Origin of the sequence: Gloeocapsopsis crepidinum LEGE 06123 (genome assembly GCF_015207655.1) — a bacterium.
Classification (GTDB): Bacteria; Cyanobacteriota; Cyanobacteriia; order Cyanobacteriales; family Chroococcidiopsidaceae; genus Gloeocapsopsis; species Gloeocapsopsis crepidinum.
Map to the genome: position 1 here is coordinate 1 of NZ_JADEWN010000011.1, position 57,671 is coordinate 57,671.

Here is a 57,671-nt window from a genome sequence, read left to right on the forward strand (position 1 = left end):
GGGTAAGGGGTGAGGGGTGAGTTTAAGAGAGTTATGAGTTAAGAAAATTCTTTTAATAAATGCCTCCGGCACCTTTCTTCGCTTTCCAAAACTAGTCACTCACCCCTCGATCCTCACTCCTCATCCTAATTAATTGCTAAGCAGAGAGATCTGCAGCACTACTAATATTCTTTAAGATTAATTCAGAGTGGGTGCGTTTGATCAAACCAGTTAGCACATTACCAGGACCAATTTCCACAACTTGCTCAATACCCTCCTGACGGAAGCACTCAGAAGTTTCACGCCACCTAACAGCACCAGTCATCTGCCGACGCAAGCGTTCTTTGAGCACGTCGCCGTCAATAGATGGAGTTGGTTCAACGTTTGATAGTACAGGTACTTGAGCCGAATTAAAAACTACTGATTTTAGAACTTCCTCAAATTCAGCAGCAGCAGCAGCCATTAAAGGCGAGTGAAATGCTCCTGATACATTTAGGGGAACAGCACGCTTTGATTTTACCTGCGATAGTACTTTGTTTACGGCTTCAGGTGTTCCCGAAATCACTGCCTGGGCGGCGCTATTGTCATTTGCTAGGACAACATCGGGAGTTTGTTGAATTTGCTGTTCAAGTTGGTCGCGGTCAAAGCCAATCAAAGCTGCCATCATACCACCAGCAGCATTGTCCATCAATTCGGCTCGCCGCTTGATCAAGGTTAATCCTGCAGCCCAATCATAAACTCCCGCAGCATACAGGGCGATATATTCTCCTAAACTATGACCAGCAACAAGATCAGGATGTTGACCTTGTTGTTGCATTAAGTCAGCAAGAATACTTTCAATCACATAAAGACAAGGCTGAGTGTAAAGTGTACGGGAAACTTTATCGTCCTCACTTTGACAAATTTCAGTCACTGACCAGCCTAAGATTTCTTCAGCTTGGGCAAATTTCTGTTGAGCTGCGTCTAGTTCTAACAAATCGATTCCCATACCAATTTTTTGGGAACCTTGTCCTGGAAATACCCATGCAGTCTTAGTCATTTTTTTAGCAATTAGCTGTGAGTCATTAGTAATTAGGATCAGGTTTATCTGTGCCCCATTCAAAGATTGCAGCACCCCAAGTCAATCCAGCACCAAAGCCAGAGGTTGCAATAATGTCACCAGGTTTGATTTTACCTGCACGCACAGCTTCATCAAGTGCTAAAGGAATAGAAGCAGCTGAAGTATTGCCATGATAGGCAAGATTGCTGATGACTTTGTGGTTGGGAATATGCAGGCGTTCGGCTACAGCGTCGAGGATGCGTTGATTTGCTTGGTGTAGTAGTAGCCAATCAATTTGCTCAACTTTGAGATTAGCGCGAAACAGTGCCTTATCGATGACTTCTGGAACACGCTGTACTGCAAAGCGATAAACCTCTTTCCCATTCATTGTAATCGGTTGGTAATTTCCTTTAGCAACATCAATTTCATTAATGAGTGGTTGAGGCTGTGGGCTGTAGGCAAGATTAAGGCATTGATTTTGCGTGCCGTCACTTTTCAGTTCAAATCCTAGTAAGCGATCGCGCTTGGTAGCTTGCATTACTACGGCTCCTGCACCATCACCAAACAAAACACACGTCCGTCGATCTTCCCAATCTACCCAACGTGAGAGAATGTCTGCTCCAATTAAAAGAATATTTTGGTAAACACCGGTTCTGATGTACTGTGCAGCAGTCACCAATCCAAACACAAATCCTGAACAAGCTGCTGTCATGTCGAAGGCAACGGCTTGAGTTGCGCCTAAAGCTGCTTGAATCTGACACGCACTGCCAAATAAATCGTCAGGAGTTGAAGTTGCCAGAATAATTAAGTCAATGTCTGGTGGTGTAATTCCTGCCATGACGATCGCCTGCAAAGAGGCTTGAGTTGCGATCGCTTGCAAAGAGTCATTCGCTGCTGCTAACCGTCGCGAACGAATTCCTGTTCGTGTTGCAATCCATTCATCTGAAGTTTCCACGAGCTGACTGAGTACTTGGTTGCTTAGGGAATTAGTCGGTACTGCTGAACCACTCCCTGTAATTGCTACCCCAAAATTTTGCAACATTCTTCTCCATAGTTCAGATGTGGGTTGTGAAGATTTTAGAGAGCGAGTGAAAGAGGGGTGAGGAGTGAGGGGTGAGGAATTTTGAATTGAAGATTTTTCTTAACTCAACACTGATTACGAGTAACTCCTAGTCTCCCTCAGCTCTAAAAACCCTAACCCCTGATTCCCGATTCCTGATCTGTGACCTCTAAATTTACGCCTCTATTTTGTGATTGAATTCGCTCCAATACTTGATTATCAATTGCTTCTTTTGCCAAGCGAATGGCATTAAAAATTGACGGTGCTTGGGAACTGCCGTGACTGATGATACAAACTCCAGCTACACCAAGAAGCAATCCTCCACCGTGTTCTGCATGATCAATCCGCTGCTTGATCCGCTTTAGGTTTGATTTGAGTAGAGCTGTACCAATTTGTCCGTGCAAACCTTGAGGTAACTCTTCTCTAAGAATTTGAATTGCGACCTCTCCCACAGCTTCAGCAAACTTCAACAAGACATTACCAGCAAAGCCATCACAGACAATCACATCAAATTGACCGGAAAGGACATCTCGACCTTCCGCATTTCCGATAAACGAAATATTATTGTTGACTTTCAGTAATTGGTGAGTCTTCACTGCCAAGTCGTTGCCTTTAGATTCTTCCTCGCCGATGTTTAACAACCCTACCTTGGGCTGCACGATTCCTAATACGTATTGACTGTAAATCGTTCCCATCAGCGCAAACTGCTCTAAAAACTTAGGACGACAATCTACATTTGCTCCCACATCAAGAATGAGTACTGGCTTACTGGCAATCATTGTTGGCAAAACTGCACCAATAGCAGGACGATCAATCCCCCGCAGGCGTCCCAAGCGTAGCAAAGCAGCTGCCATTGCGGCTCCAGAATGACCAGCCGAAACCACCGCATCTGCTTGTTTTTGTTTTACTAAGTCCATCGCTACATTAATTGAAGCCTTTGGTTTGCGTTTGATAGCACTAAGCGGCTCCTCATGCATTTCTACCGTTCCTTCTGCTGGAACGATGGCGATTTGGTCTAAACGATTTTGGTGTAAAACAGATTTAATTTGCTGGGGATCTCCCACCAAGACAACTTCTACTCCTAATTCCTCCCGTGCCCGCAGTGCGCCAGCAACAATTTCGGTAGGAGCATAGTCCCCCCCCATAGCATCAATTGCGATCCGTGCGCGAGTCGCTCCCATTGCTCAAAGTTCTAGAAACCTACAAAATTCTATCAGATTAAGCGTTATCGGTTGGGAATTAAAAGTTTTGGAGAAGATGAATATCTCACTCAGATACTTCTACAGCAAGGGCTAGAGCATTTTAGTTCAAATTAGAGAAAATCAACAAAGTAAGGAAAAAGATGTTTCAGAGTTATTTTTCACTCTGCAGCTCTTAAGCTACTTGTTTCTTTTCAAGGTTGAAACTCTTGACCTTAGTTGATCGACACGTAATAGAGTTAAAATTATTTCCTGAATTGGAATTGACACTTCAGGTTTTGAATTGAGCACTGCTGAGGATCAAGAATGCTGCAGCTATTCGGGTCAGGACTGGTTTCACTGTGGTTGGAAATGGCAGGGTTGCAACCTAAGCCCGTAGACGCTTTGGATTTTTTTACTCTCAATAGTCGTCCTGGTTTAGTTCTGACACCTGATACTCATCCTTTTGCAGCCAACACCGTACAAGAGTATCTACGGCAATTGGAGACGACTGGACTGGTTAGTAATGCTCAAGGCATCTGGCTGCAGTCTGGACCGGTACTACTCGCGAACAATCAAGGAACTGAGCCTTTACCTGCCGCTTCGATTACCAAAGTGGCAACTTCACTTGCTGCTTTAAAAACTTGGGAACCTAATCACCAATTTGAAACTCTTGTTGGAGCAACTGGATCAATCAACAATGGTGTCTTACAGGGAGATTTAGTCATTCAAGGAGGGGGCGATCCTTTTTTTGTGTGGGAAGAAGCGATCGCACTCGGTAATAGTCTCAACCGCATGGGGATCAAGCAGATTACAGGAAACTTAGTCATTAGTGGCAATTTTGCCATGAACTATAAAACAAATTCTTTACAAGCTGGTCAATTGTTACAGCAAGCGCTCGATGTCACAACCTGGTCGCGAGAAGCAACTACACAATACTTAACGATGCCCCCAGGAACCCTACGCCCACAAGTCGTGATCGCGGGTACTGTTCAAGTCGCATCTTTACCAAATCCCAAACAAATCTTACTCATGCGTCACCGTTCGTTACCCTTGTCAGAAATTCTCAAGGAAATGAACATCTATAGCAACAACGAAATGTCGGAAATGCTAGCCCAAAATCTGGGAGGGGCACAGGTAGTGCAATCTATAGCAGCCACTGCTGCGGGAGTACCGCCACAAGAGATTCAATTAATTAATGGTTCAGGCTTAGGAGTCGAAAACCGCATTTCACCAAGAGCCGCTTGCGCAATGTTAATGGCAATTCAACGCGAGTTACTGCCTTCCCAACTGAGTGTCGCCGATTTATTTCCCGTCTCAGGACGCGATCGCCGCGGCACAATGGAAGCGCGACGCATTCCCCAAGCTGCTGTGATTAAAACAGGGACTCTTCGTGATGTCAGTGCTTTAGCCGGAGTTATGCCTACACGCGATCGCGGTCTGGTTTGGTTTGCCATCATCAATCGCGGCACTAATGTCGAAGGTTTACGTACCAGACAAGATCAACTCTTGCAACGCCTGTTAACGCAATGGCAAGCTGCCTCTACAACTCCTGCGGCAATTACTCCTAGATCCTTAAATAACACTCCTACCCCACTTGGTGCAGCAAGTCGTAATGAAATTTTATATGGGGGTTAACCAGCAGTAGATCAAAAGTTATCTTCTGTAGTCAATAATTTATCTGCTTAGGTGTGTAGAAATCCTTGTCTTCTAGCCTTCTGATACCACTTTTCTGCCTCTGCTTGAGACGCATCAATATCAGGAGCGCCCATCATAAATATACAACCTAAGTTATTTGCAGCTAAGCCATAACCTTGATTAGCTGATTTCTTGTACCACTTCACTGCTTCTGAGATATCGCAATCTAACCCAAGTCCTAAATGGTACATATTAGCAATTATGCATTGCGCTTCAGCGTTTCCTCGATCAGCAATGGGTTTCAACAACTCAAATGCCTTGGTATAGTCTTCAGATTTAAACGCGGTTATGCCTTTCTTTAAGCCAGGCATATTGGTTAGACTCCTTGAGAAGTTTTTGAGTGAGAGAGGTTTCAACCAAGGAAAAATTTTGTTATTGTGCGTGACACTTAACTTAGTTTAAGCCGACTTGTTTTTTTGGGTTACTTATCAGATTGCTGGTAACTAAGGAATGATCTCAGTTACGACTCTATTACCGCTACCACTCCTAACAACAAGACTTTCATCTTGAAGTTTGCCTACAGCTTTATCACCAGTAAAGCTTACTGGCGGTTGAGTTTGACGGTAAACAACATTACCTTGGGCTTCAACTAACTGAGTAGGAATTGTCCAAGTTAGCCTTTGAGAATTAATTGTCTGACCTTTCTGTCCAGATCCTGCAACATCACCATTAAGATAAGCAATCTGCTTTTGCAAATCCATTCGCCCTTGTTTTGCTGTCATCGTCATTTTTTCTTGATGATGTACAATTCGGACTGGCTGATCGGTGGTGACAATTTCTGTATTCAGATCCCAAACGGCGGAGTTGCTGGCAACTTGTACGGGTGGATTGACAAGTGCAAGTTGGGCATTTTGTTTTAAGGTAGCGACGTTGGTTTTTAAACTGAACTCGCCAGAATTAGCAGTTGATCTTGCTGTAATTTTTTTGTCTTGATAACGGTCAATTGCGATCGCGCGATCGGCAATGAATTTTTCCTCCTCAATCAACCACGTCAAATGTTCAGTCCGCAGTTGTGTGGCGGGGTTAGTTGTATTAGCAACGACTTTCCCTTGTAACTCAACGTGCTGTTTGCGGGTAAATACCCGTGCTTCTTGGGCTACGGCTTGCACCTGTTTATGACTACCAGTGATTTGATTGCGGACGATCAATAAATCTTTTTCGGGAAGCCATTCCAATTCATTCCCACGCAGTACTAAACCACTTTTAGGATCTGTCGCAACAATTTGCCCTTTGAGGAATAGCTGTTTCCCATCTTGATGAACTTCCCCTTCCTGGGCTTTGATTTGATATACAGGCTTACCATCTTGGAATAGCTCGCCTGTAGGATTTTTGACCTGTGCTACTTGTCGATCTTGACTGTATGACGCTTGCGCAGCATTAACTTTCCAGACAGTCTGCCCTTGTTCGTCTGCTTGTTCCAAATCAACGTTATTGAACGTTAATTCAGTGTCAATTTTTTGTACTGTCGTCGTGTCTTCAGATAGCTTGTTCGCAGTTTGATTTTGACTTTGACAACCCATAGCCGTTAGTAGCAGCACTACTAGAAGTTGTGCCGTGAAGCTACGGTGAATAGAGAATAAGAGATAGAAACGATTCATATCTCTATCTTCGCTCGTTATTCTTCACTCTTGTGAAGTTGGAATAATATTTGGGATTCCATCAGGCGCCAGTCCCTCTTGTGAGGGTTGCTCAATAATATTCATTGTGGGAATTGGACGATAGAGATAGTCTTGTCTTGGAGTTTTCTGAATATCGTCTTTGATCGACTCTAAATCAATGTAGCGATCTGAAACATTAATCAAGCTATCGCTTGTCATTGTCCGTAAACTGACAACTTCGACTCGCGCCCCACGATAGCTAACCGCATTTGCCGCATAAGCGAGATCGCCATCGCCACTAACCAATACTGCGGTGTCGTAGGAATCGACTAATGCCATCATGTCCACAGCAATTTCAACGTCTAGGTTTGCTTTCTTCGAGCCATCCGGTAGCTGGACTAAATCTTTAGCAATGACTCTGTACCCATTACGCCGCATCCACAATAAAAAACCTTGTTGCTTTTCGTTGGTACGGTCTACGCCTGTATAAAAAAACGAGCGCAACAGCCGAGAACCACCAGTCAGCCTGCATAAGAGTTTTGTGTAGTCAATTTCGATACCTAACTGCAGCGCAGCGTAAAACAAGTTAGATCCATCAATAAAAATGGACACCCTACCTCGATTCTCTAGCACCTGTTCGGGCGTGAAAATCGCATCCGATTCAAAATTTAACATGATTTATTATGCCTCGATGTTATTAAACCTTTTTATTTATAAAAAATGATTGTTTTAGATAAAGTATGTTACACCAAACTGTTATATTTTACTGACAATTTATATTAAGACTTGATTATGTTTTGCCATCATAAAGTTGTCAGCATTAATATATTCAGTAAGCTACTAAATTGTTTGTAGCAACTCAAGTCTTTGAAAAACAGGTTTTGGAGTACCTAATTTTTGCTCTACGCTTAATAGTCCCCACTGAGAGTGGGACTTAAATGGTGTTAAAGTAGCAATTTGTGTTTTTTCATTGAAATTTATTGCAAAACCAAGTTGTTGATAAATCTTGCTTGACACGTTTGGAATGATTGGTGATAGCAAATATGCTGCTAATCTAATAGATTCCAATACAGTGTATAGCACTTGCTCTACTTGTTGCTGATGTCCTTGTTTATAGAGTGTCCAAGGTGCTTGTTCGTCAATAAACTTATTACCAGCCCGTACTAAAGACAAGATAGCATCACAAGCTTGGTTAAAAGCTAACGCTTCATAATTCTGTTTGACTTTTTTTTCTAAAGCTGAGCCAATTGCCTTTAATGGATGGTCTGAGGATATATCATCACTAGAACAATCAGGAATATTGCCATTACAGTATTTCTTCACCATATTTAATGTACGGTTTAGTAAATTGCCTAAATCATTGGCTAGATCTGCATTTAGTACATTAATAAAGCGAGTTTCGTTAAAATCTCCGTCTTTTCCAAATTCGATTTCTTTAAAAAAGTAATATCGCACAGCATCCGCACCATAGCGTTCAACTAAAGCAATGGGATCAAGCGTGTTGCCCAAACTTTTGCCCATTTTTTGACCATCTTTAGTCAAAAATCCATGCACGAAGAGTTTGTGTGGAATGGATAGCCCCGCAGACATTAGCATCGCGGGCCAGTAAACCGCATGGAACCGCAAAATATCTTTGCCGATTAAATGTAAATTGATTGGCCACCATTGACTTAGGGCATTTTCTAAATTTGGCTCGTCTTCGGGATTGAGTAAAGCTGTAATGTATCCAATTAAAGCATCGACCCAAACGTAGATTGTTTGTTTGGGATCAATTGGTACTGGAAAGCCCCACTGTACGTTTACGCGTGAAATTGAAAAGTCTTGTAGTCCCTGACTAACAAAACTGAGGACTTCATTGCGGCGACTTTCAGGTTGAATAAAATCTGGATTTTGTTGGTATAGTTCTTCTAGCTGTAACTGATAGCGCGACAGGCGAAAAAAGTAATTTTCTTCATCGCGCCACTCAGCTGGCTTATTGGTGTGGATTGGACAGCGATGTCCATCTAGTAGTTCGCGTTCTTCTTTGAACTCTTCGCAGGCAACACAATACCAGCCTTGTTGTCTACTTTTGTAAATATCTCCTTGATCCCAAAGGCGTTGAACAAAACTTGTGACGATCGCTTCGTGTTTGACGCTTGTTGTACGAATGAAGCTATCGTACTGAATATCTAGTTTTTCCCATAAGGCAACAAATCCCGCCGCAATTTCATCGCAGTAAGCTTGTGGCGATCGCTCTTTACTTTCTGCCGTACGCTGAATCTTTTGTCCGTGTTCATCGGTTCCTGTCACTAACATGACAGACTTGCCTTGTAACCGCGCAAATCTTGCTAGGATATCGGCTGCGATTGTTGTGTAAGCACTACCGATGTGTGGTAGGTCATTCACATAATAAAGTGGTGTTGTCAGCGCGAATTTTGTTGTTTTACTCGCAGATATCATGCAAATTTTATAAATAAATTTGAAATTTTCTTTATCATACCTCAGAGTCTCTGAGTATGTATTTTTGTTACCAAATTCTATTAGTAATGGCGTCTCCTAGCGCTAGGATTAGGAGATAACAGAGTAATAATGAAGCAGTTATAAATAATAGCGAAATATCAAGATAAATGCTGTTAAAATTAGACGATTATCTCAATTTTAAGGAATTTATCCTTAAAAAGATACCAGAAAATGATGCCTCTTCCAAGACTCAAACTAAAGATAAACAAGTTTGTGACAGTTCTTACTTCTGGTACTCACTGCCAAAGATAAATAAATGTAACAATTTAGTTAAGTAAAGCTAATTAGCTTTACTTACGTCCTAGAAAGCACAATCGATATTGCAACGCATGAGTGCAAACAACGCCTTGCAGGTTTCTCAAGGGTTTCTCACTGCGGTGGGAACTCAAATGTTTCGTTATTACGAGGATCACATTCCTCGTGGTGGTCCTGTACTCGTGGTGAGCAATCATCGCAGTTTCATGGATGCGCCAATTCTTATGACAACTCTAGAACGACCAATTCGCTTTGCCTGCCATCACTATATGGCTCAAGTGCCAATTATGCGAGAAATTGTCACAGATTTGCTAGGATGCTTTCCGCTAGAGGCAAAAGGAAAAAGACAACAAGGCTTTTTTGAGCAAGCGTTAAGCTTGTTAGATACTTCCCAAGTCGTTGGCATCTTTCCTGAAGGGACAAAACCGATGGTAACGTTCACACAGCCCGATCATTTAGGCAAGTTTCATCGTGGTTTTGCGCATTTAGCTTTACGGGCTAATACATCTAGTGTCGTGTCATCAGGACAAAATTTGACGATTTTACCAATAGCGATCGCATCATTAGAAGAAGTGAACACTTCAGCAGTACCTCTAAAGTTACTCAGTTTATTTGATCCTTCTGAACCTTTATTTAACCAGTCTAGTTGGCATCCATTAGTCATTTATCGTCGTGTCGCAGTTTTAGTTGGTCGTCCGTATTGGGTTTCACAGCATCAGCAGATGGAATACCAAGGCAAGCAGGCAAAAGAAATAGTGGCTGAACTAACTCACTACTGTCAAGACGAGATAGCACAACTGTTACGTCAAGGATTTTATTAAGGATTAAAGATATTGCAATGGTTGCTTTATGGTAGAAATCTAGCACTCGGATTTTTTTGTGTATTCGATACGTCATAAATTTTTAACATTTAATGACTGAATAAAGATTAAAGTTCGATATCATTCCTGTCCCTTGACCTTTGACTTAATTTACAGCAGATTTTTAAGTTGATTCAAATTTAACAATGTCAGAAATTAATAGAAAACCTGTTTTTTTGACACCTAACAAAGTTCAGCCGCATTATCCTTTGTTTGTATTCTTACCTGGTATGGATGGAACTGGGAGATTGCTGCGATCGCAAACTGAAGGTTTAGAAGTTGGGTTTGATGTGCGTTGTTTATCAATTCCTCTGGATGATTTAACAAGCTGGGAAGATCTTACTCAACAAGTTGTTGATTTAATTGAGCTAGAAATTGCCAAAAATCCTCAACGACAAGTTTATCTGTGTGGGGAATCATTTGGTGGGTGCCTGGCAATCAAAGTTGCACTATACTCACCACAGCTTTTTGACAAGATTATTTTAGTCAATTCAGCATCTTCTTTTCATCGTCGTTCTTGGTATAGCTGGGTATCGCAGTTAATTAATGTCGTACCTCGTTGGTTGTTTCCCTTTGGCGCATTAGGACTGCTAGCAGTCCTCGCCTCCCTTGATAGAATTGCTCCAGCAGATCGCCAAGATATGCTTCATACAATGCGTTCTGTTCCACCAGAAACAGTTTTGTGGCGGATAACTTTGGTAAAAGAGTTTGATGTCAGTGATGTGCAGTTACGCCAGTTAACTCAACCTATTTTAGTTGTTGCTAGCAAGCGCGATCGCCTCTTGCCATCTGTTGCTGAAGCACACCACCTCTCTCAAGTTTTAGATAATGTCAAAACGGTATTCTTACCTTACAGTGGACACGCTTGCTTAGTAGAAGAAGACATTAACCTTTACGACATTATGCAGATAGAGGATTTTCTAGATCGTGCAAGTCAATCAGAATTACCCTATGTAGTTGATTATTAAAACGATAACGACGAGTGTTAATCGGGTTGCAAGTGAGAAAAGGAATTTCCACTAGAACTTGGAGTTCCACCTTCTGCTTTGACTTCAAACGTTGCGTTACAAGCTTGGGGTTGTTCTAACACTTGCAAGCAAAGTTCAGCAATTGAATCGCGGCTAACTTTACCCTTAATACTGTCGCCCTGATCGAAAGTTAATGATTGTACTCCAGTTTCCTCTGTTAAAGCACAAGGACGAATAATTGTGTAAGGAATACTACTGTGTCTTAGAGATTCTTCTCCGCGCCACTTCCAAGTTAAGATACCACCTAGCTGATCGTTTAATCTTACCGCTGGAGGTTCTTCCTCTAAGTTAATTCCTGGGCGTCCAGGACGAGTTACTCCCGCCGAGCTAATTAAGATAAACTGTGGTAACTTAGCACCACCATAAGCTTTAATTGATTCGATTTGTAATGCAAAGCCACCAGGCGTAAACCGTGGGTTGAGTTCGCCATCATACTCAAACTTACTTAACATTAATTGCAACGAAGCAATTCTACTTGCATCAATCTTAGGTGCATCTTTTAAGGTTTTGGCACGAAATACTGCAGTTAAATCAGCAAAGGGAATACAGATATCCATCCAAGTATTGCTAACTGTATCGAAGGAATAGGAATAAGCTGTACCATCCCACTTAGTATCTATACGAATGAAGCACTTATAGCGTTTGCCGTCACCTCTAACACGTAGTTTAATACCTTGATAGCCAGATAAATTTAATGCTGGCTCAAAGTTTTTAGTTCTGACAGAAGCAAAGCCACCTGAATTTGCAGTAGATACACAACCAGTAAACAATGCAGTATCTTCAACAAATCTAATTTCACTTTGACTTACACCGCCCATTACAACATCATCTACAGCACCCCAAATGCGTTTTAACTCCTCGGAGGGATGTACGAAATCAAAGATTAGCTTTTCATCAGCAGGAATCGTAGCAAAATGTTTTGCCGCTACTTCGACTAAGTTCTTGACACCTAAGTATTCTACAGCTTCTGGAGTATCGCCAACGATTTCAGGTTGGTAAAACTTGATGCCTTGATTGTATTTCGCACGATCTGGGGTGTCTCCTTCCACAGGTTGAACGCGCACTGCAGTACAACAAATAACTGCTGTGACATCTGCCATCATTTCTAAGGTGAGAGTTTCTGGTTTTGTGATGTCGCCAACATAGAGTTCAACACTATCGCCGAGTATTTCCTTTGCTTTTTCAGCGTTGCGGACAAGCGATCGCACTTTGTAACCACGCGCAGTTAGTCTTTGTACTACGCGCCGACCAACACCACCTGTCGCCCCAGCGACTAACACGACTCCCACTCTTTTCTCTCCTGTTGGTACTACCTGAGAATCTTGAGATCCTGACATAAACCGCTGTATCCAACCAACAAAAGGAATAACCTCAAAAAAGGTCAGGGTTTGTACAAACCTACCCAGATCCCATTGAGAACGATTTGTTTGAGTCATAAGTAACGTCCTCTCTGCTTTTCTTAGTGTAGCTGTTCGTGTAGGTAAGCAGAGGAGACAAAGGAGTTATGAGTTTTGAGTTTAAGAGAGTTGAGAAAATTCTAATATGCCTCTGGCACCTTTGTTCGCTTTCCAAAACTATTCACTAGCCACTCTTAGTTAGTACCTCACCAATTTGCTTGACACTTCAAATAAGTGCATATACACTTGAAATCATGCAAGACCAATCAATCAAAACCGTTGCTACTGACTGTACTTGCTTAAATCTGCGTAAAGCCTCCCGCGTTGTAACGCAATTGTTCGATCAAGTGTTGCAACCAAGTGGAGTTTTGGCAAATCAGTTCGCACTGCTAGCCGCCCTCAGCCTTGCAGAAAGTGTATCAATTACGCGCTTAGCACAAGAGTTAGTGATGGATCGAACAACACTAACACGCAATCTCAAACCGTTAGAACGTGATGGATTGATTTGCATTGAACCAGGTCAAGATCAGCGAGTGCGGGTTGTGAGTTTAACTGAAAAAGGTCAAGCAGCTTTAGTCAAAGCACTTCCATTATGGAAACAAGCACAAACTAAGGTTACTGAGGAATTGGGTCAAGACCGTTGGCAGGCATTATTATCCAATTTGTCTGACACAGTATCCTTACTCCGCGAAATTTAATTTTTTTGGGAATTTGAGTGTATATACACTTTAATAGCAAGGAGTTCAAATGAAAATGAGTAAACATTCAATTACTCAGCGTTGGTTCTTTCTAGTACTGTCACTTTGGGGAATTGCGGTTTTACTAGGAGGGTACTATGGTTTTTTCACCAAGATTGACTTAATTTGGATTGCGCTACTTGTCGTGACGGGAATGACAACCCCAGTAGCAGTGTACTACTTAAACGCAGATTTCCATGCTTACATTCAATCGCTCGACTTGAAGTATTTAACCGTTTTCCACTTGTGGCGGATTCCGGCTGGGCTGTGGTTTTTGTATTGTGGAAGTCAAAGTTTGCTCCCAGAAAGGTTTGTTGCAAATGCAGGTTATGGCGATTTAGCAGTAGGGTTATTAGTACCTGTGGTTCTCTTACTCAGATTTCGCGGTAGGTACACGACGTTTCACATTTTTAGTGTCTTAGACTTTGCGATCGCTGTAGGCACAGGGTTAACGTTTAATCTATTGCAAGTACCACTAATGGAGAATATTGCGACATTTCCAACAGTGATGATTCCGCTGTTTGGTGTTTGCGTGACAGGCGCACTCAGTATCATGACTTTAGATCGATTGATTGGGAAAAGGCGATCGCAATTAGCAATTAGCAATTAGCAACCTAATCATAATCCCATCGCCCTGTAACTTGCTAATCGTAAATAGGGCGTTTTTGCCTGTTAAGATGTAACTGATTCACATATTTATACAATCGTCAATCGTGACTGTTAAGCCAGATTGGTTGCGCGTCAAAGCGCCTCAGTGGGAGCGTGTTGGCAGCGTTAAAGAAATTTTACGAGATTTAGCACTCAATACGGTGTGTGAAGAAGCATCTTGCCCAAATATTGGCGAGTGTTTCAACGCGGGTACTGCAACATTTTTAATTATGGGACCAGCGTGTACTCGTGCGTGTCCGTATTGCGATATAGATTTTGAGAAAAAGCCTAAAGCCCTCGATCCTACTGAACCGGAACGACTTGCAGAAGCAGTACGCCGGATGCGACTGAATCATGTTGTGATTACCTCGGTGAATCGCGATGATTTACCTGATGGAGGGGCGTCGCAGTTTGTGCGGTGTATTACTGCAATTCGGGAAGTGTCACCACAGACAACAATTGAAGTACTGATTCCTGATTTGTGTGGCAACTGGGATGCGTTAGAGATAATTTTACAAGCGCAACCAGAGGTATTAAATCATAATACGGAAACGATACCTCGGTTGTATCGTCGGGTACGTCCGCAGGGAAATTACGATCGCACTTTAGAATTACTGCGTCGTTCTCGCGATCTTGCCCCTTGGGTTTATACTAAATCAGGATTAATGGTTGGGTTAGGAGAAACTGACGCGGAAATTCGCGCTGTAATGGCAGATCTCCGCGCTGTTGATTGCGATATTTTGACACTAGGACAATATCTACAACCAAGTCAGAAACACCTGAATGTTGCTCAGTTCGTTACGCCAGAACAGTTTGATGCTTGGAAACAGTTTGGTGAAGAGTTAGGTTTTCTTCAAGTTGTCTCTTCCCCCTTAACTCGCAGTTCTTATCATGCAGAACAAGTCAGAGAATTGATGCAACGCTATCCACGTAGCCGATTTTAGTTAGTGATTAAGAGTGAGTTTGATTTCTCCACAGACAATGGGAGAATTCCACCAAAATTAGTAACAGTTTTGGGTGCTGGTGCTTGGGGTTCGACTTTGGCAAACCTCGCATCTGCAACAGGGCATAATGTGCGTTTATGGTCGCGTCATCTTGACCGTAGTCTAGCAGAAACAGTTGAAGGCGCAGATATTGTTGTCTCTGCCATCTCAATGAAAGGGGTGCGATCAATTGTCGAACAAATTCAATCTTTCCCATTTGCACCAGAAACAATTTTTCTGACAGCGACTAAAGGTTTAGAACCAACGACGACTTTAACTCCAGCACAAATTTGGCAAGCTGCATTTCCCCACCATCCAATTGTCGTTCTTTGCGGTCCCAATTTATCAAAAGAAGTTCAGCAAGGTTTACCGGCTGCAACAGTTGTAGCAAGTACAAATATTACTGCAGCAGAAGTTGTGCAAACGGTGTTTTCTTCTAGTCGGTTTCGTGTTTATACCAATACCGATCCAATTGGAGTAGAACTTGGCGGGACAATCAAGAATGTAATTGCGATCGCCGCTGGTGTCTGTGACGGTTTACACTTGGGAACTAACGCTAAAGCTGCGCTTGTGACACGGGGACTTACTGAAATTATTCGGATTGGTGTTGCTTGGGGTGCAAAAATTGAGACTTTTTACGGTTTATCAGGATTAGGCGATCTACTTGCAACGTGTAACAGTCCCTTAAGTCGTAACTATCAAGTTGGTTATCAGCTAGCGCAAGGTAAAACTTTAGCAGAAATTCTCAAACATCTAGAGGGAACAGCTGAGGGTGTGAACACGACGCAAGTTTTAATCGAAAAAGCAAATCAGCAGCACATTTCTGTACCGATTACAACTCAAGTTTACAGATTATTACAAGCAGAAATTACACCACGACAAGCGTTAGAAGAATTGATGTTACGCGATATCAAACCAGAGTATAACTTTTAAGAATTAATAGAATGTACTTCATAGTAAATGCCTGATTTGATTATCGACAAGCGCCATGTGTGCTTTGGATTGTGGGCAGGAATAGTCAGATGATGTTCTCCCTTTTGTTGAGTAGTTAATCTAATATGGCTACCTGTTTGACGAGTAACAATATAACCAAGCTTTGCCAGTGCTTGTACTAGAGTGCTAGCTGACAAATCTCTTGGTAGATTTATGAAGCAATAACTTCATCTCGAACAATATGTAAGCAAATAACTTTAGGACGACTTTGTTCATCGGGAAAATGGCAATGAACTGCATCACGTACCATCTCCCGTAAGGTCTCCAAGTCCGAAGAAGTAAACTATCGACTCACCCAATGCTTTAGCCCTGTAGCCACCTTCAACCAAAAACACAATTTCACTCATTGCTGATTATTCCTATCATTATGTAGTGCAAAAAGTTTATTCGATTTAATTATCTGCGATCGCACTACTGATCTTCATTCGATAGAGGAGGTAACAAAGGTTCTAGCTGAGTCAGCAACTTCATAAGTTCTGAGGTGACGCTCTTCCAAATGATGTCTTGTTAAATCTCATCGTAACGATGAATAAGAATGTTTCGTAAGCCGACAATCCTGCGCCAGTCAATCCCTGAAGGTGTGCGTCGAAAAGCTTCAGATACTCTACCTGCTGCTTCGCCAAGAATTTCTAGTTGTCTCCTACTGCACTTTGAATTAATAAGCTTTCCTGATAGTTCTCAAAAGAGAGGTTAGCAGTAAATTCCTGGATGCGACGGACTGCCGATATCATACATATCCCAGAGTGCAGCAACATCACGGTTGCTTGCTTGCATAAATTACCTGGTGAGTTTTCAAGATCTCAGATCTGCGATAGGGATTTTTCAATCCGCGTTTATCTACGAGATCTACTTTTCGTTGAAACATAATTTCAAGTTCTTGCTGCATATCCAGCCAGTCAAACAAACTCCAACCGTGATTATGAGCAAGAGTGATTAAAATATCAACGTCGCTATCAAGTCGGAAGTCATCGCGTAAAACTGAGCCAAACAAAGCAAACTCAACAATTTTCCATCGCTGACAGTAATCGGCAATTTGTGATGGTGAAGCCTGAAAACGCTCGCTAATTATAGTTGGGATTGCTGTAGTCATTATCTTGCTGAGCGGATGGGATCTCAAGTTGAGCGATCGCGTGTCGCAGCAGTTCAGTTAACATTCAGAAGCAGCCAACAATTGTTCTTTGCCAGACTTAGAGAATGAGATTATGTTCCGCTTGATGCGTTGCTTGTCAAATTCTCCAAACCATTTCTGAGCATGGCTGGAAGAATTATCTTATGCACTGGTTTGATCGGAACGAAATAGGCTCGACCTAACCAGTTGTTGAATTTTACTACAGTTGAAATAATAACCCAGCATTTTCCCTCCTCACGTTCTAATTGGACTGAAACCCGATAATTTAGATGCTTATCATCCTCACCGAGCATAATCTCGTCTAGCCTACGGTTAAGTACCTCAAATACACCAACTGCTGTTCCTGGTTTCAGTTCGTCTTGCCCATAAGATGGCTCTATATCAATCGATATCTTCAAACCAAATGGACGAACTATTACATTGCGTAGCCCTAACAATGCTGTAATCCACTGCGGCATTCTTAAAAAGATTGCTCGTGTCACTGAATCTATATTCTGCGGTTGATTCTCTGGAAGCTGGCATTTAAACGCATCAGCAAAATCAATATGTGTTAACGAGCATCCTGCAAGGCTTGTATTCGGAATATCAATTTCTTGGACAACGATTTCTCTCATTTACTCGCCTCTTCAATCCTGAAGATTTCTCCAGCAATACTTCTCAGACTACCATTCCTCAATAAACTTAAAGTAACTTAACCCTGAGCAGTAACCAATAACTTTTCAATCACTAAGCTTACCGAGGACTTGAGGTATAGCTGATGATGCAATTCAACACAAGCGATCGCTTCCAAACACGTTCAACTTATGCATAGACGATAATCTATGCAAACTATTGACTCATAGTAATGATTAATCTTTAGTATAAGTAAAAATCAATGGTTACTATTGGTAAACTCTATGATAGGCATTACTAATAAACAAAAATTATTGAAACTATCGTATATTCCACTGAAGCAATAATTTATTTTTAACACTCAAAAAGTTAAAATTTTATTTAAATCAAATAACTAAATAACGAAAGCATGACTTAGTACTATTGCAGTTTCATAAGCCTCATGCTTTAGTGTGAAAATTTTTAGTCGTTTCGAGAATTAAAGGTAATTCCAATGGAATTTCTCATCCAGAGTGTCTGGGTTGTACCTTGCTATGCCTTAATTGGCGGTCTTTTGGCTGTACCTTGGTCGCCAGGAATACTACGGCGTACAGGACCAAGACCGGCAGGATATGTCAATTTCATAATGACATTTCTGGCATTTTTACATAGCTTACTTAGCTTGCCAGCAACTTGGCATCAACCACCCCAACAAATCTTCATTCCTTGGTTGAATACTGCGGGTTTAGATTTAACGATCGCAATAGAAGTCTCTTCAGTTAGCGTCGCAGCACTTGTTGTTATTACTGGTATCAATGTACTAGCACAAGTTTACGGCTTTGGCTACATGGAAATGGACTGGGGTTGGGCAAGGTTTTATTCCCTACTCGGTTTATTTGAAGCTGGATTATGTGCCTTAGTATTGTGCAACTCGTTGTTTTTCAGCTACGTACTCTTGGAAATCCTCACTTTGGGAACCTATCTATTAGTGGGTTTATGGTTTAGCCAACCGTTAGTAGTTACAGGTGCAAGAGATGCCTTCTTGACAAAGCGCGTCGGTGACTTATTTCTATTGATGGGAGTGTTGGCGCTGCTACCTCTAGCAGGAACTTGGAACTTTACCGAACTTGCAACTTGGGCGGCTACTGCCAACGTCGATCCGACAGTGATGACACTTATCGGTTTAGCATTAATTGCCGGTCCAATGGGTAAATGCGCGCAGTTTCCGTTGCATCTATGGTTAGATGAAGCAATGGAAGGACCTGTTCCTAGCACAATCTTACGGAATTCAGTCGTTGTCGCTAGTGGTGCTTGGGTATTAATTAAATTACAACCCGTATTAGCGTTATCCCCTGTTGTCATGTCTGCATTGGTAGGGATTGGTGCGGTGACTGCGGTTGGTGGTTCTTTAATTGCGATCGCCCAAATTGATATCAAGCGATGCTTATCATATTCGGTTAGTGCATATATGGGCTTGGTCTTTATTGCTGTTGGTACGCAACAGAGTGAAGCGGCGTTGTTATTGGTACTAACTCATGCTGTAGCCGCAGCACTTTTGGTGATGAGTACGGGTGCGATTGTTTGGAATAGTGTCACCCAAGATGTGACGCAACTCGGTGGCTTGTGGTCGCGTCGTCCTGTGTCTGGTATAGCCTTTATTGTCGGTACGTTAGGGTTAATTGGTTTTCCACCACTAGGTAGTTTTTGGGCATTACTCAAACTTGCATCCGCGCTATGGGAAACGCAACCTTGGCTAGTGGGAGTTATTATCGTCGTAAATGCTTTAACCGCATTTAGTTTAACTCGTGAGTTTGGTTTAGTGTTTGGTGGTAGACCTAAGCAAATGAGTGAGCGATCGCCAGAAATTCATTGGCCTATGGCACTACCTATGATTATCTTGCTCGCTTTCACGTTACATCTTCCGTTAGTATTACAAAGCTTATCCCTGTTACCTACTTGGGAACTACTCAATAAAGATGTGGCTTTACTATTAATTTGGTCGAGTATCTTTGGCTGCAGTATTGGTGGCGTTATTTACTTTGGTAATGCAATTGCTAAACCAGTACAACTTCCTTGGAAAGGATTGCAAGACCTGATTGCTTATGATTTTTACACGCCAAATCTGTATCGCCTGAGTATCGTTTTTAGTGTAGATATCATTTCCAAAGTTACCGATATTGTTGACCGTTTTGTTGTCGATGGCATTGTTAACTTAGTTGGGTTAATTTCAATCTTTGGTGGAGAAGGATTAAAGTATAGTACTTCTGGTCAAACACAATTTTATGCTTTTACTGTGTTACTGGGTGTAGGTTTATTTGGAGTTTTGATGAGTTGGCAATTTTGGGGAGATCAGTTTTTGAACTTGATGTATTCATATATTTCCTTAATTCTCAACTTCTGAGTTCTATTATGTAGCTGCAGACATCTTACCTGCGACAAAACTAGAAAAACACCATCAAAAATCTTAAGGTAAATATCTTATGCTCAGTGTTTTAATTTGGTTGCCTATTTTAGGTGCAGCACTTATAGCATTGCTTCCTAAAAATATTCCCACAGAACGCATTCGCCTTGCAGCACTTCTTGTCGCTGGTTTCACCTTGGCATGGAATATTTTTCTGCTACTCAAGTTTGATATTACGAGTTCAGGAATGCAGTTTTTAGAAAACATTCCTTGGAATGAAACATTAGGGTTAAGCTATCAACTTGGAACTGATGGCTTATCAATTCTGATGCTGGTACTTAATAGCTTACTAACCTGGATTGCAATATATAGCAGTGCCAAGCAAACTGAACGCCCGCGACTTTTCTACTCATTGATTTTGCTAGTTAGCGGTGGGGTAGCAGGTGCATTCGCTGCACAAAATCTCTTGCTGTTTTTCTTGTTCTACGAACTCGAACTAATTCCTTTCTACCTACTAATTTCAATTTGGGGTGGTGAAAAACGAGCCTACGCTGCCATCAAGTTTTTGATTTACACTGCTGTATCTGGTGCATTAATTTTAGCCACATTTCTAGGTATAGTATGGCTTACTGGTGCTTCCAGCTTTGCTTACGATACTCTGACAACACAGGGTTTATCTTCAACACTGCAGGTAATACTGCTAGCAGGCATCATTCTCGGTTTTGGTATCAAAATTCCCTTAGTTCCCTTTCACACCTGGCTACCTGATGCTTATGTTGAAGCTTCTGCACCGATCGCAATTCTTCTTGGTGGAGTCTTAGCTAAGTTGGGAACCTATGGAGTTTTACGCTTTGGTATGGGTTTGTTTCCTGAAGCCTGGACAATTATCGCACCAACTTTGGCAATTTGGGGTGCAGCGAGTGCTATTTATGGGGCATTAGCGGCGATCGCCCAAAAAGATATTAAACGTATGGTAGCCTTTAGTTCAATCGGTCATATGGGCTACGTATTATTAGCAGCGGCGGCTAGTACTCCCCTAGCGCTTGTTGGTGCGGTTTCGCAAATGGTTAGCCACGGTATCATTCTAGCGATCTTATTTCACTTAGTCGGAGTTGTCGAAACTAAAGTTGGTACTCGCGAGTTAGATAAGCTAAATGGATTAATGAGTCCAGTGCGCGGTTTACCAGTTATTAGTGCCCTCCTCGTTTTAAGTGGTATGGCTAGTGCGGGTATTCCTGGAATGACAGGATTTATTGCCGAATTTATTGTATTTCAGGGCAGTTTCTCTGTTTTTCCGATCCAAACGATTTTGTGCGTTGTTGCAACAGGTTTAACCGCAGTTTATTTTGTCATTTTGCTTAATCGTACCTGTTTTGGAAAACTTGACAACAATCTCGCTTACTATCCTAAAGTCTTTTGGTCTGAAAAAATCCCAGCTTTCATTTTGGCAGGCTTAATTATCTTTTTAGGAGTACAACCAACTTGGCTAGTGCGTTGGAGTGAACCCACAACAACTGCAATGGTGGCAACAATTCCTGTAATCGAGAATGTAGGGATTAGAAGTGAAGATCAAAAGGTGAGTGAGTGGCTAGTGGCTAGTGACTAGTTGTTAGTTGCACTTCGACTAACTCAAAAGAATTTACTCAATGCCATCCCAAGCACTATAAATTACAAATTACCTAGTTACCATGACCGCAACGATTCAACCTCCAACCACTAAACTACCACCATCGCAACACGAATTTGCTGAGGTTATTCACCGCTTAGAAGCTGGTGGGGCTATGTTACCTGATACGCCAGAAAACTTGATGCAAATTATCGGCATCTATAAAGCTTATGCTGTGCCAATGGATTTCTATTGGCGAGATTTACTCTATATTGCTGAACGTGTATTTCTAGATCCTTTTCCCTTTTTTAAATACTTCGTTCCCAAAGAGTATTTGGAACTACACAATCACTATGCAGGTGAAGACGCTGATTTAAGAATTTGGCAAAAAGGCGAAGCCACAGCGCATCCTGAACTACTTACGTTTATGGAGAAGGGTGAAACCTTCAAAATGCCCAAACTGTTGCATCATTGGTTTCACGATCGCATCAATATGGAATTTGCCGAAGAATGTATGCGATCAATGCTGTGGCATCGGGGAATGTATGCACCTTATAATAAGTTTGATTCGTACTTAGATAGCGAAGAGTACAAAGCGAACGCAGATAAAGCAATTAAAGCTTACTTTCAGGGTAATCCCTTGATGTTAGGGATGTACAAACTGTTTCCCGACATGTTTTTGGAACAGTGTCGCCAGATGTCGTATTACAGCAATCTTGGCTTATTCTGGGAAGTGATGGCACCAGTATTTTTTGAAATGAGCGATCGCTACGATGCTGGTGATTTTAAAACTGTACCCGATGCAATGAATTTCTTGGTAAATGGCATCTTTGCAGTAGCAGGGCGTCCGATTTATCATCATGTCTACGTTCGCGGTGAACGCTACGAGATTATTCCTAAATCAAAAGGCTTTACATGGCTATACGAAGCTGCATTACCGTATGTCGAAGCCGTTTTCTATCGCACTTCACCATTTAGAGGAACAAAGTCATACAATGCGCAAGCGCGACAAGTTCCCGACGATCAAAAAGATTTTCATTATGGTATCCTCTATGCTGATGTCTTCCCCGTTGGCACTGCGGGTATTCCTCCCACATTGTTAATGCAAGATATGTTGCATTTTCTACCACAATATTTGGTTGATTACTATCATCAACACTGTCGCGGTGAAGAAGATATGCTGATTCAATTAGGCATCACTTTTCAACGTTCCATGTATTGCGTAACATCTGCTGTTATTCAAGCATTGCGGACTGCCTTGTTGTATCCTTTAGACGACCCAAATCCAAAGCATTTACAAGCCAATCGCGACTTTTTTGAAGCACAATTAAATCGCTTTACGCGCCCAGAATACGGTATTCGTGATGCTGCACGTTTACGAGATATTCAACAGCAAGATTATCGATAGTTTATTAGGGAAAAGAAGCGATCACATCTACAGGGTAGGTAGCAATGCTTACCCTATTGTTGTATCAACTAAAATATAGCCATTACCCACAATGGAGGGCTTGTATGAAGCCTACAACCGAACGACTACGCTGGACAACAGCTGACTTAGAGTTGTTGCCCGATAACGGCAATCGCTATGAGATTATTGATGGAGAGTTATTTGTAACAAGAGCGCCGCACTGGAATCATCAACGAGTTTGTGGCAATATCTACCAAGAACTTAATGTTTGGTCATAAGAGACAGATTAATGTGATTCCTGATGTTGTTTGGGCAAGTAATGAGAGATTAGCCCTATGATTAGACGATGCAGGACATTTGACTGCTGCACCAGAATTAGTTGTGGAAGTTTTGTCGTTTGGTGGTGAAAACGAACGCCGTGACAAAGAAGTCAAATTAAAACTTTATTCCTCTAGGGACGTACAAGAATATTGGATCGTTGATTGGCAAAAACAACAAATTGAGGTTTGTCGTCGCGAAAAAGCTGCTTCAACCTTGAATGCAACACTGTTTGCAAACATTGTATATCCCTTCGGTGGCTTCGATCGAGGCTTGATCGATAGCACTATCTACTAAACCCGCAATCACTTCATATAACTCTTCATTGCTAACGTAAGTTCCTTTACTGGATGGACGAGTATTGAGATCTTTAATTTCTCTTACACTGTTGCGAATCGATACATCCCAAGATTTGGCAGTACGCTGCTCGACTTATTGTTTGATAAGGTGAAGAAGTAAAACTTTGGCGTAAGAGCGAATATTTCGAGCAAAGCCTCTTTTTCCCATTTCTTCTAAGTCTTCAACGTCTTCAACCAAAGCATAAGCATCTTCAAAATCTTTATGAATAAGAAGTTCCTTGAGTTCTAGTAATTCTTCCATATTGCCTTGCTTGGATTGGTGCTTTTGTTGACGTAAAAATTCTGCTAAAAGGGTGAGTACTACCCACCCGCATCACCTATCCCATAAGAATAACGGTATCAATGACGTGAATAACGCCATTATCGGCTTCGATATCGGGTGCGATTACCGTAGCATTTTTCACTTCAAACCCGTCAGAACAATCAATTCTAATGGGTGAACCTTCAACCGAAGTCACCAAATCAACTTTTGCTAAGTCAGCCTTCATCAGCTTACCTGGAACTACGTGAAACGTCAGAATCCGCGTGAGTTGCGGAATATTCTGCACCAACGTTTGCACTGTACCAGGTGGAAGTTTTGCAAAAGCGTCATCATTCGGTGCAAAAACTGTAAAAGGACCAGGACTTTTCAGCGTTTCTACCAAACCAGCCGCTTGTACGGCTGCTACTAGGGTATTAAACGAACCTGCACTCACCGCAATATCAACAATGTCCGCCATGAATTCGCCTCACTCAGAACTGTTTTAGCAACTGTGTTAGTAATTAATTTAGCTTACTTGTTATGACAGTATTCGTAATGTATTAACTTTGCATAAGGAATTAATTTATATTTCTCATTAGGAAAATAAAAAACTTTTGTAGCAAGAAGTTGCAGCTTATTATCAGTCCAAAACTCAAGTATTTATTATACTTATTACCTGCACAGCACATTTAGCGATCGCCAGCTAATTCCGCAATGAAAATACATCATCACATTGCTTAGCTAGTAATTGATAAATAAAACTTAAGGATGTTATTTGCTAATAATAGACAGTAAAAATTACCTCTAAACATCCCTATAGATAGCATTTAATTTTTCATTAATAATTTGCGGTTTTAGGTGAACCAATTATTAATTAAAGATGATAAAGTTACATTTAACGCACAGCTAATTGTGAGAAAGAACAGCTAGCGAATGTTTTTACACTAACTGAGGTAATGGCTGCAAGTTCTATTAAGGGTTGCAGCATTATTTTAGTGCTCGCATCTCATAACTCAGCTAAAAGTAATGAATGTTTTAGGATTTCCTACTAAATAGGATTTTCAATAAATAACTTATTGAGGTCATATAGTTTTCTTGGAGAAAGTATGAGCGAATTTACAAATCAATCTCGTCGAAAGTTTCTTTTAACAGCTGGAGCATCTGCAATAGGGTCAATATTTCTTAAAGGATGCTTAGGAAATCCGCCAGGGACAACAGGTAGTATCACTCAAGTTCAGCAAGTAGCGGCTACTAATATTAATCCTGAACAAGCTCCAGAAACTCCTAGAATTAAGTTAGGCTATGTCCCCATTGTTGAATCTGCTCCATTAATTATTGCCCTAGAAAAAGGCTTTTTTGCAAAGCATGGCATGACAGAAGTAGAGCTTTCCAAACAAGCGTCTTGGGGTTCAGCAAGGGACAACGTAGAAATTGGTTCAGCAGGTGGTGGTATTGATGGCGGTCAATGGCAAATGCCAATGCCACATCTAATCACGGAAGGCATCATCACCAAGGGAAACGTCAAAATTCCCATGTATTTGTTAATGCAATTAAATACTCATGGGAATGGCATTGCGGTTGCATCTAAATGGGAAGGTCAAGGTATCAATTTGAAACTGGCACAGGGACAAGCAATCATTAGTCAGTTGAAATCGTCAAATAACATCTTTAAAGCAGCACATACATTTCCTCAAGTTAACCAAGATTTTTGGATTCGTTATTGGTTAGCTGCTGGTGGTATAAATCCTGATACCGATATCAACTTGATGCCAGTACCATCGGCTCAGACGGTTGCCAATATGAAAACAGGAACAATGGACGCCTTTAGTACTGGCGACCCGTGGCCTTACCGAATCGTGAAAGACAAAATTGGCTACATGGCAGCTTTAACGGCAGAAATTTGGAAGAATCATCCTGAAGAATACTTAGCAATTCAAGCCGACTGGGTTGATAAAAATCCCAAAGCGACAAAAGCTTTACTAAAAGGGATAATGGAAGCTCAGCAATGGCTAGATAATTTTGATAATCGTGCAGAAGCTGCCAATATTTTAGCTGGACGAAACTATTTCAATTTACCAGTAGAAATTCTTACTGAACCATTCCAAGGAAAATACAACATGGGTGATGGACGCACCATTGACGATCGCTCGATGGCAGCATTGTACTGGAAAGACGAAAAAGGTAGCGTTTCCTACCCCTACAAGAGCCACGACCTTTGGTTCCTTACCGAAAGCGTCCGCTGGGGCTTTTTACCTCCAGACACGCTCACAAACGCCACAACCATCATTGATAAAGTCAACCGTGAAGATTTGTGGAAAGAAGCCGCCAGAGAATTAGGTGTTCCTGCTGCTGATATTCCCACCAATACATCGCGTGGTGTCGAACAATTTTTCGATGGTATTCAGTTTGACCCAGCAAATCCTACTGCTTATCTCCAGAGTTTGAAAGTCAAGCGAGTCAATGTTTAAGAGAAAAGTTTTAGCACTTGGCAACTAGCATTTAGCTACACAAACGCTAACGGCTAATTGCTACCAATTACCAACTAATAATTTAGGAAAACCGAGTTAATGACAACATTACGCACACGTCCCGCTAGAAGTTTACAAAACCCGTGGCTCTCGCGGATTAATAAACAATTTCCTGATATTGTACCGCCAATCATTGCGACCGCAATCTTCCTAGTCATCTGGCAACTATTTTCTTTAACACCTGGTGCAACCTTACCAGGACCAGTCCAAGTTGTGCGCGACACCTGGATACTGATTTTCTGGCCTTTTTTTGACCTAGGTGGAACTAATAAAGGTTTGTTTTGGCAAATCCTTGCAAGTTTACAACGAGTAGCAATTAGTTATGTCCTAGCTGCAATTTTCGGCATTGGATTAGGCATTTTGATCGGTACAAGTAAAGTCATGTCCAAAGCCTTAGATCCGCTCTTTCAACTACTACGAACTGTACCACCTCTGGCTTGGGTTCCTATTTCACTAGCTGCATTACGCCAAAATGAACCCGCAGCATTATTTGTTATTTTTATCACAGCAATATGGCCCATATTAATTAACACTGCGGTAGGCGTTAAACAGATTCCCCAAGACTACAACAACGTTGCAAAAGTGTTGCAACTAACCCGCAAAGAGTATTTCTTCAACATTCTCATCCCAGCTGCATTACCCTACATTTTCACTGGATTAAGAATAGCGATCGGCTTAGCGTGGCTAGCAATCATCGCTGCTGAAATCGTCATGTCTGGTATTGTCGGCATTGGCTTCTTCATCTGGGAAGCATACCAAAACAATAACGTTAGTGAAGTGATTTTAGCCCTCGTTTACATCGGTGTCGTTGGCTTACTCCTCGATAAAATCATGGCATGGATCGAAACCCTAATTGTGCCCCAAGGACAGAAGAGTTAGTGGTTAGTGACTAGTAGTAAATCAGAAATTGGAAGGAGTTATGTCTGTATTCGTTGCTGTCGATAACATTGATAAAGTCTTTGATTTAGCCGGTGGCGGGCAATACGTAGCCCTCAAAGGAATTGACCTGCAAATCAAAAAAGGTGAATTTGTTTCCTTAATCGGTCACTCTGGTTGTGGTAAATCAACACTATTAAATATGGTGGCAGGTTTGGATTTACCCTCTGATGGTGTCGTCACTCTAGAAGGACAACGCATCACCAAACCAGGACCCGATCGCATGGTTGTCTTTCAAAATTATTCACTGCTACCGTGGCGTACTGTCCGCGAAAATATTGCCCTGGCGGTGAATGCAACGATGAAAGATTTACCAGCAGGCGAACGACGCGCGATCGTCGAAAAACATATCGATATGGTTGGGTTGCGTCCTCATGCAGATAAACCCCCAGAAATGCTATCAGGCGGACAAAAACAACGAGTAGCGATCGCCCGCGCTTTAGCAATTCGTCCCAAATTACTCTTACTCGATGAACCTTTCGGGGCGCTAGATGCATTAACACGTGGTAACTTGCAAGAACAACTGATGCAAATTTGTGAGGAAAACCACGTTACCGCGATCATGGTGACACACGATGTCGATGAAGCCGTATTGCTATCTGATCGCATTGTGATGTTAACCAATGGACCCGAATCAAAGATTGGTCAAATTCTCGAAGTTGATATCCCGCGTCCGCGCAAGCGCATGGAAGTTGTCGAACATCCCAGCTATTACAGCTTGCGTAGTGAGATGATTTACTTCCTCAACCAGCAGAAACGCATTAAGAAAATTCGGGCGCGAAAAACTGCGGCGATTTCCCGTCACGGCTTAGAAAAAGTCAACCTCGAAATTGGGTTTGTTCCCCTCACGGCTTGCGCCCCCTTAGCAGTAGCGAAAGAAAAAGGCTTTTTTACGAAGCATGGTTTAGACGAAGTGACTCTGGTACGTGAAACCAGTTGGCGCGGAATTGTTGATGGTATCACTGGTGGATATTTAGACGCCGCGCAAATGCCTTCAGGAATGCCAATGTGGTTAACTTTAGGAGGGCACGAAAACCGTCCGTTACCTGTTGCAACATCGCTAACAATGACTCGTAACGGTAACGCGATTACTCTCGATAAACGTTTTTACGAGCAAGGCATTTACACCTTATCTGATTTCAAAGCACATCTGCATTCAACTGCAAATCAACAGCATCGCATGGGCATGGTACATCCAAGTTCGATGCACAACCTTTTACTACGTTACTGGCTAGCCGCAGGTGGGATCGATCCTGATCGCGATGTTTCCCTCAAAACGATTCCTCCCGCGCAAATGGTTGTAGATTTACAAGCTGGAACAATTGACGGTTATTGCGTCGGAGAACCTTGGAATATCCGCGCTGCGGAAGAAGGCGTTGGTTTTACTATAGCTACTGACTTAGAAATTTGGCTAGGACACCCTGGTAAAGTTCTCGGCGTCCGCGAAGATTGGGCAGCAGCCTATCCTAACACCCATATTGCACTAGTCAAAGCACTTCTAGAAGCTTGTCGTTACTGTGCAAATCCAGCGAATTCTGAAGAAGTCCGCGAAATTGTGGCGCGGCGGGAGTACGTTAGCACAGATCTTGCTTATGTTCAAATCGAAGATCCGAATACCTCAACGTGTAGTCTTGATCGTCCAATGCGAGAATACGCACATCACCAATTTTATGCAGACTCAGCAATCAATCGTCCCAGTCGTACCGAACAACTGTGGATTATGACGCAACTGGCGCGTTGGGGTGACACTCCATTTCCCAGAAACTGGGTAGAAATCGTCGAACGTATCTGCAAGGTTGGCGTGTTTAGTACTGCAGCAAGAGAATTGGGTTTAGATATTAGTTACACTCGTCAGCCAATTAAGTTATTTGATGGAACTGTATTTAATGCTGACGATCCGATTGGCTATCTCAACGATTTAGCAATCAAACGCGATTTCTCGATCGCTGAAGTTGTACTTGATGCGCGACGTCCGCTTGTCGCCGCTTAAGCCTCAAAAATCAATCCAAAATCCGAAATTTACAATCTGGAATTACAATGTTTAAGCGCACTTTTGCCTATACCGAGACAGCAAGTCAAACCGTGTCAGTTGCAACGCAACGCGAACCATTTTTGGTGATGGAAGATGTCTCGAAGGTTTATCCCACATCAAAAGGACCATATACCGTTTTAGATGGTGTTAATCTCACGGTTGCTGAAGGTGAATTCATCTGTGTCATCGGTCACTCAGGTTGTGGTAAATCAACACTCCTCAACATGGTTGCAGGGTTTAATCACCCAACTTCAGGAGAAGTGCGGCTTGGTTCTAAACCAATTACCAAACCAGGACCCGATCGCATGGTAGTCTTCCAAAACTACGCTTTACTTCCTTGGCGAACAGCGTTTGAAAATGTCTATTTAGCAGTCAATGCAGTTCACCCCAATAAACCCCAAGCTGAAAAAAGAGCGATCGTCCGCGAACACCTAGCAATGGTAGGACTCAGCGAAGCTGCGGATAAAAAACCACCACAACTCTCAGGTGGTATGAAACAGCGGGTCAGTATTGCACGGGCTTTGGCAATTCGTCCGCAAGTATTGATTTTAGATGAACCTTTTGGCGCGTTGGATGCGATTACTAAAGAGGAACTACAAGAAGAATTGCTGAAAATTTGGAACGATCATCGCTGTACAGTTTTGATGATTACGCACGACATTGATGAAGCTTTATTTTTAGCAGATCGCTTGGTAATGATGACAAATGGTCCTCATGCGAAAATTGGGGAAGTCATGGAAATTCCCTTTCCCCGCCCACGCGATCGCGCCCGTATTATGGAAGATCCGCAATACTACAAATTACGCAACTACGCGCTTGATTTCCTCTATCATCGTTTTGCTCACGATGAGTAACAAGTACCTACAAGTTTGCTCATAGCGTTTTTTTTACAGCCATTATATTACTTATGCGCAATATAGTGGCATTTCCCCAATCTTATGCTGTGCTAAGGATATTCATGCAATCTCCTCAAGTTCTGTCCCCTGTTGCAGAATATTTCAAAGTCTTATCTGAAGTGAGTCGATTAACAGTTTTAAGCAGTCTCACTTCAGGGGCAAAAAATGTCACCGAAATTATTACAATCACTGGACTCGGACAAGCGAATGTCTCTAAACATTTGAAAGTATTACTACAAGCAGGTATTGTGACTCGCACTCCTCAAGGTGGCAATGTCTATTACCAAATTGTCGATCCGATCGCTTTCGAGTTATGTGAATTGGTGTGCGATCGCCTTTCGATTCGGATCAATGAACAAGCAAAACAAATCGCAGCATTGCAGAGTTTACGCGAGCAATCGTCTTATAGCGATCGCGTGTAAGTTGTAAGTTTTTTTTAACGAACCACATTGGCGTAGCCTTCCTATAATATAGGACACGAAGTACGCGGAAGAAAGAGAGGTTTTCATATAGAGATAAGTATGAGGAATTACTGAGGATTTCTACTTACATGCAACATGACAGCTTGAGGAATTCCAGCCCAAAGTGGTGTATTAAGGTTCGCTGTTCTTAATCCTTCGGCAGTCCAATTATTGCTATTTCTCAAAAGTGAGTAATGACCTCTCGCTTCATAATAGCTAGCTTCTGATTCATCGTTGCGTATGAATAATATTATTTGTCCTTGAGGTGTTAACTCAAAAGAATTTTGAATAAACTGTATAGTATTTAAATAATTTGTGGTGCTAACTCCTGTGCATTGGATATCATGTTCTTGTGGCAGTTCTGAATAACCTTCAACTCGCATAGCTGAACCACGAGAGAAGAATAAGGCTTGTATACCAAGCGGGACAATCTCCTGAATTTGGCTAGGATTTGCTGGATAAAAGTCGCGATCGCCCCAACCAAAACCTAAGTATTGATAATTTTCTGAAGGCTGATTACCAATTTTTTGAAGCTTTAAAAATTGTTGCCAGTTATATATATTATTTTGAACAGGTACAATAATATTAGTATGAATACCAACCTGGTTGACGCAAATTGTTACATCATTTTCTTGGTAAGAAACCCATTTTCTCGGAATTAATGAAACGAATAAAAGCAAAGAAGTAATACCTGCAAAAATTGCTGAAAAATAAGAACAAGTTTTTTTAAAAATCATTAATTCATTAATTATTAATGCACGTTAGGGAATTTATAAATAAAGATTTATTATTTAATTACATCTGTAAGAGCAAGAGCATTAATGGCTAACCTTACCCTCAATCACTTCATCCTTACAGAATATCATCAGTTAGCAAAACTAGGAATTATTGGCGAAGATGATCGAGTTGAGGTCACAGAGGAATGAACAGCCCATTAAGACTGCATTACTCGACTCATTGGGGAGTTAGCATTAGTAGGCGATCGCGCAACTCTACGCAGTCAATCTGCCATAACGTTCAACAATAGCGAACCGGAACCAGATTTTACAGATCCGTGCAAAATCGGTTTAATGATTACCCTAGCTCTCATCCAAGGGCAATTGATGTCTTGCTGTTAATTGAAGTTACCGATTCATCTTTGAGTTACGATCAAGAAATCAAAGTATCTCTCTATACTGAAGCAAAATTTCTCACTATTGGATATTTAATTTAGTAGAAAACATTCTAGAAGTCTAGAGAGATTCCTATCAAAGTTCACAAGGCAAACATAGCCACGGAATAAAGCGTATTATATTGCCTCATCAAGCGATTGTATTTCTTTCTCATCCAATTCTTGACTCGATTTATCTAAAATGCTTCCTATTATTCGAGCTTAAATGATGTCTTAATCCATCACTTCTACTTCAACCAAGTTAACTTTTGCTGAATATCTTTTTTATCAAGGAAAACCCGACGTTTTATATGAACTGTTTAGGGGTCAATTAATCCTTATGGCTGCGCCTACAGCTTTACACACTAGAATCTGTAATTTCTTGGTTTATCAGTTTCAAGGCTACTTCGCTAATGTTAATATATCATTAAGAGCAACAAGCTCAACTAAAGTAAGAATTGAAGAGAACTCGTCACGAATTCCTGATGTTGTCGTGTGTACTTAGACTCTATGGAAACAACTATGTCATAGAGCAGGTGGTGGCGTACTAGATTTTCATGAAGCACCTCAATTAGTAGTTAAAGTTGTCAGTGATAATTGAGGAGAAGATTATATTCGTAAATATGCAGAGTATGCTTCGCTGGATATTCCTGAATATTGGATTATTGCTCCTAAAAAAGAGCGAATATGGATTTCAACTCACGCCGAAAATGAAGAAGGATACGAAAAAAAGAGTTCAAGCAAGGACGGCAAATAGTTTCTCTTCAGTTTCCAAAACTTATTTTATCCGTTTGAGCAAAAAGCCGCACGATTAGCTGCTAAGTTACGGGAAATGGGAATCGAGCCTGATACTCTTGAGTAAGATGCGCGATCGCCTTCACAATAAATAAGCGATCGCACTCTTATTATTCCTATTCTGGTTGAGCATCTGGAGATTGAGTTGGTGTATCTAAACTATCACCAGTTTGCGGTTCTCCAGTTGCTTCCGTTGGGGGTGTAGGGGAAGCAGGTAGTGTTGGAACTACAATTGATGGTGCTTCCTCTGTCGGGGAAGGTTCCGATGGAGATGGGGATTCACTAGCAGGCTGTGATGTATCTGCTGGAGAAGGCGATTCGGGTGATGCATCTGGGACAGGAGATTCAGTAGGAGATGGTGCTTCTACTGGTGTTGTTGATTCTTCTGGTTCAACTCGGTTACGCGGACGCCAACGAAAAGGCGCTGGTTCTTCTGGGGGTGTCGTTGCTTCGGGTTGTGACGATGGCGTCATTTCAGTATCGTTTTCACCAGTTTTTTGAATATTACTTGGTGGAACGATTGCAGGTGCCGTTTGTTGAGGACTATCATCTTCAGATAACACATTAGCAACAGCAACCGCAGCCACACCCGCGATCGCAGCGGCTCCAATACCGAGTACAATTCCAGATAACCCCCGTTTACGCTGAGGGACACCCCGTGGAGGTTCTATTGATTGTGGCTGGGGAATTACTGCAACTGTGGCGGCGGTGTGAGTAGGCACTGATTGAGTTTGGATATCCGCTGCTGTAAAAGATTCTGAGGGTAATAAAGCAAGCCATTCTGATACCGTTGCAGGGCGAAACTTAGCTTCTACCGCCATACCACGCATGACAGCTTGGTTAATTGCAATACTTAGTTGCGGCTGGACATCGCGGGGTGTTGGCATCGAAACGCGATCTCGTAAACTAGCTGCAACAGGAACCGTTGCTGTTAATAAAGAATATAATGTTGCTGCTAAACCATAAACATCAGTTGCAGGAGTACGCAGTGCGTGAGGTAGATACTGTTCAATCGGTGCGTATCCTTCAGAAACAATATTAGTATGCGTTTGTGTATGACCTGGAGTAAATTCGCGGGCAATGCCGAAATCAATTAAAACAACTTCCTGCGTGCTTTGGCGTAAAATAATATTTTGTGGTTTAACGTCTCGATGTAATAAATTATTTTTATGTACTACTTGTAAAGCTGCCGCGATCTGGCGAATATAGTGAATTGCTGTTGCTTCTGAAAGTGGATTATTAGGAAAAACAACTTGATCTAATGTTTGACCAGGAACGTAGTCCATCACCATATAAGGTAATGTGTCTTCTATAAAAAAGTCGCTCACACGTACAATATTGGGATGAACACAAGTCGCTAATCTGCGGGCTTCATCTTGAAATTGCCGATAGAAACTGACATATTCAGGATGCTGTCGCAGTTCCTCGTTGATCGTTTTAATAACGACAACTTGACCTAAGTACTGGTGAGTCGCTGTAAATGTAATCCCAAAGCCACCGCGTCCAATTTCTTGATCTAGGGTATATTTCCCTCGTTGCAATTTTTTTCCTACTAGCATAGTCAAGCCTCCCCACCGAACGATAAAGTATAAATACCGACTTCTACTTTATCGCTCCTCCTTAAAAGCGATGACCGAAACCAAACTGTAAGCGACTTTCTCCTTGATCGTTAAATCCAAAATCAGCACGAATTAAACCAATCGGTGAATTGACTCGCACACCAGCACCATAGCCAAAGCCTGATCCTGGTTTATCGCGTACTACCGCTGGTTCTCCGAGTACTGTATCTCCTGAACCTAAATCTGAAGCAAAGTCAGCAAAAACCACTCCTCCAAGAAAATCGAGGATTGGAAAGCGGTATTCTGCCGAAGCTAACACAAACGATCGCCCACTGCCAACTTCCCCGCTACCATAACCGCGTACTGAATTTAAACCACCCAAATTAAACGCTTCATAGGGTGGTAAATCGCCAATTGTTGTCCCCCCTTGAACATTAAAGGCAAAAACTTCGGGATCATCTTTGCCTCCGATCAAATCGACAGGAACATACTGACTATAATTAGCCCACAGGCGACTCATTGAAATTGCCCCTTGACCAATGGGAATTGACTGTTCCGCGTTCAGGCTGAGTACAGAACCTTCAGTTGGATTGACAAGGTTATTCCGAAAATCTTTCGTCGCAGCAAAAGATATCGTTGTCAAATCGTCGATTCCTGTACCACTCAAGGTTAAAGGATTACCCAACTCATCTTCAGGGGAAATATTCCCTGCGCGATCGCGAATACTGGTGCGTTTGTAGTTTAATCCCATTGAAGCTTGCCAGTCATCAATCGGGCGCTGTAAAGTTACACTTGTGCCAAATTGTCCTTCTCTTGGGCGATCGTCGTTTGGTAATGACACTTCACCATCAAAAGTTTGTGAAATCCCGCGACGGCGAAACGCATTGAGTTGATACCCGAAGCGATCGGGGTTACTCTCCCGATAAGGACTTGTGAAATTTGTCTCAAATTGAATATCGCGACGACTGATTTGGACATCAGCACCGATTGAATCATTAATACCACTAAAGTTAAAGTCTTTGTAGCTCACTGTCGCAAACAGTCCACTATCATCATTGTAACCGCCACCCAAATTAGCAGCACGCGCTGGCGTTTCTGTCAAGTCATAAATAACATCAACTTTTGTGGCATCGCCTTCTAAAGCAACGCGGACGCTTTGGAATAATCCCAGTTGATACAGTTGTTGTAAGTCTTGTTTAACAGTTTCTTCGCGGAAAACTTGACCTGGTTTGACACTTAATTCACGACGGAGAAAATCAGGCTGCGTGCGTCCTTGGATTAGTTTACCTTTATCATCAACAAACCTACCATCTTCATCTGAAAAGCGGAATCGGACATCACTCACAACTCCTTCTGCAACTTCCAACGTTATTACGCCTTTTGCGTTAGGACGAATCGCGATGACTCGTGCCAAGGTGTAGCCATTCTGAGCATACCACTCGTTAATTTGTTCGACACTTTGACTCAATGCTGATGGACTAATTGGATTGCCAATTTGCGGTTTTATGCGTTCTAATGCTACATTTTGTGGTAATGCTTTTGCACCTGCAAGCTGTAGCGAACGCACAATGACAGGTTCTACCTGAAACACCACATTTAATCCTGAAGCAGTCGGGTTACTACTAACCGTGGCATTTCTAAACAAATTTGTCGCTAAGATCGCGGCGACATCTTGTTGTAGCTGACTTTCACTTGTTTCTCCTCCGACACGAGTTTTAATCGCATTGCGGGCGATTTGTTGTAATTCTTGACTGGTGCCAACAATTTGTACATCCGTTGCGGTAACAAACAAATCGTTACCCTCTACTGGTAACTGCTGCGAATTCGTTGCTAAGTGCGTTGGATTTGTCGGTTCTCTTGTGGGGATAACAACCGCGTTTTGGTATTCTTGATAATACTGCACATCACTGCTGGGAACTAAAACTTGAGGGCTAGCCGTCGCAAGCGATGTATCAATTAACTCTATGGCAGTCAACCCAGCCAAGGTACAAATTGCAGCACAAGAAACACGCATAGCAAAAGAGGGGTGAGGAGTGAGGGAGAACCAGTGCATTGCGGAAGTGACCGCGCCCTTTGTAGCAGCTGGCGTTGAGGGGTAAGTAATCAGCCTTGAATGCGAATTACTCATTACTTAGTTTATGAACTAACAGACACTTACTGGTGTTATTTTGTTTCTAGATGAATAATTTATCAGCATTTTCCTCAAGTTCTACGCTAAAGTTACTTTGTCTTAGTAATGGTCACGGTGAAGATGTAATTGCTGTGCGGATTTTACAAAAATTACAGCAGTTAACTTCAATTGACATCGCTGCTTTACCTATAGTTGGCGAAGGACGCGCCTACTCACAATTAAGTATTCCTATAATTGGTGCAGTGCAAACAATGCCTTCCGGTGGATTTATTTATATGGATGGGCGACAAGTTTTGCGAGATTTACAAGGTGGTTTGCTCAAACTAACTGTGTCTCAAATTAAGGTAGTCCGCAGTTGGGGAAAAACCGGAGTGATTTTAGCTGTAGGTGATATTGTACCGTTACTTTTTGCTTGGGGGAGTGGGGCAAATTACGCTTTTGTCGGCACAGCGAAATCAGAATATTACCGAAGAGATGAATCAGGATGGCATCAACGGCGATCGCCAATTTCACGTTTAGAAAATTTATCTAGTTCAGTTTACCATCCTGTGGATCGTTATTTGATGCGTCACCCGCGCTGCAAAGCGGTATTTCCCAGAGATACACTAACAACAAAAACATTACAAAAATGGGCAATTCCTGCATTCGATTTGGGAAACCCAATGATGGATGGATTAGAAGCGCAGAATTTATTAAAGCTAGATACAGATCCGCAGCGGTTAACGATTCTGTTACTTCCTGGTTCGCGCCCTCCTGAAGCTTATGAAAATTGGCAAAAAATTCTCCTCGCTGTTACTCAATTAATCTTTGCATTTCCGACGCGATCGCTATTATTTCTCGCGGCGATCGCTCCCACGTTAACTTTAGAACCGTTGTGTCAAAGTCTTATCGATTCAGGTTTTTCTCAAGCAAGCTTGACATTTGAGCAAAAAAATGCATCAGTTATTCTAACTCAAAATGCTTACAACGATTGCTTACACCAAGCAGACTTGGCAATTGCAATGGCGGGAACAGCCACCGAACAGTTTATCGGTTTAGGAAAATGTGCGATCGCCTTTCCAGGGAATGGACCACAATATACGTATGCCTTTGCTGAAGCCCAAAGCCGTCATCTTGGTTCATCATTAACTTTAGTTGAACACCCAAAACAAGTTGCGGATGCAGTGCGATCGCTGCTTCAAGATCCAACTCGACTTCAACAAATTGCCGAAAACGGCTATCAACGCATGGGAGAACCAGGCGCAGCCCATCGAATCGCCCAATGTTTAGTCCAGCAATTCAACTTAGAATAGATTACAGAAGGTAAAGCTTTAGACATTCCCTCACCCCTCACCCCTCTCTTGATCGCCCTAGAAGTTCACAACTTACATAAAACCTACAAGCAACGTAAAAAGCTGATTGAAGCTGTACGTGGCGTTTCTCTAAACATAAATTCTGGTGAAATTCTCGCATTTCTGGGTCCCAATGGCGCAGGAAAAACAACTTGTATCAAAATGATTGCAGGCTTAATTAAGCCCGATGCAGGATCGGTCAAAATTGCAGGTTCTGATCCGCATCGCAATCCGCGATCGCTGCGTTTGGTAGGTGCAGTTTTAGAAGGAAACCGCAATCTCTACTGGCGACTCACTCCCGAAGAGAACTTAGAGTATTTCGGGACATTGCGCGGACTCAATCGCCGTGTAGCGCATAAAAACGGACTGCAATTATTAGAAAGATTTGACTTAATATCAAAGCGCCGCGCCCCTGTACAAACACTTTCACGGGGGATGCAGCAGAAGTTGGCGATCGCAGTTGCATTAGTTCATACTCCACGGTTGTTGTTACTCGATGAACCTACGCTAGGTTTAGATGTGGAAGCAAGCCAAAATGTCAAAACTTTAGTACGCGAGATTGCGCGTGAAGGCTGCGCGATTTTGTTAACAACTCATCAACTTGATGTCGCAGAAGAAATTTCGGATCGAGTTGCGATTATTCAACAAGGCAAAATTTTAGCCGAAGAATCAACTCGCGAAATTATCCGGCGCTTTTCGGGTTCAACTTATATCATCGAGATAGCGGGTGAATTAGATTCCGTACAAACGAGTAAACTAGAATCTCTAGGTGTCATCATCCAAGCCGATAGAATTATTTACGAGGGAACCTCAGAAGGTTTATATCAAGTTCTAGCTGTTCTCAATCCTCTACCTTTAATCCAAGTCAAACAACAAGCTGACTTAACGCAAGTCTTCCTCAAAATTGTCCGAGACAACCGTAATGCTTGAACTATTTTTAGCTGAACTCAAACGCAGTTGGATTGAGTTTACGCGCTATCCTGTTGATGCGATCGCCGGAGTTTTTATCATTACATCCGTATTTTATGGCTTATTTCTCAGTGCCCGTTACATTGCAGGCCCTAATTTACAATTTGGCGATCGTCTTGATGCGATCGTTGTCGGATATGTGCTGTGGACTTTGGTAATTTTTGTTGTTACGAGTATTGTCAGTATCCTGCAAATTGAAGCACAAACGGGAACTTTAGAGCAAGTCATGCTGACACCCTATGGTGTATCGCGGGTATTTTTGGCACGAGCGATCGCAAGTTTAACTATCAATCTTGTCATAATTACAGGAATTTTACTACTAATTCTCTTACTAACAGGACGACGATTATATTTTCCTCCTACTTTAATTTTGCCACTCGTGACAGTTTTATTCGGTGCTTATGGTTTAGCATTCCTCATGGCTTCTTTAGCTTTGCTATTTAAACGTATCCAACAACTACTTGGCTTAACACAATTTGCATTATTATTTCTCCTTACAATTCCCTCAGAAACCTGGAGTGGAACGCTAGGGATTGTAAGATTACTGTTACCAATGACAATGGGCGCAGGAATCCTCCGCGATTTAATGGCACGTAATTTAAGTTTGAACATTGTTGAGATTTTGCTTGCCTTACTCAACGGATTAGGATATTTAATTTTAGGTTTGGTTATATTTCGTCGGGCTGAAGTTGAAGCGAAGCGGCGAGGTATTTTAGGAGGTTATTAAAAAGTTCAAATATTTAGATGCGGTGTAAATAATCCGTTGGTACACTATCTACTAACCAAACATTATTATCAGAACAGTAAAAAGTGTAACCTGCTTGCTGCATTGCGGCTGCATCTATCGCAAATATAACTGGGTGTCCGTGTCTAGCACCAACTTTACGCGCTGTTTCAATGTCTGCTGATAAATGTACGTGATGTCGCGACATTTTGTTTAATCCATATTGCTGAATCAAATCTACAGCTTTATGTCCAGTTCCGTGAAACAGCACATTGGGAGGAATAGCAAGTTCTAATTGTAAGTCAATTTCTACACTATGCCCCTGATTAGCTCGAATTAAATTACCTGTCACATCAAAAGAAAAGCGTTGTTTGTCATTTTTGGCAACGACTTCATTCAACTCACTACGGCTAATCGGAAATGCATTTTTTGCACAAGTTATTAATAATTCATCTACTTTAACCCAGCCACCAGGCGCTAACTTTAAACCAAGACGTTCCGGTTGATGACGTAGATGCTTGCTGAGATATTTACTAATTTTAATTAGACGATTTTTATTCATCAAACTTAGATATATACAAATTAAATAAAGTATGAATATTAATAAATTCAATCTCAGTAAGAAAAAACTCTACACAAGGAATGACTAGCTTCACTAGCAACAGATTAAACTAAAACGAAGCAGGCGATCATTAGTTCGGTACAAGCGTTGCTGTGATGGGCAATTTTCAAATATATTACTGTGTGAGAGCCTCAGCAACTACTTGTAGTACTCTGTTATTAAAAGGCATACAGTCATGCCAAAGAACAGGAATCTGCACAGAGTTACCAATGGGAAGTATTGAATAACTAGCTGGCAAGATTACTACATCAAAGGGAGTCCAAATACTTGTGCAATCGATAGATGCCAAGCATTCAATATGCCGATGTAGCATCCTTAACAATGGGCTATTTGGTTGCATTTGACAACATCCCAAATGGGACAAGAGATATGCAGTCCACGTTCCACGATGAGGTGTAGAAATGCTGATGAAACGTTGAACCTGTTCAACTCCACCTAGACACTGAAGATAATATCGACCTGCAAGTCCACCCATACTGAAGCCTACAAGATCTATGGGTTGATCTAGGGAAAAGTTTTTGCTGATGTAGTCTTTAATCTGCCGCGCCCAATGTTCTAACCCTAATTCTCCAGTGCTTGGTTCAAAACTAAGAGAATAGGTACGCCATCCTAAATGACTAAGATAATCTGCTAATTTACTCATTTGCAGGTGGCTAGAAATTCGACCATGAAGCAATAGAACAGGATTACGGATAGACATCGCATTCATACGAGTTCATTCTCTAATGAAGTAGCAGCAATCTCCTCATCAATAACCTCATGCTAACTTAACTCTAAATATCAGCTGCTACTCATGCTCAATTGTCTTTAAGAACTCTTCTGCTGTAATTATTATCACACTCCGAAATGGATGTAATACAAGCAAATCTTTGTCGCCAGTAATTGTGTACTGGGCTTCTCCGTTCAATGCCAATACTAAAACCTTATCATCTTTTGGATCGCGGCACTCTTGCACATTCTCAGTTATTTCTACTAGAACTGCCCGTTCTACTAAAGCTTCTAAAAATTCCTCTTGTTCTTAGCTTGTCACATACTGATTAAAGCTTTCGCGCCCTAATACCTCATTCAATTCCTCTAGTAGTTCAAGTGATAGTAGTACTTCTCAGTCTACTAAAGCATACCGAAGAGTCTGCCCAGGTTTACTATTTTCAAACAGAAGCGCGCTGATAATTACATTTGTATCAAAAACGCAGCGTACTTCATTCATCATTTAAAATTGATTCTAAAACTTCTGGGGTTAATCCTCGTGCTTGCGCATTCCGACTAATCTCACTCATCACTTCTTCCAGAGTTTTTTTACTTCTAGTTGCATTGCCGAGTTTAAGGCTAAGTAGTGCCTCCATTTTCCGACACTCTTCCTCAGAAGCTTCCTCAAAAATGCGGGCTACCTCAGCATTAACGCGAATTGTAATAGTTTTGGTTTCTATGACAGCGATGTGATGCTTAATGACTGTAATTTTATAAGTTCTTCTATTTTACTAAAATAGCAAATTTAATCAATCTTTTCGTTTACTAAAGTTGGAAAAAACTATAATTATTACCTATTATTAAATGTCCAAAATTACCATAGCTTGCCAACCATCAGCACTTTTTTCTAATTGAAAACGATGTAGAGTTACAGCTTTAACATCAACGCGCTGATAATGTTTACTAGGATTGAGTTTTTCTCCTTGTGTAACTGCTTGAAGATGGTGTATTCCTGCTTCTTTTTCTAAATTAACTTGTTGTGGACGCAGCAGTAGTAATTCGCTATCTTTGTAGTAAATAAATTCTTGGAGAAAGTTAAACAACAGCATATCTAATGCCTCGTTATTCAAGTTGAATTGGCGAGTTTCTTGGAGGGCGATCGCATCAATATTATCAATCATTGTATTAATTGTTGCATCACCCGCAGCAATGAACAGTTCTTCCAAATCTTTTCCCCAAGCTCGAAAAGCAATGTCTGCGATCGCGATATCTTCCAAATACTCATAAGGCATATTACTGCTCACACATTTTTAACTGATCAATAATTTCTTCTTGATATTCTTTAACCTGTCTACCAATAAAAACTAACTCTGTAGCATCTTGCTCAAATGGTTCTAAATCCCAGCGTCCAGCCACAAAATTAAATAAATAAACTTGGTCAACAAATTTTATAAATCCTTTTGCTCGATACACATTTTTTTCTATCAGTTTATCAGCAAATTCCTCAAAACATTCTAGCTTTAAAGTAGCCTGTGTTTTATAACTAAACGAATCAAATTCAGGTTGATGAACATGATGCGGTTCTGGTTGTATTCGTTCTCTAGCAATTCCAAATAATAAATCTGGATCGACTTGACAGCGCTGAGTGTACAGAATCTCGGCGACTTCGTTATACAAATGTAACTTTGCTTCGATTGTTTGCAACTGTTCTTCTGTGACTAAATCGACTTTATTGAGTAATATGGTATCTGCGGCTTCAATTTGCATTCGTGTTGTGTGACCAATACTTGGATATTTCACCATTGCATCTGCATCAACAACAGTCACTACACCATCCAATCGGACTTTAGTTAAACTTTCTTGAATATCAAATACTAACGCATCAGGTTCTGCGACACCTGTTGTTTCCACCACAATCATCTCAGGATGAACTGTCTCAAGAATTTCGTCAACTGCTGCTTCAAATTCTCCGAGTAGCGAACAACAAACGCATCCGCCACCTAAATCCGCCATTGCGACATTTTTACCTTGAATAACTTTGCTATCGATCGCAATTTCACCAAACTCATTCATCAAAATAGCAATTTTGCGAGGAATTGAGTTGAGAATATGACGTAAGAGGGTAGTTTTACCACTACCTAACGATCCTGTAATTACTGTCAGCGGAATGCGCAGTTCCATAGCTTATTTCTGTTTTTATTGCAGCTTGCTAAAAATCAAAATTTGCTTAGCCTTTAATATTTCCAATTGGCGTAAAGCGCACCACTCTTTTACTAATTCCTGCTAATTCTGCGGCTTCAATAACTTCATCAACGTCTTTGTAAGCGCCTCCAGCTTCTTCGGCTAATCCCGACAAAGAGGTACTGCGGACATAAATACCCCGCGTTTGCATCTCTTTTTGCAGTTTTTCACCACGAAACGTTTTTCGCGCCTTGGTACGACTCATTGTGCGTCCACTTCCATGCGCCGTACTAAAGAAACTTTGTGCACCACTAGGAACACCTAATAACAAGTAAGAACCAGTTTCCATACTGCCACCAATAATTACTGGTTGACCGATATGTTGGTACTTGTCAGGAACACCCATCATTCCAGGCGCAAATGCACGAGTTGCACCTTTGCGATGTACTAAAAGCGATCGCTTTTTACCATCTACAACATGACGTTCTAGTTTAGCCGTATTATGCGCTACGTCATACACCACATGCATTCCTAAATCTTCTGCGGAACGCCCAAAAATCTCCGAAAAAACCTCACGAATCCGGTGTAAAATCACTTGTCGATTAGCAAACGACATATTTAAACCACACTTCATTGCCGAAAAATACGCTTGTCCTTCAGGCGAATCAAATGGCGCACAAGCTAACTCGCGATCTAAAATTTTGATGCCATACTTGCTTTCCATCACCTTAAGGAAAACTTGCAGATAATCAGTCGCTACTTGATGTCCAAAACCACGACTACCACAGTGAAACATCACAACGACTTGATCTGGTTGAGTAATGCCCATTTTTGCTGCTAATTCGGGATCAAAAATATCCTTTTTCTTAGCAACCTGAATTTCTAGATAATGGTTTCCAGAACCTAAAGTTCCAATTTGATTAAAACCACGATCAATTGCTTTTTCACTAATCTTGGCAGCATCCGCACCTGCAATACAACCTTGTTCTTCTATCAGTTCTAAATCTTCTTCCCAACCATAACCATTTTCAACGCACCATCGTGCACCTTTTTCAACAACTTTGCGAAATTCATTACGCGATATTTTAACAAAACCAGTGCTTCCTACTCCTGCAGGAACTCGCTCATAAAGTCGATCGACAACTTTTTTAACATACGGTTTTATCTCGTCATACGTCAGGTTTGTCACTACCAAACGCATTCCACAGTTAATATCAAACCCGATACCGCCGGGAGAAATAACGCCGCCATTTTCGACATCCATAGCCGCAACTCCACCAATAGGGAAGCCATAGCCAAAGTGTCCGTCTGGCATACATAAGGCATATTTAGTGATTCCTGGCAGTGTTGCTACATTGGTAACTTGGTCGTAAACAGCATCGTCCATTTCCTGGATTAATTTTTCCGTTCCATAAATACGCGCTGGAACACGCATACCTTCTTTGTACGAGATAGGAATTTCCCAAATCGTATCCGAGATTTGCTTTAATGATTTGATATCAGCCATTTTTTATTAAAGAGTACTTGAAAAATAATTAAAAGTAACTTTCAACTGCATTATTATTTGAAGTTTTTAACCGCAATTATTATCACAAATAAGTGAGAATTTATTGACATTTTTTCAACTGAAAGTAGAGCTACAATTTTGTAATTGCGGTATTCTACTTTCAGCTACTACGTTCACGAATAACTACCTATCCTCGAATTCACCTCATCACAAATGCAGAAAATATTATTTCGGTTCTTCTGCGGGACGTTGCGTTGCAGGAGGATGATCTACAAATTCTTGAGTTCTGGTAGTATTTGTTGTAGCTCCTTCGGGTAGAAGATCTTCAGGATCGACGGTTTTGTCCGCAGCAATATCCATGACACCTTCAGCATTTGTATTAGGTTTGTCAGAAGTACCTTTATGATTGGCATGACCGCTAGACATATCTACTTTCTCGCATGACATAACTGAACATACATTCAGCTTATGATCGTGGAATATAGTGCATACCCTATCTAAGGGCTTAGATTCAATAAGCCGCAGTGCTTCTAAAGCGATTGCGCAGAGCGCAGCACTCTCATGCGATCGCATCTCAAATACTTTTACTCTCCCACAACAGTTGCGCTCATTTGAGCTTCTTGCCAAAGCTTAAATAGTAAACACTCAACTACATAAGACAAAGTAGTCACAAAAATACCTTCTTCAGTCTCTGTATCGGATGCTAGCCAAGTACCTTGAAGAGAGACTTCGATATACTCTGCGTCACAAGCACACAGCGTAATTGTATCCTCTTTGAAGCGTCGAGCCTCAGTTTCTAGAGAATCCAACCCTGGTAAATCAGCAGGTAATAAAAACGAAGCCATGCTAGGTTCAATACAAATGCGTTTACCGACTCGGAGTGCCAAAGTAACTCGCAGTGCTACCCATTCCTCTAGTGGTTGCGTTAAGTACTCTAAACAGAAATTACTATCAAGATATGTTAGTTTCAGCATTGTGCTTTGAAGTTCCTCCTATTTCAGGTGGAAACGACTCAGATCGCCAAAAATGTTCGGCAAAAGCAACCGTGGGGTGCATTGGTGCTTTTGGTTTAGTGTGTAGAGGCATACCAGCTTCAAGAGGAGTGCGATCGCTTTTACGTTGGTTACACCTTTCGCAAGCCGTGACGACATTATCCCAAGTGTGTAAACCACCCCTAGATACTGGAAGGACATGATCGAGTGTCAAATGTTTGCGGCTGCCACAGTATTGACAGGTATGGTTGTCGCGCCGCAGCACTTCGCGCCGATTGACTGGCGGAACTTTCCAAATTCGTTCGACACTGGCGACTGTTAGTCGAATATAAGCTGGAACTGCAAGTACAATACTTGGCGATCGCACGAACCAGCTTGTCTCTTGAACTAAATCTAGTGCTTCAGCTTTACCTGCAATTAATAGTTGAACAGCTCGTCGGACGTTAACTTTACTGATCGGAAGATAATTTTTGGAAAATACAACTACTGACTGGTCTAATACTTGATTTACGATCATAATAACCTAGCTCCTATATAAAAAACCCCCACTTCTGTACGCGAGAAGCAGGGGCTGGGAAAGACCTTTAAATCCTTTTATCTTTGTGTAGGTATAACGTGCCATCTACACCTCCCGCTCAGCTTCTTTAGTTGTAGTGCAGTTAATAGCACATTACACAAATCTGCTAAATTTTCACCCTTAACTTTTCTAGCTTGCCAATGTTCTAAGCGATCGCCTCTTATTTTTTGGACAAAGTTGCTACCTGTGCCTAATCTTTTGAGTTCAATAGCTTTTATCTCCCACAGATCAACACCTAGGGTAAAAACCACAGAAACAGAAGTAGAGTCGGTACGTTTCACAGGAAGCTTTCTCTTGCGTGGAGGGCTTGACGAACTTTGTTATGACACAGCCTAATCTTGGCGCATACCGCAAAAAACTACAAGCTGGATGCCTACAGTTGAGCGTGATATTTGAACATTACTTTAAACATACTACACTTGTATTACTAACCTGTCTAGATATTTCAGGAGAAAAAATGCATACACTCACACGTACTGCAACTACAGAAATGGAAGTCACCAGCATTCGCTTGGAAAAAGAACTAAAAGATCGCCTCAAAGAACTCGCTGGTAATCAAGGTTATCAAGCGTTGATCCGAGATATTCTGTGGAAATACGTACAGCAGAAATCTAGTGACTATGTGCACTCACCAGCTGATATCCGAGCTAGTATTGCAGCAACAGCTCAGAAAGAAGAACACTGTGTGATTACAGGACAATCAATTCAACCACAAGAACCTATGCTATTGGGGTTAACTACCTACGGAGATTTGGTTCCCATTAGCATGAAGAGTTTACCTATGTAGTACTCTACTGAGAATAGCTTGAAGTTTTTAGTAACTCATAGATAGTGGCGGGCAATATACTTCCCGCCGCTCTAAAATTTCACGGAAAAACTTTATCTAAAAATTTATGTAAAGTTTTTACATATCTGAGGGAGAAACATTTTCTCATAAGCATTTTAGCTAGTTGGTTCTGATTAAATAGTTGCTCATAATCAGCGAATCTACTGATTCTCTATAGCTGCAGGCAGGATATTGTGGAGCAATAAATTCTCAGCATTGGTTTCATCAATTCTTCTATGTTTTTTAATTATTCGTTGTCTACATCTTTCTCAGTAGGGGCATCCTAAATAGGAAAGTATTAGCTGTGAGGTGAGCAATTGTGTCAACTCATTCATGGGCAACAGTCAATAGTGTATTGCTAAGCATAAAAATCAAGGGATGTCTAAAGTATCGTTCTGTCAATCTGTGCGACTACTACAACAGAGCAAGTCAAAAATGAAGCCGCTTTTATCGTCGCAATCTCATTGCCCAGATGAAACTAATTGCTCGCAAAAATATTCAGTTAGATTGATGCAGCATCAAATAGAATCCGCCCATCTGGGAGAACAAATCAATCAGATTATCTTGAATGGCTCTGATAACGAAACGCGGCTACCGAAAATAGCACAAATTCTAGGAGAGGCTTTTCAGGTAGACTGGTGTAGTATTATCACGACAGCTGACGAGCAAGATACAGCTCAGATAGTTGGTCATTGGTGCTCGAATGAGAATTTAACAGTTCCCCAGCAACCATTATTATCTTCACTACAACAATTCGCATTGGCGTATGCATCCCGCCCATTTGTATTTGACGATGTTAAGGCAGCAATGCCTAATTTCACAGCACAGCTACCACTTGAAGTAGGAGCAATTTTAGGTATACCGCTTTGGTGTGAAGGTAAAATCGGCGGTGTTATCAGTTTTCTGCGGGCACAACCTTATCATTGGAGTGAGGAAGAACAAGCAAGTGCTTTGGCTGTGGCGACATCGGTAGCGATCGCCATTACTCAAATCTTACAAAATCGGTTGATCGCTTCTTTACAGCAGCAAGTCACAACTTCAGCACAATATCAAACATTGATCAACCAAATTACAATGGCTAGCCGCAGTTCCTTAGACTTAGATCGTATTTTTCAGCTAGCACTCTCCCAAACAGCTCAAACACTCAAAGTAGATCGCGGTTGTATTCTTACTTTAAAGTACGCAGATCCTTTATTCAAAGTCCGTCAGCGGCAGAAGAAAATTCCTCAAGCCATAGCTACAGTTGTCAGTGAATGGCAAGGCTGTCATACCGACTTAGCGACGAGTCGTAGTTCTATCAACCAGTTCTCGCTTTCGGAAAGTTGGTTGTGTCAGCAAGGACTACTAAACTTTCCCCAACCAATTGTTATTAATAGTCAAGAAAAGTTCTCTCAACTGAACTACCAGCAAGAAACTCCTGATGTCTTTGATGTTCACTCTTGGCAATCTTTAGCCATGCTACCACTAGAAAATCAGGGTACCGTGCTGGGATTTATTGTATTACAGCATTCATGCGCTCATCTTTGGCAAGAAGACGAGCTAGCTTTACTCGAACTGGTCAGCACTCAAATCAGTACTGCGATTATTCAAAGCCAAACTCTGCGCCAAGTCCAATCTTTAGTAGAAGAACGCACGGCTCAACTACAACGCAGCTTGGAAGTTCAGGCAAAATTATATGAAAAAACTCGCCAGCAAATTGACCAGTTGCGGCAACTCAATCAGTTGAAGGATGAGTTTGTGAGTACAATGAATCACGAACTACGAACGCCGTTAACTAGTATGAGCTTAGCAATTAAGATGCTACGTCAACCTGGATTACCCACAGAACGGCAAGCTAAGTATTTGGATATTTTAGAGCAACAGTGTTCTCAAGAAATCAATTTAATTAACGATCTCCTCAGACTTCAGGAACTTGAATCGCATAAAGCACTCTTGAATGTAGAAACAGTCAATCTTGCCGCTCAACTTGAGCATATCGCGTGTTTGTTTGCAGACAAGTGGAAAGATAAAGGACTAGCTTTCAGTGTAAATCTTCCTAAAACACCTCTACTACTCCAAACTGATGCTGAAAGTTTGCATCGTATTCTACAAGAATTATTAACCAATGCTGGCAAATATTCTGAACCCAATTCTACAGTGATTATCAACGCACGGCATCAAGATAATCAGATCGTCCTACAATTAATTAATCATGGTCCTGGTATTGCTGCAGAGGATGTTACCCACATTTTTGATAAGTTTCGTCGCGGTCAAGGTGTGACCCAACAAGCAATTCAAGGCACTGGTTTAGGGCTGGCTCTGGTAAAGTGTTTAGTACAACACATTGATGGTGCGATCGCCGTTTCTAGTACTGTCAGTCAATCTGGCAGTAGTGAAATTTGCTTTACGCTGACGCTACCATTAACTTTGAACCAAGCTCAAACTTAGAACAACAGTGACTCAACACGACCCTAACCTGGAACTAGTCTCAAATACCGCTGCGATCAACAATGCGACAAGTTCGGGAACAATAGAAGCATTGTTACAGGCGGTGGAAGTGCGAACTGAGCGCTTGGCTGAGCGACACCGTAGAATTTCTGCTCGTATTCAAATTCCTCATTCAATCGAGCAAGTCTGGCAAGTCCTCACCGACTATGAGACATTAGCCGACTTTATCCCAAATTTAGCTCGTAGCCATCGCCTTGAACATCCCACAGGTGGTATTCGTCTAGAGCAAGTTGGTACCCAGCGCTTGCTTAATTTCAACTTCTCCGCACGAGTGATTCTTGACCTAGAAGAAAAGTTTCCTCAAGAAATCAATTTTCAAATGGTTGAAGGTGACTTCAAAGACTTCTCTGGTAGTTGGTGCTTGGAGCCTTGTTTGGTTGCGAATCAAGCAGGAACGGCTCTAGAGTACATTGTTCGGGTTCTACCAAAGCGTACCATGCCAATTTCGATCATTGAGCGCCGTTTAAGTAGAGATATGCAAACAAATTTGATTGCTATTCATCAAAGAGTCACAGAACTATTTACTTTTTAAATCTTGAAAATAAGTAAGCAAATCAAGGTTAGGGAAACAGAATTGCCAGATGCATCCCTAATCTTTCCCTTACCTATATATCGTAAGGTACACTTCGCCTTAATAACACTATTTTAACGCCTTTTAACTGGGCTTTAAATACCCCCAGGGGAATTCGAATCCCCGTCGCCTCCGTGAAAGGGAGGTGTCCTAGGCCTCTAGACGATGGGGGCGTCTGATTTGCACTTTTATTAGAATAGCGAGCTTAGCGTGATTTTGTCAACACTTTATGAAAAAAAAGATGCTTCTACGCTAAATCAGATGAATTCCTCAACCGCATCAGTTGACGGCGCATTTGCGGCGAGGCTTCTAGCTCAGAAATTTCTTGTGCTTCTACGTGTGCCTGCAAAGGTTCCATATACTCATCCTCCCCACTAGCAAACGCCTCGATCAGCAACTCTAGTAAGTCTTCGCGATTACGTAAAACACATTTTTCTTCAATCAGTCGAAATTTGAGCTGGACGTTGCACTCGTAAACGCCGACTTCGACTTTGCTTTGTTGGGGTGGTATTGCATTAGATTTCATACTTTTAAATATCCAATTTTTTGTAGTAATTAAGTAAATAACTGATATATCGGTCTTAATCTAAGGATGTTTATTTTCGACACAGATAAATAAATCTCAGCTACCTCACTTTAACTTTTCTTGACAAATTTTAAAAACCGGAGAATTAAGATCAATATGGTCAATCACTATTATTCAGCCTTTAAGCTGAAATACAATAAAGTTTCTGTAAGGAGTTTGTAAGAGTTGTCTAATTTTTTATATATGACGGTGCCAATGGTTTCTAAGTTTCACTTAGCAGACAAGTTCCGTTGGCACGCTTGTATTTATTAACACCTGGGCAACTTAGAAAATAAATTCCTTATTAAAGAAATATATAGAGGAAATTTAAACCGAAGTACAATTGTAAGCTGCTCTAAACAAAAATTAGGTTGATCTAATGTTAAAAATTTGCTAATCAGAATGTAGTAAGTAACGCAGAAATACTGAGATTTTTTTTTACTATTCTCTCTTTATTGCTATTTTGGAAAAGTAGCATTATGCGAAGTTACAGGAGATTACCAATGAGTAAAGTCATTCAAGGTAAAATTTTTGTTGTTGACGATAATATAGACACGGATCAGATTATTCCTGCAGAGTACTTAACACTAGTCCCTTCTAAGCTTGATGAGTACGAGAAGTTAGGAAGTTATGCTTTAATTGGATTGCCTGATCGATATGGCAAGTTTGTTACTCCAGGGCAAGCGAAGACAGAATATCCAATTATCGTGGCAGGAGAAAATTTTGGTTGTGGCTCTTCGCGAGAACACGCACCGATCGCCTTGGGTGCTTCCGGTGTTAAAGCAGTTGTAGCACAATCTTATGCACGGATTTTTTTTCGTAATTGTGCAGCTACGGGTGAACTCTACCCTTGGGAATCAGTAGAACGTCTGTGCGATGAGTTTCAGACTGGTCAAGAGGTCACGATTGACTTTGACCAAAATCAAATTACTAATCATTCCCTGAATAAAGTATACGTTCTTAAGTCTTTAGGTGAAGTTAGACCGGTTATTGATGCAGGTGGCATTTTTGCCTATGCCCGCCAAACAGGAATGATTTCACGTTAAGCGCGATCGCCTTTGGCGCTGAGAAAAGCGCAATCGCTGAAATTATGGGCATAAACTTATGCAGATCCGGTCTAAAATGAGTTCAGTGTGATTCCTCTGTTAAATCATCCACCTATGGAAGATCAGCTTCTTAAGTCCACAACCCGCCATGTACGCATCTTTTCTGCTGAAGTGGATAAAGATGGTGAACTAGTGCCTAGTAACCAAGTTCTGACACTGGATGTAGACCCAGATAACGAATTCAACTGGAATGAAGATGCTCTCCAACAGGTGTACCGCAAGTTTGATGACTTAGTAGAGTCTTATAGTGGTGCCGACTTAACTGATTACAATCTTCGCCGGATTGGGTCAGATTTAGAGCATTTTATCCGTCATCTCTTGCAAAGTGGTCAAATCGGCTACAATCTTCAAGGGCGCGTTGTTAATTACAGTATGGGTATTCCGCAAGTTGCATCTGATGATAGCAAGTAAGCTGTCCTGTAAAGTACTATAAAGCACAAGGTTCAACTTGAAAGTCCACACTGACGATCGCTGTCAAGATAGTGAACTCTCAGTGTATTGCTATAAAATTAGTATCCAGGGATAGTATCTCGCTCCCTGGATTATTTCGTTAACCTTTCAAGCTAGTCATGAAGGACTTAATAACGTAAGCTGTTGTATAAGTTTACCACCACTTACGGTCGCCTTCTTCGTCAACTCGTGCTTGCCTGATTACATCTGAAATTTCTTCTGCATCTTTAACATGATGTAGAGCCTTTTCTTCTCCATCTGGCTCATCTACTACAAAATACGCAGGAACTTCAATATGATCTCCAGTAATATCTGGAGAATCTACCGCAAGCTGCTGAGATTTTTCTTCTATCGTTTCGGGTTGCTCGGAAATAACATCGCCAGGGTTTACGGCACGATGAGTATCTTTTTCTTGTTCGTTTGCCATAAATTTAGAAGAGTAACTTTACATTAAACTAATTTTTATTACAGATTAAAGAACAACAAAGGCGATCGCATCTTTCCAGCGACATAAATTGATATATAAGTAAGCGGGTGAAAATAAACGTAACTTAAATATTGTTATTGGTTAATGGTCAATAGTCAATAGAGTAACAATTAACTATTAACCAGCATGAAATGGGCGATCAACAATTACGCTCACTTAATTATAAAAAGTGCTGTTTTTATTTGGTTTCTAGCGCTATTTTTTCCTATTTATATATAACTTTTACTAGAATAAAATAATTGTACATGAGTCATAAACCATTGCTATTAGTAGTCAATTTTACTTTATTCTTAATCACTCACCTTCAGCTCAAATGTCTTAACTTAATCAAGCTCATACATAGCATTAGGTAGAATAAGGCTACTTTTCAGTACTGGAAAGTAGTATTTTCGATTGAGATTAAGAATGTTCTATTCTTTTGATTAAAATACTTATTGCAATGATGACAATGTTGGGCTGAAATGAATATTTACTTGAAAAAAAATAGACAGCAAGTAAATTAACAGATATATTATTAAGAAAATAATTAGCTAATGTATTATTTTATAAAGTAAGAACAAGAAACTATATTTGGCAAATCAAAGTCTTTATTATGGGAAACTAATACTATTCAGCTTCACTTAATATAAACGAATAATGACTAAGGTAATAACCAAGATTAATTAAGAATTTCAGGTATCGTGCGAGAAAAGCCTATCCTATAATTAGAAAAATTGTATCAAAATATCGAAATTTCAGATCGTGAAAATTGTTCGACAGCAGAATACCAGAGACAGAGAAATTTTGCATGAAGCTCTTGATGTGGCAATTTAGAGAGTAATCAGTTTGTAATAGTAGGACTGCTGTACAAAATTCTCAATGGCTGATTGGTGCGAAAACTATGCAAAATGAAGCAGCAAGGCTCCAATGTCCAAACGAACACTGCAAAGCTGCCAATAATGAAAGTGATAAGTATTGCCAGCAATGCGGTACATTTATACCTAAACTCTACCTGTGGGCAGTAGGATCGGGTATTGAAGAGTATCGAGTTGGAGAAATTGCCGCTGAGCGGTATTTGCTGAAAAGTAAGCGACTATTTCTTGACACCAAGCCAGGCTTACCACCGGAAACACAGCAGTATGAAATTACGACCGCAACAAAACCCTATTTAAGGTTAATTCCCTACCGCCTTCAGATTCCTCAAGTATATGGTTTTTTGCCAGGACAGGCTAATTGTGACATATTCTTGTTAGAAGCGCCGGTTTATTCTCAAGCAACACCTCTGGCAGGACAATTGCTACCAACGCTATATGATGCTTGGCAAGATGCAACATCACTACGACAATTACATTGGCTATGGCAAATTGCGCAATTGTGGCAACCTCTCAGCAGTGAAGGAGTCGTGTCTAGTTTACTGGATCTACAGCTACTGCGTGTGGAAGGCTCTTTGGTACGATTATTACAACTGCGAGCAGATCAGGATTCTCAACCAACCATAGCCGAATTAGGTCAGTTATGGCTAGAGTTAGTAGACCAAGCACGACCAAATATTGTTGAGTTTCTCAATCAATTATGCTGTTCTATGTTGAAGGGAGTCTTAAGTACAGATGCTCTTGTGGCAGCATTGGATCGAGGTATTGCCGAACTAGGGCGATCGCAAGCTCGAAAATTAGTCATTAGCACTTACACAGATCCTGGACCTACTCGGCAACGCAATGAAGATGCATGTTACCCTGCCAGTGGTAATACAATAACATCACCAAAACCAGCAGTAGTGATAGTTTGTGATGGAATCGGTGGTCATGAAGGAGGTAATGTTGCTTCGCAGTTGGCAGTAGATGTATTACAACAAGTCAAACAACTGCCATTAGATGATATCAACTTAGATGCCACAGCACTTACTAACGACTTAGAACGTTTTGTCCGACTTGCTAATGATCGCATTAGCCAGCGCAACGATAACGAACATCGCTTTGGTCGTCAGCGTATGGGAACTACACTAGTTATGGCAGTAGAGCGTGCGCATGAAATGTATATTACGCACGTAGGAGACAGTCGCGCTTACTGGATTACTCGCACAGGTTGCCATCAGTTGACCTTAGATGATGATGTGGCTTCTCGTGAGGTACGTTTGGGCTATTCACTTTATCGCAATGCTTTAGCACAAGCATCGTCTGGTTCTTTGGTACAAGCTCTAGGAATGAGTTCTTCAACAGCATTACATCCAACTGTACAACGGTTTGTACTTGATGAAGACTGTATTTTTTTGCTATGTTCTGATGGTTTAAGCGACTACGATCGCGTAGAAGAGTATTGGGATACCGCAATTTTACCTGCAATCAATGGCAATATTCAGGAAGCAGATGCCGTTGCACGATTAGTCGAAATTGGTAACACGCAAAATGGACACGATAATGTTACTGTTGCGCTTGTAGGTTGTAAAGTTGAATACTCTGAGCCAGCGATACCGCTATCTATTACTTTATTTGAGGATGTTGTTCATTTTCAGGAGCGCGACAACACAACAAAAGCGATCGCATATCGTACAGAACAAGATGCTACAGTCAATCTTACCCCTTCAAGTTCCGATAAATTGCGACAATCGCACTCAATTAAACGTCTCTTGCTACCGATGTTACTCGGAGCTATCTTGCTGTTGACGGGTGGAGGATTGCTTGCTTATTTTTTATTAGGACTTAATCGCACAAAGCAACCACTAAATTACCCAACAGTGCCATCCCCAGTCGCATTACCCACAGAACCACCGATAACTCAATCTGTTGCAGCTAGCACGCTATCAGTTGGTACTTTAGTACAAATTAATCGCCAAATTGATCTTGAGCAAAATCCAAGTGCGATCGCCGCTTCCACCTCACAATCTCAAATTGCCCAAGTTCCTACAAACGGAATCTTGAAAGTAACTAGTAGAAAAGAAAACCTTCAACAAGGAGATCTACTCAGGCTAAAATTTCTTTGCGTTAGTGATAATACCGCAGAAATCGACGTCAGCCCCAACTCTAGGCAATTACAGCAAAATACAACTTCCCCCTTGATTCAATTAGGACAAGAAGGATGGATTCATCAAACAACACTGCTACCGAGTGTTGAAAAAACTCTAGGTCAAACAAAAAGCAATTCTTGCCCTGTTTCAACTAACCCAACAACGTCCACTCCTTAAGAATCTCTCAAACAATGCTCCAGTCTCAACATTACTGAAAAAAAGTGAAAAGGATTCTTCGCTAGGTAAGAAAACGCGATCGCTTCCTTATATGGTTGCAACCTAAGTGAGTAGGTAAAAATAAATGTAACTTGAGGGCTGTTATCAGTTAATAGATCAATGGTCAGTGAAGTAACAACCATTACCCAGTATATAAGTGTGCGATCAACGATTATGACCACTTATTTAAATGTATTTAAGTCACTAACAAGAAAGTAGGATTGAGATTGTTGGCAACAATTACATAAACGTCCTTATTCCAATTTCCTGACTTGATTCATGAACTATTTCTGGTTATTCATGCCTAGCAAAGGATGACAGTACATTTGCTGGCTACTGACATTACGAGGATCTAGTTACTCTTTTATAAGAGCAGCACGTTGATTTTTTGCTTGATTGTAAGCAAAGGAAAAAGCAAGTTTGATCTATTTCTTACGAAAGATTTCTCATTTTGGCGTACTATTATTATCTACCAAAGGTTAGTAAAAGATCCATCATCAGGAAGTCCCTTTGACATTAAAAACATAGTTAAAGTTTGATAGTTCTAAAATTTAAATATTTGATTTTGTTGAAGATAAATAAAATTACAACATAGACAATGTAGCTCTTTCCACCAATTACGGAAAGGGCTACGAAGCAAGTGTAGCTAGACATACCAGCAGTTTTCTGTCAATGTATTTCAGGAGTTCTACCATGGCACAAGAATTCAATCCAGCGCAAGATGAGAGTCAATATACTCCTTCACCAGCGCAATTGGATTTATTAGAAGCACTTTTATCATCAGAAAATGCTACCTATCCATGGAATCCTGCAGATCCAGAAGCAGCGATTTATTTTGAAGAACAAGATCAACTTGCGATTGAATCATTGTCAGAAGAAGAAATTAAAAGACGTTCGCAACACTTTTACTCAGAGCTAGAGCAAGTTTGGTATAAAGTAACACCCAAGAGGAATAATTTTCCTAACGTTGGCTGTAAGCGAGATTGGCAACTCCACTTCACTGCCTTCGTGCCTCAAAGTTGGCTAGAAGCGATCGCTTGTCAAGCCCAACAAGTTTGCCATACTCAAAGTCCGCTAGCAGAAAAATTGGTAGACTGCGTTCGTGGTTTACTCCCAAGTTTAGTTGAAGAAGATTTGCTAGTACTAGCTCGCCCTTTCGCATCTGCTACACGCAACGCAAAGCAAGAATCTGAAAATGTTATTAGTTACGTGCAACAGCATAAGTGGGACGAGTTGTCAGAAATTGAACAAGCAAAAGCAAGTTTGGCGATCGCCCGTTACGCTTTAGCACAAACGAAACTAGCACACAGTCCTTATACCAATGGACAGCAACATTAACAAAACCTGGTCTGTTTTCGACGCACAGTTATTGCTTCAGCCATCAGGTTGAGATTACCGAAGATTTTACGAGCGTTTTCCAAACCGAGTAGCAAAGTTTTGCGATCGCGTTGGTGAAAGTACCCGCGCCTTTAATATTGCTGCTGTTAAAAATGCATACGAAACAACACCAACAACTGCTAGAAGTAAACCACTAAGAAGTCCTGTAGTATTCCACAACGCATGAAGTACCGCAGCGCTCAAATACCCTGTTCCTAGAATTTGCCAGCGCTTACGTGGCTTGAGCACGCTTAAGCCAATGAAATAGCCAAAATAGCCGCTGTAAGCCATATGTCCAGCTATTGATCCTAATATTCGAGGAATCAATAGTTGGAAACCAACAAGTTCACCCACACCACCCTGATCGGCGACACTGCGAGTAATTTCTGGAACATATTGCCTCAGTGTTTCTACCAAAGTAAAGCTCATTGCGGAAGCTGTACCTAGTAAGATTCCGTCTAACGGTTCTGCAATACCAATGCGTTCTCGCCACGGAGATTGCAAACGTCTTCCGATGATGTAA

The 57,671-nt window shown here is 41.3% G+C and carries 57 protein-coding genes, 1 tRNA gene and 2 pseudogenes (1 of these 60 running past the window's edge); 28 read left to right on the top strand and 32 right to left on the bottom strand.

All coding sequences use genetic code 11. The features are described from left to right. Positions 1–136: 136 nt before the first annotated feature. From fabD to plsX, 3 genes are all read right to left on the bottom strand, one after another. Positions 137–1,018, bottom strand: coding sequence for an ACP S-malonyltransferase (gene fabD, locus IQ230_RS06330; RefSeq protein WP_193931207.1), 882 nt, complete (start codon positions 1,016–1,018; stop codon positions 137–139). A 25-nt stretch (positions 1,019–1,043) separates the two neighbouring features. Beyond that, positions 1,044–2,060, bottom strand: a complete 1,017-nt coding sequence (locus tag IQ230_RS06335) for a beta-ketoacyl-ACP synthase III (RefSeq protein ID WP_193931208.1) — start codon at positions 2,058–2,060, stop codon at positions 1,044–1,046. A 152-nt stretch (positions 2,061–2,212) separates the two neighbouring features. Continuing rightward, entirely contained in the window at positions 2,213–3,259 is a 1,047-nt protein-coding gene (gene plsX, locus IQ230_RS06340) for a phosphate acyltransferase PlsX (RefSeq protein WP_193931209.1), read from the bottom strand. A 324-nt stretch (positions 3,260–3,583) separates the two neighbouring features. Between plsX and IQ230_RS06345 the strand changes: the two genes are divergently transcribed. Next, the gene (locus tag IQ230_RS06345; protein ID WP_193931210.1) at positions 3,584–4,894 is read left to right on the top strand and encodes a D-alanyl-D-alanine carboxypeptidase; all 1,311 of its coding nucleotides are present in this window, start codon (positions 3,584–3,586) and stop codon (positions 4,892–4,894) included. Between the two features lie 47 nt (positions 4,895–4,941). On the opposite strand, the gene IQ230_RS06350 is transcribed toward IQ230_RS06345, so the two are convergent. From IQ230_RS06350 to metG, 4 genes are all read right to left on the bottom strand, one after another. Next, positions 4,942–5,265: a tetratricopeptide repeat protein gene (locus IQ230_RS06350; RefSeq protein WP_193931211.1), complete on the bottom strand. Its 324-nt coding sequence runs from the start codon at positions 5,263–5,265 to the stop codon at positions 4,942–4,944. Between the two features lie 132 nt (positions 5,266–5,397). Further along, positions 5,398–6,552 carry an LPS export ABC transporter periplasmic protein LptC gene (gene lptC, locus IQ230_RS06355; RefSeq protein ID WP_193931212.1) on the bottom strand — a complete coding sequence of 385 codons (1,155 nt, stop codon included), beginning with the start codon at positions 6,550–6,552 and terminating at the stop codon, positions 5,398–5,400. Positions 6,553–6,576: 24 nt separating this feature from the next. Further along, entirely contained in the window at positions 6,577–7,227 is a 651-nt protein-coding gene (locus IQ230_RS06360; protein ID WP_228054639.1) for a LabA-like NYN domain-containing protein, read from the bottom strand. Between the two features lie 165 nt (positions 7,228–7,392). Beyond that, positions 7,393–8,997, bottom strand: coding sequence for a methionine--tRNA ligase (metG, locus tag IQ230_RS06365; protein WP_322742303.1), 1,605 nt, complete (start codon positions 8,995–8,997; stop codon positions 7,393–7,395). A 383-nt stretch (positions 8,998–9,380) separates the two neighbouring features. Between metG and IQ230_RS06370 the strand changes: the two genes are divergently transcribed. Further along, positions 9,381–10,127, top strand: coding sequence for a lysophospholipid acyltransferase family protein (locus IQ230_RS06370; RefSeq protein ID WP_193931214.1), 747 nt, complete (start codon positions 9,381–9,383; stop codon positions 10,125–10,127). Positions 10,128–10,312: 185 nt separating this feature from the next. Beyond that, positions 10,313–11,134, top strand: a complete 822-nt coding sequence (locus tag IQ230_RS06375; protein ID WP_193931215.1) for an alpha/beta fold hydrolase — start codon at positions 10,313–10,315, stop codon at positions 11,132–11,134. A gap of 17 nt (positions 11,135–11,151) precedes the next feature. Here the strand turns inward: IQ230_RS06375 and IQ230_RS06380 are convergent, their stop codons facing one another. Further along, the gene (locus tag IQ230_RS06380; RefSeq protein ID WP_193931216.1) at positions 11,152–12,630 is read right to left on the bottom strand and encodes a CIA30 family protein; all 1,479 of its coding nucleotides are present in this window, start codon (positions 12,628–12,630) and stop codon (positions 11,152–11,154) included. Between the two features lie 215 nt (positions 12,631–12,845). On the opposite strand from IQ230_RS06380, the gene IQ230_RS06385 reads away from it, so the two are divergent. From IQ230_RS06385 to IQ230_RS06400, 4 genes are all read left to right on the top strand, one after another. Further along, complete coding sequence (locus IQ230_RS06385) at positions 12,846–13,289, top strand: MarR family winged helix-turn-helix transcriptional regulator (RefSeq protein WP_193931217.1); 444 nt, start codon at positions 12,846–12,848, stop codon at positions 13,287–13,289. Between the two features lie 55 nt (positions 13,290–13,344). After that, positions 13,345–13,938, top strand: coding sequence for a hypothetical protein (locus IQ230_RS06390; protein WP_228054640.1), 594 nt, complete (start codon positions 13,345–13,347; stop codon positions 13,936–13,938). 103 nt (positions 13,939–14,041) lie between these two features. Continuing rightward, positions 14,042–14,920, top strand: a complete 879-nt coding sequence (gene lipA / locus IQ230_RS06395; protein ID WP_193931219.1) for a lipoyl synthase — start codon at positions 14,042–14,044, stop codon at positions 14,918–14,920. A 3-nt stretch (positions 14,921–14,923) separates the two neighbouring features. Further along, positions 14,924–15,892: an NAD(P)H-dependent glycerol-3-phosphate dehydrogenase gene (locus tag IQ230_RS06400; RefSeq protein WP_322742297.1), complete on the top strand. Its 969-nt coding sequence runs from the start codon at positions 14,924–14,926 to the stop codon at positions 15,890–15,892. On the opposite strand, the gene IQ230_RS06405 is transcribed toward IQ230_RS06400, so the two are convergent. The 4 genes from IQ230_RS06405 to IQ230_RS06425 form a co-directional block, all read right to left on the bottom strand. Next, positions 15,889–16,089 (bottom strand): type II toxin-antitoxin system HicA family toxin, encoded by a 201-nt coding sequence (locus IQ230_RS06405; RefSeq protein ID WP_228054641.1) that lies wholly within the window; start codon positions 16,087–16,089, stop codon positions 15,889–15,891. The genes IQ230_RS06400 and IQ230_RS06405 overlap by 4 nt on opposite strands. A gap of 370 nt (positions 16,090–16,459) precedes the next feature. Then, complete coding sequence (locus IQ230_RS27615; protein WP_322742304.1) at positions 16,460–16,612, bottom strand: HepT-like ribonuclease domain-containing protein; 153 nt, start codon at positions 16,610–16,612, stop codon at positions 16,460–16,462. Between the two features lie 94 nt (positions 16,613–16,706). Next, positions 16,707–17,042, bottom strand: coding sequence for a nucleotidyltransferase family protein (locus IQ230_RS06420; RefSeq protein ID WP_193931220.1), 336 nt, complete (start codon positions 17,040–17,042; stop codon positions 16,707–16,709). Between the two features lie 110 nt (positions 17,043–17,152). Further along, positions 17,153–17,695 (bottom strand): DUF2867 domain-containing protein, encoded by a 543-nt coding sequence (locus IQ230_RS06425; protein ID WP_193931221.1) that lies wholly within the window; start codon positions 17,693–17,695, stop codon positions 17,153–17,155. Positions 17,696–18,186: 491 nt separating this feature from the next. Here IQ230_RS06425 and IQ230_RS06430 point away from each other — a divergent pair, with 491 nt between their 5' ends. The 5 genes from IQ230_RS06430 (at position 18,187) to IQ230_RS27865 (ending at position 23,702) form a co-directional block, all read left to right on the top strand. Continuing rightward, a complete protein-coding gene (locus IQ230_RS06430; RefSeq protein WP_193931222.1) occupies positions 18,187–20,073 on the top strand; it encodes an NAD(P)H-quinone oxidoreductase subunit F in 1,887 nt (628 codons plus the stop codon). A gap of 79 nt (positions 20,074–20,152) precedes the next feature. Continuing rightward, positions 20,153–21,679: an NADH-quinone oxidoreductase subunit M gene (locus IQ230_RS06435; protein ID WP_193931223.1), complete on the top strand. Its 1,527-nt coding sequence runs from the start codon at positions 20,153–20,155 to the stop codon at positions 21,677–21,679. 82 nt (positions 21,680–21,761) lie between these two features. Next, entirely contained in the window at positions 21,762–23,087 is a 1,326-nt protein-coding gene (locus IQ230_RS06440) for a CO2 hydration protein (RefSeq protein WP_193931224.1), read from the top strand. Positions 23,088–23,191: 104 nt separating this feature from the next. Continuing rightward, the gene (locus IQ230_RS27860; RefSeq protein WP_407646616.1) at positions 23,192–23,365 is read left to right on the top strand and encodes a Uma2 family endonuclease; all 174 of its coding nucleotides are present in this window, start codon (positions 23,192–23,194) and stop codon (positions 23,363–23,365) included. 79 nt (positions 23,366–23,444) lie between these two features. Further along, the gene (locus IQ230_RS27865; protein ID WP_407646618.1) at positions 23,445–23,702 is read left to right on the top strand and encodes a Uma2 family endonuclease; all 258 of its coding nucleotides are present in this window, start codon (positions 23,445–23,447) and stop codon (positions 23,700–23,702) included. A 135-nt stretch (positions 23,703–23,837) separates the two neighbouring features. Here IQ230_RS27865 and IQ230_RS06450 read toward each other — a convergent pair whose 3' ends face one another. Beyond that, a complete protein-coding gene (locus tag IQ230_RS06450; protein WP_193931225.1) occupies positions 23,838–24,005 on the bottom strand; it encodes a hypothetical protein in 168 nt (55 codons plus the stop codon). A 76-nt stretch (positions 24,006–24,081) separates the two neighbouring features. Beyond that, a complete protein-coding gene (locus IQ230_RS06455) occupies positions 24,082–24,483 on the bottom strand; it encodes a fasciclin domain-containing protein (RefSeq protein WP_193931226.1) in 402 nt (133 codons plus the stop codon). Between the two features lie 628 nt (positions 24,484–25,111). Here IQ230_RS06455 and IQ230_RS06460 point away from each other — a divergent pair. The 5 genes from IQ230_RS06460 (at position 25,112) to IQ230_RS06480 (ending at position 30,819) form a co-directional block, all read left to right on the top strand. Beyond that, positions 25,112–26,473 (top strand): CmpA/NrtA family ABC transporter substrate-binding protein, encoded by a 1,362-nt coding sequence (locus IQ230_RS06460; RefSeq protein WP_193931227.1) that lies wholly within the window; start codon positions 25,112–25,114, stop codon positions 26,471–26,473. 99 nt (positions 26,474–26,572) lie between these two features. Beyond that, on the top strand, positions 26,573–27,412 hold the full coding sequence (ntrB, locus tag IQ230_RS06465) for a nitrate ABC transporter permease (RefSeq protein WP_193931228.1): 840 nt from the start codon (positions 26,573–26,575) through the stop codon (positions 27,410–27,412). 40 nt (positions 27,413–27,452) lie between these two features. Further along, a complete protein-coding gene (locus IQ230_RS06470; protein WP_193931229.1) occupies positions 27,453–29,459 on the top strand; it encodes an ABC transporter ATP-binding/substrate-binding protein in 2,007 nt (668 codons plus the stop codon). Between the two features lie 128 nt (positions 29,460–29,587). Beyond that, positions 29,588–30,355, top strand: coding sequence for a nitrate ABC transporter ATP-binding protein (locus IQ230_RS06475; protein ID WP_228054649.1), 768 nt, complete (start codon positions 29,588–29,590; stop codon positions 30,353–30,355). 104 nt (positions 30,356–30,459) lie between these two features. Continuing rightward, positions 30,460–30,819 carry an ArsR/SmtB family transcription factor gene (locus IQ230_RS06480; protein ID WP_228054642.1) on the top strand — a complete coding sequence of 120 codons (360 nt, stop codon included), beginning with the start codon at positions 30,460–30,462 and terminating at the stop codon, positions 30,817–30,819. Between the two features lie 107 nt (positions 30,820–30,926). Here the strand turns inward: IQ230_RS06480 and IQ230_RS06485 are convergent, their stop codons facing one another. Further along, positions 30,927–31,595, bottom strand: a complete 669-nt coding sequence (locus tag IQ230_RS06485; protein WP_193931230.1) for a DUF2459 domain-containing protein — start codon at positions 31,593–31,595, stop codon at positions 30,927–30,929. A gap of 654 nt (positions 31,596–32,249) precedes the next feature. On the opposite strand from IQ230_RS06485, the pseudogene IQ230_RS27870 reads away from it, so the two are divergent. Next, positions 32,250–32,765: pseudogene (locus IQ230_RS27870) on the top strand (Uma2 family endonuclease). A gap of 154 nt (positions 32,766–32,919) precedes the next feature. Here IQ230_RS27870 and IQ230_RS06505 read toward each other — a convergent pair. Beyond that, on the bottom strand, positions 32,920–34,362 hold the full coding sequence (locus IQ230_RS06505; RefSeq protein WP_193931231.1) for a serine/threonine protein kinase: 1,443 nt from the start codon (positions 34,360–34,362) through the stop codon (positions 32,920–32,922). A gap of 61 nt (positions 34,363–34,423) precedes the next feature. Then, positions 34,424–36,376 (bottom strand): BamA/TamA family outer membrane protein, encoded by a 1,953-nt coding sequence (locus IQ230_RS06510; protein WP_193931232.1) that lies wholly within the window; start codon positions 36,374–36,376, stop codon positions 34,424–34,426. Between the two features lie 164 nt (positions 36,377–36,540). Here IQ230_RS06510 and IQ230_RS06515 point away from each other — a divergent pair, with 164 nt between their 5' ends. Genes IQ230_RS06515 through IQ230_RS06525 form a run of 3 tightly spaced genes read left to right on the top strand, consistent with a single transcriptional unit; the run spans position 36,541 to position 39,520 of the window. After that, positions 36,541–37,785 carry a lipid-A-disaccharide synthase-related protein gene (locus IQ230_RS06515; protein WP_193931233.1) on the top strand — a complete coding sequence of 415 codons (1,245 nt, stop codon included), beginning with the start codon at positions 36,541–36,543 and terminating at the stop codon, positions 37,783–37,785. Between the two features lie 48 nt (positions 37,786–37,833). Continuing rightward, the gene (locus IQ230_RS06520) at positions 37,834–38,754 is read left to right on the top strand and encodes an ABC transporter ATP-binding protein (RefSeq protein ID WP_193931234.1); all 921 of its coding nucleotides are present in this window, start codon (positions 37,834–37,836) and stop codon (positions 38,752–38,754) included. Next, positions 38,747–39,520 (top strand): ABC transporter permease, encoded by a 774-nt coding sequence (locus IQ230_RS06525; protein WP_193931235.1) that lies wholly within the window; start codon positions 38,747–38,749, stop codon positions 39,518–39,520. The genes IQ230_RS06520 and IQ230_RS06525 overlap by 8 nt, the downstream gene beginning before the upstream one ends. A 13-nt stretch (positions 39,521–39,533) precedes the next feature. Here IQ230_RS06525 and IQ230_RS06530 read toward each other — a convergent pair whose 3' ends face one another. From IQ230_RS06530 to IQ230_RS06580, 11 genes and pseudogenes are all read right to left on the bottom strand, one after another. Then, the gene (locus tag IQ230_RS06530; protein WP_193931236.1) at positions 39,534–40,079 is read right to left on the bottom strand and encodes an RNA 2'-phosphotransferase; all 546 of its coding nucleotides are present in this window, start codon (positions 40,077–40,079) and stop codon (positions 39,534–39,536) included. Positions 40,080–40,254: 175 nt separating this feature from the next. Then, positions 40,255–40,848, bottom strand: coding sequence for an esterase/lipase family protein (locus tag IQ230_RS06535; protein WP_193931237.1), 594 nt, complete (start codon positions 40,846–40,848; stop codon positions 40,255–40,257). Between the two features lie 78 nt (positions 40,849–40,926). Next, a pseudogene (locus IQ230_RS26440) lies at positions 40,927–41,139 on the bottom strand (putative toxin-antitoxin system toxin component, PIN family); the annotation flags it as partial. Between the two features lie 199 nt (positions 41,140–41,338). Then, positions 41,339–41,482, bottom strand: coding sequence for a hypothetical protein (locus IQ230_RS26445; protein ID WP_228054643.1), 144 nt, complete (start codon positions 41,480–41,482; stop codon positions 41,339–41,341). Between the two features lie 204 nt (positions 41,483–41,686). After that, on the bottom strand, positions 41,687–42,118 hold the full coding sequence (locus tag IQ230_RS06550; RefSeq protein ID WP_193931238.1) for an archease: 432 nt from the start codon (positions 42,116–42,118) through the stop codon (positions 41,687–41,689). Position 42,119: 1 nt separating this feature from the next. Next, a complete protein-coding gene (locus IQ230_RS06555; RefSeq protein WP_193931239.1) occupies positions 42,120–43,007 on the bottom strand; it encodes a CobW family GTP-binding protein in 888 nt (295 codons plus the stop codon). Between the two features lie 46 nt (positions 43,008–43,053). Next, positions 43,054–44,514 (bottom strand): RtcB family protein, encoded by a 1,461-nt coding sequence (locus IQ230_RS06560; RefSeq protein ID WP_193931240.1) that lies wholly within the window; start codon positions 44,512–44,514, stop codon positions 43,054–43,056. A gap of 225 nt (positions 44,515–44,739) precedes the next feature. After that, positions 44,740–44,940 (bottom strand): hypothetical protein, encoded by a 201-nt coding sequence (locus tag IQ230_RS06565; protein WP_193931297.1) that lies wholly within the window; start codon positions 44,938–44,940, stop codon positions 44,740–44,742. A gap of 158 nt (positions 44,941–45,098) precedes the next feature. Continuing rightward, positions 45,099–45,488, bottom strand: a complete 390-nt coding sequence (locus tag IQ230_RS06570) for an alr0857 family protein (protein ID WP_193931241.1) — start codon at positions 45,486–45,488, stop codon at positions 45,099–45,101. Then, entirely contained in the window at positions 45,466–46,023 is a 558-nt protein-coding gene (locus tag IQ230_RS06575) for an HNH endonuclease (protein ID WP_193931242.1), read from the bottom strand. Before IQ230_RS06575 ends, IQ230_RS06570 begins: the two co-directional genes overlap by 23 nt. Positions 46,024–46,100: 77 nt before the next feature. Further along, positions 46,101–46,364, bottom strand: a complete 264-nt coding sequence (locus IQ230_RS06580; RefSeq protein ID WP_193931243.1) for a hypothetical protein — start codon at positions 46,362–46,364, stop codon at positions 46,101–46,103. 176 nt (positions 46,365–46,540) lie between these two features. Between IQ230_RS06580 and IQ230_RS06585 the strand changes: the two genes are divergently transcribed. The 3 genes from IQ230_RS06585 (at position 46,541) to IQ230_RS06595 (ending at position 49,928) form a co-directional block, all read left to right on the top strand. Then, entirely contained in the window at positions 46,541–46,870 is a 330-nt protein-coding gene (locus tag IQ230_RS06585; protein WP_193931244.1) for a ribbon-helix-helix domain-containing protein, read from the top strand. Between the two features lie 549 nt (positions 46,871–47,419). Then, positions 47,420–49,336 carry a GAF domain-containing protein gene (locus tag IQ230_RS06590; RefSeq protein ID WP_193931245.1) on the top strand — a complete coding sequence of 639 codons (1,917 nt, stop codon included), beginning with the start codon at positions 47,420–47,422 and terminating at the stop codon, positions 49,334–49,336. Between the two features lie 7 nt (positions 49,337–49,343). Further along, positions 49,344–49,928 carry an SRPBCC family protein gene (locus IQ230_RS06595; RefSeq protein WP_193931246.1) on the top strand — a complete coding sequence of 195 codons (585 nt, stop codon included), beginning with the start codon at positions 49,344–49,346 and terminating at the stop codon, positions 49,926–49,928. Between the two features lie 139 nt (positions 49,929–50,067). Here the strand turns inward: IQ230_RS06595 and IQ230_RS06600 are convergent. Together IQ230_RS06600 and IQ230_RS06605 are read right to left on the bottom strand one after the other, a co-directional pair. Continuing rightward, positions 50,068–50,140 (bottom strand) — tRNA-Glu (locus IQ230_RS06600). A 74-nt stretch (positions 50,141–50,214) separates the two neighbouring features. Further along, entirely contained in the window at positions 50,215–50,493 is a 279-nt protein-coding gene (locus tag IQ230_RS06605) for an Npun_R1517 family heterocyst differentiation transcriptional regulator (RefSeq protein ID WP_193931247.1), read from the bottom strand. 542 nt (positions 50,494–51,035) lie between these two features. Here IQ230_RS06605 and IQ230_RS06610 point away from each other — a divergent pair. After that, positions 51,036–51,578 carry a LeuD/DmdB family oxidoreductase small subunit gene (locus IQ230_RS06610; protein WP_193931248.1) on the top strand — a complete coding sequence of 181 codons (543 nt, stop codon included), beginning with the start codon at positions 51,036–51,038 and terminating at the stop codon, positions 51,576–51,578. 114 nt (positions 51,579–51,692) lie between these two features. Further along, entirely contained in the window at positions 51,693–52,049 is a 357-nt protein-coding gene (gene ndhM, locus IQ230_RS06615) for an NAD(P)H-quinone oxidoreductase subunit M (protein WP_193931298.1), read from the top strand. A 193-nt stretch (positions 52,050–52,242) separates the two neighbouring features. Here ndhM and IQ230_RS06620 read toward each other — a convergent pair whose 3' ends face one another. Continuing rightward, positions 52,243–52,515, bottom strand: a complete 273-nt coding sequence (locus IQ230_RS06620; RefSeq protein ID WP_099699300.1) for a hypothetical protein — start codon at positions 52,513–52,515, stop codon at positions 52,243–52,245. A gap of 940 nt (positions 52,516–53,455) precedes the next feature. On the opposite strand from IQ230_RS06620, the gene IQ230_RS06625 reads away from it, so the two are divergent. Both IQ230_RS06625 and IQ230_RS06630 read left to right on the top strand, forming a co-directional pair. Beyond that, entirely contained in the window at positions 53,456–55,732 is a 2,277-nt protein-coding gene (locus IQ230_RS06625; protein ID WP_193931249.1) for a protein phosphatase 2C domain-containing protein, read from the top strand. A gap of 732 nt (positions 55,733–56,464) precedes the next feature. Beyond that, complete coding sequence (locus IQ230_RS06630) at positions 56,465–57,109, top strand: hypothetical protein (protein ID WP_193931250.1); 645 nt, start codon at positions 56,465–56,467, stop codon at positions 57,107–57,109. A gap of 66 nt (positions 57,110–57,175) precedes the next feature. Here IQ230_RS06630 and IQ230_RS06635 read toward each other — a convergent pair whose 3' ends face one another. Next, on the bottom strand, positions 57,176–57,671 hold the 3' end of the coding sequence (locus IQ230_RS06635) for a PrsW family glutamic-type intramembrane protease (protein WP_193931251.1). The gene runs 860 nt beyond the window's last position; the window shows 496 of its 1,356 coding nt (coding positions 861–1,356); the start codon falls outside the window, past its right edge — the gene reads right to left on this strand; its stop codon occupies positions 57,176–57,178.

What these genes read in the sequence shown, in the direction of transcription:
- IQ230_RS06370 (WP_193931214.1), top strand. Translation starts at nt 9,381, where the DNA reads ATGAGTGCAAACAACGCCTTGCAGGTTTCTCAAGGGTTTCTCACTGCG.
- IQ230_RS06345 (WP_193931210.1), top strand. Translation starts at nt 3,584, where the DNA reads ATGCTGCAGCTATTCGGGTCAGGACTGGTTTCACTGTGGTTGGAAATG.
- IQ230_RS06380 (WP_193931216.1), bottom strand. Translation starts at nt 12,630, where the DNA reads ATGACTCAAACAAATCGTTCTCAATGGGATCTGGGTAGGTTTGTACAA.
- IQ230_RS27860 (WP_407646616.1), top strand. Translation starts at nt 23,192, where the DNA reads ATGAAGCCTACAACCGAACGACTACGCTGGACAACAGCTGACTTAGAG.
- IQ230_RS06515 (WP_193931233.1), top strand. Translation starts at nt 36,541, where the DNA reads ATGAATAATTTATCAGCATTTTCCTCAAGTTCTACGCTAAAGTTACTT.
- fabD (WP_193931207.1), bottom strand. Translation starts at nt 1,018, where the DNA reads ATGACTAAGACTGCATGGGTATTTCCAGGACAAGGTTCCCAAAAAATT.
- IQ230_RS06425 (WP_193931221.1), bottom strand. Translation starts at nt 17,695, where the DNA reads ATGAGAGAAATCGTTGTCCAAGAAATTGATATTCCGAATACAAGCCTT.
- IQ230_RS06630 (WP_193931250.1), top strand. Translation starts at nt 56,465, where the DNA reads ATGGCACAAGAATTCAATCCAGCGCAAGATGAGAGTCAATATACTCCT.
- IQ230_RS06385 (WP_193931217.1), top strand. Translation starts at nt 12,846, where the DNA reads ATGCAAGACCAATCAATCAAAACCGTTGCTACTGACTGTACTTGCTTA.
- IQ230_RS06455 (WP_193931226.1), bottom strand. Translation starts at nt 24,483, where the DNA reads ATGGCGGACATTGTTGATATTGCGGTGAGTGCAGGTTCGTTTAATACC.
- IQ230_RS06435 (WP_193931223.1), top strand. Translation starts at nt 20,153, where the DNA reads ATGCTCAGTGTTTTAATTTGGTTGCCTATTTTAGGTGCAGCACTTATA.
- ndhM (WP_193931298.1), top strand. Translation starts at nt 51,693, where the DNA reads ATGGAAGATCAGCTTCTTAAGTCCACAACCCGCCATGTACGCATCTTT.
- plsX (WP_193931209.1), bottom strand. Translation starts at nt 3,259, where the DNA reads ATGGGAGCGACTCGCGCACGGATCGCAATTGATGCTATGGGGGGGGAC.
- ntrB (WP_193931228.1), top strand. Translation starts at nt 26,573, where the DNA reads ATGACAACATTACGCACACGTCCCGCTAGAAGTTTACAAAACCCGTGG.
- IQ230_RS06480 (WP_228054642.1), top strand. Translation starts at nt 30,460, where the DNA reads ATGCAATCTCCTCAAGTTCTGTCCCCTGTTGCAGAATATTTCAAAGTC.
- lptC (WP_193931212.1), bottom strand. Translation starts at nt 6,552, where the DNA reads ATGAATCGTTTCTATCTCTTATTCTCTATTCACCGTAGCTTCACGGCA.
- IQ230_RS06420 (WP_193931220.1), bottom strand. Translation starts at nt 17,042, where the DNA reads ATGACTACAGCAATCCCAACTATAATTAGCGAGCGTTTTCAGGCTTCA.
- IQ230_RS06570 (WP_193931241.1), bottom strand. Translation starts at nt 45,488, where the DNA reads ATGCTGAAACTAACATATCTTGATAGTAATTTCTGTTTAGAGTACTTA.
- IQ230_RS06565 (WP_193931297.1), bottom strand. Translation starts at nt 44,940, where the DNA reads ATGTCTAGCGGTCATGCCAATCATAAAGGTACTTCTGACAAACCTAAT.
- IQ230_RS06610 (WP_193931248.1), top strand. Translation starts at nt 51,036, where the DNA reads ATGAGTAAAGTCATTCAAGGTAAAATTTTTGTTGTTGACGATAATATA.
- IQ230_RS06390 (WP_228054640.1), top strand. Translation starts at nt 13,345, where the DNA reads ATGAGTAAACATTCAATTACTCAGCGTTGGTTCTTTCTAGTACTGTCA.
- IQ230_RS06625 (WP_193931249.1), top strand. Translation starts at nt 53,456, where the DNA reads ATGCAAAATGAAGCAGCAAGGCTCCAATGTCCAAACGAACACTGCAAA.
- IQ230_RS06530 (WP_193931236.1), bottom strand. Translation starts at nt 40,079, where the DNA reads ATGAATAAAAATCGTCTAATTAAAATTAGTAAATATCTCAGCAAGCAT.
- IQ230_RS06510 (WP_193931232.1), bottom strand. Translation starts at nt 36,376, where the DNA reads ATGCGTGTTTCTTGTGCTGCAATTTGTACCTTGGCTGGGTTGACTGCC.
- IQ230_RS06375 (WP_193931215.1), top strand. Translation starts at nt 10,313, where the DNA reads ATGTCAGAAATTAATAGAAAACCTGTTTTTTTGACACCTAACAAAGTT.
- IQ230_RS06360 (WP_228054639.1), bottom strand. Translation starts at nt 7,227, where the DNA reads ATGTTAAATTTTGAATCGGATGCGATTTTCACGCCCGAACAGGTGCTA.
- IQ230_RS06585 (WP_193931244.1), top strand. Translation starts at nt 46,541, where the DNA reads ATGCATACACTCACACGTACTGCAACTACAGAAATGGAAGTCACCAGC.
- IQ230_RS06470 (WP_193931229.1), top strand. Translation starts at nt 27,453, where the DNA reads ATGTCTGTATTCGTTGCTGTCGATAACATTGATAAAGTCTTTGATTTA.
- IQ230_RS06505 (WP_193931231.1), bottom strand. Translation starts at nt 34,362, where the DNA reads ATGCTAGTAGGAAAAAAATTGCAACGAGGGAAATATACCCTAGATCAA.
- IQ230_RS06525 (WP_193931235.1), top strand. Translation starts at nt 38,747, where the DNA reads ATGCTTGAACTATTTTTAGCTGAACTCAAACGCAGTTGGATTGAGTTT.
- IQ230_RS06620 (WP_099699300.1), bottom strand. Translation starts at nt 52,515, where the DNA reads ATGGCAAACGAACAAGAAAAAGATACTCATCGTGCCGTAAACCCTGGC.
- IQ230_RS06605 (WP_193931247.1), bottom strand. Translation starts at nt 50,493, where the DNA reads ATGAAATCTAATGCAATACCACCCCAACAAAGCAAAGTCGAAGTCGGC.
- IQ230_RS06450 (WP_193931225.1), bottom strand. Translation starts at nt 24,005, where the DNA reads ATGGAAGAATTACTAGAACTCAAGGAACTTCTTATTCATAAAGATTTT.
- IQ230_RS26445 (WP_228054643.1), bottom strand. Translation starts at nt 41,482, where the DNA reads ATGGAGGCACTACTTAGCCTTAAACTCGGCAATGCAACTAGAAGTAAA.
- IQ230_RS06575 (WP_193931242.1), bottom strand. Translation starts at nt 46,023, where the DNA reads ATGATCGTAAATCAAGTATTAGACCAGTCAGTAGTTGTATTTTCCAAA.
- IQ230_RS06350 (WP_193931211.1), bottom strand. Translation starts at nt 5,265, where the DNA reads ATGCCTGGCTTAAAGAAAGGCATAACCGCGTTTAAATCTGAAGACTAT.
- IQ230_RS06590 (WP_193931245.1), top strand. Translation starts at nt 47,420, where the DNA reads ATGCAGCATCAAATAGAATCCGCCCATCTGGGAGAACAAATCAATCAG.
- IQ230_RS06440 (WP_193931224.1), top strand. Translation starts at nt 21,762, where the DNA reads ATGACCGCAACGATTCAACCTCCAACCACTAAACTACCACCATCGCAA.
- IQ230_RS06535 (WP_193931237.1), bottom strand. Translation starts at nt 40,848, where the DNA reads ATGAATGCGATGTCTATCCGTAATCCTGTTCTATTGCTTCATGGTCGA.
- IQ230_RS06475 (WP_228054649.1), top strand. Translation starts at nt 29,588, where the DNA reads ATGGAAGATGTCTCGAAGGTTTATCCCACATCAAAAGGACCATATACC.
- IQ230_RS06485 (WP_193931230.1), bottom strand. Translation starts at nt 31,595, where the DNA reads ATGATTTTTAAAAAAACTTGTTCTTATTTTTCAGCAATTTTTGCAGGT.
- IQ230_RS06430 (WP_193931222.1), top strand. Translation starts at nt 18,187, where the DNA reads ATGGAATTTCTCATCCAGAGTGTCTGGGTTGTACCTTGCTATGCCTTA.
- IQ230_RS06555 (WP_193931239.1), bottom strand. Translation starts at nt 43,007, where the DNA reads ATGGAACTGCGCATTCCGCTGACAGTAATTACAGGATCGTTAGGTAGT.
- IQ230_RS06460 (WP_193931227.1), top strand. Translation starts at nt 25,112, where the DNA reads ATGAGCGAATTTACAAATCAATCTCGTCGAAAGTTTCTTTTAACAGCT.
- IQ230_RS06560 (WP_193931240.1), bottom strand. Translation starts at nt 44,514, where the DNA reads ATGGCTGATATCAAATCATTAAAGCAAATCTCGGATACGATTTGGGAA.
- IQ230_RS06550 (WP_193931238.1), bottom strand. Translation starts at nt 42,118, where the DNA reads ATGCCTTATGAGTATTTGGAAGATATCGCGATCGCAGACATTGCTTTT.
- IQ230_RS06335 (WP_193931208.1), bottom strand. Translation starts at nt 2,060, where the DNA reads ATGTTGCAAAATTTTGGGGTAGCAATTACAGGGAGTGGTTCAGCAGTA.